General features: G+C 73.5%; 40 protein-coding genes, 2 tRNA genes and 1 pseudogene (1 of these 43 running past the window's edge). 10 read left to right on the top strand and 33 right to left on the bottom strand.

The genetic code is table 11. The features are described 5' to 3' along the window. Together ACWDBE_RS29225 and ACWDBE_RS29220 are read right to left on the bottom strand one after the other, a co-directional pair. Positions 1-1640 (bottom strand): annotated as a pseudogene (locus tag ACWDBE_RS29225) (hypothetical protein); the annotation flags it as partial. Positions 1641-1737: 97 nt separating this feature from the next. Beyond that, entirely contained in the window at positions 1738-2739 is a 1002-nt protein-coding gene (locus ACWDBE_RS29220) for an SMI1/KNR4 family protein (protein WP_449790427.1), read from the bottom strand. Positions 2740-3292: 553 nt separating this feature from the next. Between ACWDBE_RS29220 and ACWDBE_RS29215 the strand changes: the two genes are divergently transcribed. Together ACWDBE_RS29215 and ACWDBE_RS29210 are read left to right on the top strand one after the other, a co-directional pair. Further along, positions 3293-3754 carry a YwqJ-related putative deaminase gene (locus tag ACWDBE_RS29215; RefSeq protein WP_449790426.1) on the top strand — a complete coding sequence of 154 codons (462 nt, stop codon included), beginning with the start codon at positions 3293-3295 and terminating at the stop codon, positions 3752-3754. A 60-nt stretch (positions 3755-3814) separates the two neighbouring features. Then, positions 3815-4342, top strand: coding sequence for an SUKH-3 domain-containing protein (locus ACWDBE_RS29210; RefSeq protein WP_449790442.1), 528 nt, complete (start codon positions 3815-3817; stop codon positions 4340-4342). 52 nt (positions 4343-4394) lie between these two features. Here ACWDBE_RS29210 and ACWDBE_RS29205 read toward each other — a convergent pair whose 3' ends face one another. Continuing rightward, positions 4395-5663 (bottom strand): sensor histidine kinase, encoded by a 1269-nt coding sequence (locus tag ACWDBE_RS29205; protein ID WP_449790425.1) that lies wholly within the window; start codon positions 5661-5663, stop codon positions 4395-4397. A 259-nt stretch (positions 5664-5922) separates the two neighbouring features. Here ACWDBE_RS29205 and ppc point away from each other — a divergent pair, with 259 nt between their 5' ends. Further along, positions 5923-8721, top strand: coding sequence for a phosphoenolpyruvate carboxylase (ppc, locus tag ACWDBE_RS29200; RefSeq protein WP_449790424.1), 2799 nt, complete (start codon positions 5923-5925; stop codon positions 8719-8721). 153 nt (positions 8722-8874) lie between these two features. Here the strand turns inward: ppc and ACWDBE_RS29195 are convergent, their stop codons facing one another. From ACWDBE_RS29195 to ACWDBE_RS29170, 6 genes are all read right to left on the bottom strand, one after another. After that, the gene (locus ACWDBE_RS29195; protein WP_449809517.1) at positions 8875-9198 is read right to left on the bottom strand and encodes a hypothetical protein; all 324 of its coding nucleotides are present in this window, start codon (positions 9196-9198) and stop codon (positions 8875-8877) included. Between the two features lie 144 nt (positions 9199-9342). After that, positions 9343-9921 (bottom strand): aminoacyl-tRNA hydrolase, encoded by a 579-nt coding sequence (gene pth / locus ACWDBE_RS29190; protein ID WP_449790422.1) that lies wholly within the window; start codon positions 9919-9921, stop codon positions 9343-9345. A 109-nt stretch (positions 9922-10030) separates the two neighbouring features. Further along, a complete protein-coding gene (locus ACWDBE_RS29185; RefSeq protein ID WP_449790421.1) occupies positions 10031-10618 on the bottom strand; it encodes a 50S ribosomal protein L25/general stress protein Ctc in 588 nt (195 codons plus the stop codon). A gap of 282 nt (positions 10619-10900) precedes the next feature. Beyond that, the gene (locus tag ACWDBE_RS29180; RefSeq protein ID WP_392914597.1) at positions 10901-11878 is read right to left on the bottom strand and encodes a ribose-phosphate diphosphokinase; all 978 of its coding nucleotides are present in this window, start codon (positions 11876-11878) and stop codon (positions 10901-10903) included. 203 nt (positions 11879-12081) lie between these two features. After that, the gene (gene glmU / locus ACWDBE_RS29175; protein WP_449790420.1) at positions 12082-13536 is read right to left on the bottom strand and encodes a bifunctional UDP-N-acetylglucosamine diphosphorylase/glucosamine-1-phosphate N-acetyltransferase GlmU; all 1455 of its coding nucleotides are present in this window, start codon (positions 13534-13536) and stop codon (positions 12082-12084) included. Between the two features lie 143 nt (positions 13537-13679). After that, positions 13680-13750, bottom strand: a tRNA-Gln gene (locus tag ACWDBE_RS29170). A gap of 248 nt (positions 13751-13998) precedes the next feature. Here ACWDBE_RS29170 and ACWDBE_RS29165 point away from each other — a divergent pair. Together ACWDBE_RS29165 and ACWDBE_RS29160 are read left to right on the top strand one after the other, a co-directional pair. Beyond that, a complete protein-coding gene (locus ACWDBE_RS29165; RefSeq protein ID WP_449790419.1) occupies positions 13999-15039 on the top strand; it encodes an acyl-CoA desaturase in 1041 nt (346 codons plus the stop codon). A gap of 188 nt (positions 15040-15227) precedes the next feature. Beyond that, positions 15228-15830, top strand: coding sequence for a TetR/AcrR family transcriptional regulator (locus tag ACWDBE_RS29160; RefSeq protein ID WP_449790441.1), 603 nt, complete (start codon positions 15228-15230; stop codon positions 15828-15830). Positions 15831-15908: 78 nt separating this feature from the next. Here ACWDBE_RS29160 and ACWDBE_RS29155 read toward each other — a convergent pair whose 3' ends face one another. Then, a complete protein-coding gene (locus ACWDBE_RS29155; protein WP_449790418.1) occupies positions 15909-16706 on the bottom strand; it encodes a methyltransferase domain-containing protein in 798 nt (265 codons plus the stop codon). A 110-nt stretch (positions 16707-16816) separates the two neighbouring features. Between ACWDBE_RS29155 and ACWDBE_RS29150 the strand changes: the two genes are divergently transcribed. Further along, entirely contained in the window at positions 16817-17314 is a 498-nt protein-coding gene (locus tag ACWDBE_RS29150) for a MarR family winged helix-turn-helix transcriptional regulator (protein ID WP_392873969.1), read from the top strand. Between the two features lie 39 nt (positions 17315-17353). On the opposite strand, the gene ACWDBE_RS29145 is transcribed toward ACWDBE_RS29150, so the two are convergent. The 5 genes from ACWDBE_RS29145 to ACWDBE_RS29125 all read right to left on the bottom strand — a co-directional run bounded on the left by ACWDBE_RS29145 (position 17354) and on the right by ACWDBE_RS29125 (position 21380). Beyond that, positions 17354-18382 (bottom strand): LuxR C-terminal-related transcriptional regulator, encoded by a 1029-nt coding sequence (locus ACWDBE_RS29145; RefSeq protein WP_449809516.1) that lies wholly within the window; start codon positions 18380-18382, stop codon positions 17354-17356. Positions 18383-18727: 345 nt separating this feature from the next. Continuing rightward, on the bottom strand, positions 18728-19690 hold the full coding sequence (gene galE, locus ACWDBE_RS29140; RefSeq protein ID WP_392914602.1) for a UDP-glucose 4-epimerase GalE: 963 nt from the start codon (positions 19688-19690) through the stop codon (positions 18728-18730). Between the two features lie 162 nt (positions 19691-19852). Then, positions 19853-20521 (bottom strand): LuxR C-terminal-related transcriptional regulator, encoded by a 669-nt coding sequence (locus tag ACWDBE_RS29135; protein WP_449790415.1) that lies wholly within the window; start codon positions 20519-20521, stop codon positions 19853-19855. A gap of 170 nt (positions 20522-20691) precedes the next feature. Then, positions 20692-20767: transfer RNA gene (locus tag ACWDBE_RS29130), tRNA-Thr, on the bottom strand. A 115-nt stretch (positions 20768-20882) separates the two neighbouring features. Beyond that, positions 20883-21380: a winged helix-turn-helix transcriptional regulator gene (locus ACWDBE_RS29125; RefSeq protein ID WP_449790414.1), complete on the bottom strand. Its 498-nt coding sequence runs from the start codon at positions 21378-21380 to the stop codon at positions 20883-20885. Between the two features lie 158 nt (positions 21381-21538). Between ACWDBE_RS29125 and ACWDBE_RS29120 the strand changes: the two genes are divergently transcribed. Continuing rightward, the gene (locus ACWDBE_RS29120) at positions 21539-22135 is read left to right on the top strand and encodes a flavodoxin family protein (RefSeq protein ID WP_449790413.1); all 597 of its coding nucleotides are present in this window, start codon (positions 21539-21541) and stop codon (positions 22133-22135) included. Positions 22136-22147: 12 nt separating this feature from the next. On the opposite strand, the gene ACWDBE_RS29115 is transcribed toward ACWDBE_RS29120, so the two are convergent. The 5 genes from ACWDBE_RS29115 to ACWDBE_RS29095 form a co-directional block, all read right to left on the bottom strand. Beyond that, the gene (locus ACWDBE_RS29115) at positions 22148-23518 is read right to left on the bottom strand and encodes an MFS transporter (protein ID WP_449809515.1); all 1371 of its coding nucleotides are present in this window, start codon (positions 23516-23518) and stop codon (positions 22148-22150) included. A gap of 151 nt (positions 23519-23669) precedes the next feature. Then, positions 23670-25058 carry a S8 family serine peptidase gene (locus ACWDBE_RS29110; RefSeq protein WP_449809514.1) on the bottom strand — a complete coding sequence of 463 codons (1389 nt, stop codon included), beginning with the start codon at positions 25056-25058 and terminating at the stop codon, positions 23670-23672. Positions 25059-25170: 112 nt separating this feature from the next. Then, positions 25171-26568, bottom strand: coding sequence for a S8 family serine peptidase (locus ACWDBE_RS29105; RefSeq protein ID WP_449809513.1), 1398 nt, complete (start codon positions 26566-26568; stop codon positions 25171-25173). Positions 26569-26667: 99 nt separating this feature from the next. Then, a complete protein-coding gene (locus tag ACWDBE_RS29100) occupies positions 26668-28419 on the bottom strand; it encodes a WXG100 family type VII secretion target (protein ID WP_449809512.1) in 1752 nt (583 codons plus the stop codon). Further along, on the bottom strand, positions 28370-28855 hold the full coding sequence (locus tag ACWDBE_RS29095; protein ID WP_449809511.1) for a hypothetical protein: 486 nt from the start codon (positions 28853-28855) through the stop codon (positions 28370-28372). The genes ACWDBE_RS29100 and ACWDBE_RS29095 overlap by 50 nt, the downstream gene beginning before the upstream one ends. Positions 28856-29243: 388 nt before the next feature. Between ACWDBE_RS29095 and ACWDBE_RS29090 the strand changes: the two genes are divergently transcribed. After that, positions 29244-31250 (top strand): FUSC family protein, encoded by a 2007-nt coding sequence (locus ACWDBE_RS29090; protein ID WP_449809510.1) that lies wholly within the window; start codon positions 29244-29246, stop codon positions 31248-31250. Between the two features lie 105 nt (positions 31251-31355). On the opposite strand, the gene ACWDBE_RS29085 is transcribed toward ACWDBE_RS29090, so the two are convergent. The 7 genes from ACWDBE_RS29085 to rsmI all read right to left on the bottom strand — a co-directional run bounded on the left by ACWDBE_RS29085 (position 31356) and on the right by rsmI (position 39513). Next, positions 31356-33182 carry an ABC-F family ATP-binding cassette domain-containing protein gene (locus tag ACWDBE_RS29085; protein WP_449790406.1) on the bottom strand — a complete coding sequence of 609 codons (1827 nt, stop codon included), beginning with the start codon at positions 33180-33182 and terminating at the stop codon, positions 31356-31358. 228 nt (positions 33183-33410) lie between these two features. Next, a complete protein-coding gene (locus ACWDBE_RS29080; protein WP_449790405.1) occupies positions 33411-34328 on the bottom strand; it encodes a 4-(cytidine 5'-diphospho)-2-C-methyl-D-erythritol kinase in 918 nt (305 codons plus the stop codon). Next, complete coding sequence (gene rsmA, locus ACWDBE_RS29075; protein WP_449790404.1) at positions 34325-35233, bottom strand: 16S rRNA (adenine(1518)-N(6)/adenine(1519)-N(6))-dimethyltransferase RsmA; 909 nt, start codon at positions 35231-35233, stop codon at positions 34325-34327. The genes ACWDBE_RS29080 and rsmA overlap by 4 nt, the downstream gene beginning before the upstream one ends. A 102-nt stretch (positions 35234-35335) precedes the next feature. Continuing rightward, complete coding sequence (locus ACWDBE_RS29070) at positions 35336-36214, bottom strand: TatD family hydrolase (RefSeq protein WP_449790403.1); 879 nt, start codon at positions 36212-36214, stop codon at positions 35336-35338. Position 36215: 1 nt separating this feature from the next. Next, positions 36216-37838, bottom strand: a complete 1623-nt coding sequence (gene metG / locus ACWDBE_RS29065) for a methionine--tRNA ligase (RefSeq protein WP_449790402.1) — start codon at positions 37836-37838, stop codon at positions 36216-36218. 84 nt (positions 37839-37922) lie between these two features. Further along, a complete protein-coding gene (locus tag ACWDBE_RS29060; protein ID WP_449790401.1) occupies positions 37923-38348 on the bottom strand; it encodes a hypothetical protein in 426 nt (141 codons plus the stop codon). 235 nt (positions 38349-38583) lie between these two features. Next, on the bottom strand, positions 38584-39513 hold the full coding sequence (gene rsmI / locus ACWDBE_RS29055; RefSeq protein WP_449809509.1) for a 16S rRNA (cytidine(1402)-2'-O)-methyltransferase: 930 nt from the start codon (positions 39511-39513) through the stop codon (positions 38584-38586). Between the two features lie 97 nt (positions 39514-39610). Between rsmI and ACWDBE_RS29050 the strand changes: the two genes are divergently transcribed. Further along, complete coding sequence (locus ACWDBE_RS29050; protein ID WP_449809508.1) at positions 39611-41401, top strand: dolichyl-phosphate-mannose--protein mannosyltransferase; 1791 nt, start codon at positions 39611-39613, stop codon at positions 41399-41401. A gap of 187 nt (positions 41402-41588) precedes the next feature. Beyond that, positions 41589-43346 carry a penicillin-binding transpeptidase domain-containing protein gene (locus tag ACWDBE_RS29045; protein ID WP_449790399.1) on the top strand — a complete coding sequence of 586 codons (1758 nt, stop codon included), beginning with the start codon at positions 41589-41591 and terminating at the stop codon, positions 43344-43346. A 65-nt stretch (positions 43347-43411) separates the two neighbouring features. Here ACWDBE_RS29045 and ACWDBE_RS29040 read toward each other — a convergent pair whose 3' ends face one another. The 6 genes from ACWDBE_RS29040 to ACWDBE_RS29015 form a co-directional block, all read right to left on the bottom strand. Beyond that, positions 43412-44848: a glycosyltransferase 87 family protein gene (locus ACWDBE_RS29040; RefSeq protein WP_449809507.1), complete on the bottom strand. Its 1437-nt coding sequence runs from the start codon at positions 44846-44848 to the stop codon at positions 43412-43414. A gap of 127 nt (positions 44849-44975) precedes the next feature. After that, positions 44976-46535, bottom strand: coding sequence for an amino acid permease (locus ACWDBE_RS29035; protein ID WP_449809518.1), 1560 nt, complete (start codon positions 46533-46535; stop codon positions 44976-44978). A gap of 180 nt (positions 46536-46715) precedes the next feature. After that, complete coding sequence (locus ACWDBE_RS29030; protein WP_449809506.1) at positions 46716-48224, bottom strand: penicillin-binding transpeptidase domain-containing protein; 1509 nt, start codon at positions 48222-48224, stop codon at positions 46716-46718. Then, positions 48221-49576 carry an FtsW/RodA/SpoVE family cell cycle protein gene (locus tag ACWDBE_RS29025; RefSeq protein ID WP_449790396.1) on the bottom strand — a complete coding sequence of 452 codons (1356 nt, stop codon included), beginning with the start codon at positions 49574-49576 and terminating at the stop codon, positions 48221-48223. Before ACWDBE_RS29025 ends, ACWDBE_RS29030 begins: the two co-directional genes overlap by 4 nt. A 114-nt stretch (positions 49577-49690) precedes the next feature. Beyond that, a complete protein-coding gene (locus tag ACWDBE_RS29020) occupies positions 49691-50194 on the bottom strand; it encodes a DUF1269 domain-containing protein (RefSeq protein WP_449790395.1) in 504 nt (167 codons plus the stop codon). Positions 50195-50346: 152 nt separating this feature from the next. After that, positions 50347-51012 carry the 3' portion of an ABC transporter gene (locus tag ACWDBE_RS29015; protein WP_449809505.1) on the bottom strand. 21 nt of this gene lie beyond the right edge of the window, so only the last 666 of its 687 coding nucleotides appear in the window; its start codon lies beyond the right edge, outside the window; it ends in the stop codon at positions 50347-50349.

Raw genomic sequence — 51012 nt, 5'->3', positions numbered from 1 at the left:
GGGCCGCCGGGCGGCGGCGGGACGGCGGGGCCGCCGGACGGCGGGGTGCCCGGGTCCGCCGGGCCGGCCGCCGGCGCCGGGTCGATCGCGCTCGCCAGCTGGGTCGCCTCGTACGCCGTCCCGGACGCGGCCGGGCCGGCGGTCGGCGCGGCCGCCGGGGCCTCGCCCCCGCGCAGGCCCGCCGGGGGCGGGGGCGGCGGGGCGGAGGCGGCGCCACGGCCGCCGGGGTTGGCGACGGGCGTGCCGGCACCCGGGGTGTGCTTCAGCCCGGCGGGCGGGGGCGGCGGCGGGCCCGAACCCGCGTTGCGCCCCAGCCCGGCGGGAGCGGCGCCCGCGGCGGGAGGACCGGCGGGGCCACCGCGCAGCGCGGCCGGCGGGGGCGGCGGCGGGGCGGAGCCCGCGCCCCGGCCGAGCCCGGCCTGCGGCGAGCCGCCCTCCGGGGCGCCCGGGGCCGGAACGCCGGCGCCCGGGGCCGGAACGCCGGGGGCCGGGGCGCCCGGCAGACCGGCGAGACCGGGCAGACCGCCGGGCGGGGCCAGCATCGTCGGCGCGTGCTCCACCTGCGGACCGCCGGCGGGCGGGGCGGCCGGAGCGCCCGGCAGGCCCATCAGCCCCGGCATGGCGTCCGGCGAGGCGAGCAGCGTGGGCGCCGGCTCGGCGGCCGGGGCGGGCACAGGGGCCGGCGGGGCGACGGGCGGCTGCTCCGCGGCGGCCGGGGCCGGCGCGGACGGCGGGACCGGGGGCATGCCGTAGCCGCCGCCCGTCGGCGGCATCAGCATGGTCGCGGCCTCGGCGCCCGCCGGCGCGGCGGGCTCGGGCAGATCCGAGCCGGTGGTCCGCAGCCCCTCGGGCATCAGCATGGTCGCGGCCTCGGCCCCGGCCGGCGGGCCCGGCACCACGGGTGCGACGGGCGCTGCGGGCGGGACGGGCGTCGCGGGCGCGGCGGGCACATCAGGCGCGACCGGCGCGGCAGCCTGCGGCACCGGCCCCGGTGCCGGCTGCGGTACGACGGCCGGCTCGTCCTGCCCCGGCGGCGGCGCGAGCATGGTCGGCGCGTCCCCGGCGGGCCGGTCGGAGACCGGCGGCTCGGTCAGCACGGCCGGCGCCGGCTGCACGGCCGGCGCGGCCGGCTCCGCCAGTGCGGGCCGCACGGCCGGCGCGGGCTGCGGCGCCGGAGCCGGCGGCTCCTCGACGGGCTCGGCAGCCGCGGCAGCGGCCGGAGCCGTCCCGAGCCGCTCCGCCTCCGCCGCGATCGCCGCGGCCCCCGCCTCCTGGAGCCACTGCGGCGGGCTGAGCAGGAAGGAGGTCGCCTCCACCGGCCCGGGCGCGGGCTTCGCCGCCCCCGCCGGGTTGGCCGCCACCGGCCGCCCGTAGACCTCCTCGTACTGCCGGACCACCTCGTTGACGGGCAGCGCGGGCCACAGCGTGCTGGCGCCCGAGTCCCGGGCGATCACCAGCCGCGCCTCCCCCGAGCCGCCGCCCGCACCGCCCGCACCCTCGGCCGGGCCCGCGGGCGCCACCGCCCAACAGACGAAGCCCAGGTCGAACTCCCGGACCCGTACCTCGCGCTGCCGCGTGCGCGGCACCCCGCCGTTGATCCACTCCTCGGCGAGCTCCTGCGCCTGCGCGTACGTCACCACGCCCGGTTCACCCCTGTCCGCATCCTCTTCGTCCCCCGTTCCACCGCGCGTTCCACCGCGAACACCGCGGCCACCGACACCACCGCGACCACGCGCCTCAGCCCATCGGGACGGCGCGGGCGAACCCGCCGTCCACCATCAGCGCCGCGACCGTCTCCAGCTCCGGCGGGCTGCCCGCCAGCCGCAGCAGGAAGGCGTCGAAGTCCTCGCCGCAGGGCAGCAGCAGCCGGGCGCAGCGGTCCTCCGGGGCCTCCGGGGCGCCGGTGTCGCGGGCGTCGTCGTACAGGTGGAACCAGACCGAGCCGGCCCGCTCGCCGCGCACCTTGAGCGCGACCAGGCCCCCCTGCGCGTAGGCGATGCCCAGGTAGTCCTTGGTGAGGTGGTCGCGCAGGCACTTGTTGGCGTACACGACGTCCTGGGTGCCGTACTCCTCGGTGAGCGTCAGGAACGGCTGGTCGAGCAGCAGTCCGAGCTCGGTGTCCAGCCCCACGCCGACCGGGGCGCGGCCGCCGCCCAGCTTGAGGAAGGTTCGGTAGGCGTCGGGCAGCCGGTAGCCGAGGCGCTCCTCGGCGCGCTGCACCAGGTCCTCGGGGACTCCGATCGGGTCCCCGCCGTCCCTGGCCAGCGAGAAGTGCACCGGCCGGCGCTCCTGCAGCGGGCGGGTGCCGCGGCGGGTGTGGTCGGCGCCGGACGTGGCCAGGCCGCCGTGGTGCCGCAGCAGCGCCTTGACCTCGACCGGGACGAGCTCCATCCGCCGCCAGCCGGGGGCGGCGCGGCCGACCGCGTGGTGCCAGGTCCAGCCGGGCGGGGTGGCGACGGCGGTCGGGAGGTCGGCCCACAGCGGGTGGCCCTGGGTGTAGAGCGCGGCGTTGGCCGAGACGTAGTCGGTCAGCCGCAGTTCGTCCACGCCGAAGCCCTCCGGCGGGTCGGCCACCTCGGCCGCCGCGGCGGCGTACGGGCCGAAGTCCGGGAAGCCGTACTCGTCCACCCTGACCCCGGCGGGGTGCCGCTCCGCGCGGACCGGGTCCGGGAACTGCACCACCTGACCTGCGTACGCCGCGTTCGGTGCGGCGGCGACGCCGGGCCGACCTGTCGTCATCTGGGAGCCCCCACTGGCTGCTGCAAAATACGGTGCCTGCTGGGCACCAGCCTAGGGCCTGCCCTCAACCCCCCGGCTGCCAGGCGGACGACGGACTCGGCGCACCTCCCGGACCCACCGCCGTCACCACCGCCCGCCCGGCGACCGGGAACGTCCCCTCGCGGTGGCCGAGGTGACGGAACGCGGGCTGCCGGTGGACCGGCGCCGGGCGGCGCGCCCCGGCCCCGTTCCCGGCGGCCCCAACGTCCGGCACGGGCACCGGAGTCGGCCCGCCTGCGGCACCTGCCCCCGGGCGGTCGGCCGCGTCCCCTCCGGCTCGCGGCCGGAACGGTACCGGCCGCGAGCCTGGCCCGGGGGCCGTTTCGGCACATCGACGGACAAGTCGTGACGGACCGGTGAGCATTCGACAGCATCGGGTACGGCGGCGGCCGGGCCGTCGCGGCACCGGCCTGCGCCGCACCCCGGATGTGCGGTTGTCGGTGTCGTTTGACAGGCTTGCCCCGGACCGGCCCGGCCACCGCGGCCGACGTCGGGATGACGAGGAGGAGGACGGATGACCACCGGTGAGCCGGCGGGCCCGCCCGTGCTGCGCCACCACCGCGACAGCCTGCTGCCCGCCGTCGCCGCCGCGCTGTCGCTCAAGGGCGGCGAGGTGCACACCCTGGCGGGCGACAAGGACCCGCGCCGCCCGGTGCTGCACCACCTGGTCGCCGAGTTCCTGGACACCCTGCCCGCCGAGGCCCGCGAGCGGTTCACCGGCCGCTGCCCGGAGGCCGTCCTGCTCTCCCAGTACCTGACCGCCGTCGACGGCAGGCGCTCCAAGCGCGCCGCCCGCAAGCCGATGACCCTGCACGAGGCCCGCAAGGCGCTCAAGGGCTCCCGGATGACGACCGTGCGCATCCGTGAGGAGGGCGACCCGGCGCACGGCAGCCACGCGCCGCCGTGCCGCTCCTGCGCCCCGATGCTGGAGCACTTCACCGTGCGCAGCGTCGCCGTCGGCCCGCCCGCGCACTGACCGGCCGAGCGGCCGGCACGTCCCCGTCCCCCAGCCCTGGAGCCCGCCCTGAACCCGCCCATCCCGCCCGCACCGGCCACCCTCTCCCCCGCCGGCACGCGGACCCGGCCCCGCTTCCCCGCCGACGTCGCCGCCGAGCTCAAGGCGGCCGGCTGGCACCCCGGCCGCTGGCAGATCCGGCAGGCCGAGGAGTGGGCCGACACCCTGGTCGGGCACGGCGCGCCCGCCGGCGTACGGCACGCGGTCTTCCCGGCGGCGGTGGAGGCCTGGGCCGAGTTCGGCGGCCTCGCCTTCGACCTGTCCGGCCCGGGCCGCCAGCTGGCCCGCACCCCGTTCCTCATCGACCCGCTGTGCGGTCTGCACCAGCCGCGCACCCTGCTCGACCTCGGCCGGGCGCTGGGGACGCAGCTGGCCCCGCTCGGCGAGGAGGCGTACGGGCAGGCGCTGCTGGCCGTCGACGAGGAGGGCCGGGTCTACAGCCTGGACCACACCGGCGAGTGGTTCCTCGGCCAGGGCATCGACCAGGCGATCTCCACGCTGGTCCTGGGCACCGCCCCGGAGCTGCTGCGCACCGCCGACGCGTACTGAGGGACCCGGACGAGTACCGAGGCCCGCCGGCCCGCCGGCGCAGCACAGCCGCTCAGCGCAGCCGCTCGGCCCGCACCGCCAACCGGGACGGCAGCACCGCCTCGATCCGGAACCCGCCGTCCGCCTCCGGCCCGGAGGAGAAGGTGCCGCCCAGCGCGATCACCCGTTCCCGCATCCCGACCAGCCCGTTGCCCCCGCTCGGCAGCTTCGCCGCGCCCCGCTCCCCGCCCGGGCAGGCGTTCACCACGGCCACCCGCACCCCGTTCGGCGCGTACGAGAGCAGCACCGACACCTGGGCGCCGCCCGCGTGCTTGTGGGCGTTGGTCAGGCCCTCCTGGACGACCCGGTAGGCGGTCTGCTCGGCCTCGCCGGTGAACTCCTGCCGGCTGCCGCTGACCGTCAGCGTCACCGCCATCCCGGCCGCCCTGGACTGGTCGACCAGCCGCGGCAGTCCGGCCAGCGAGTCCGGCTCCGGCTGCCGCTCGTCGTCCATCCGCAGCACCCCGAGGATCTCCCGCAGCTCGTTCAGCGCCTGCCGGCCGACCTCGCCCATCAGCTTGGCGCTCTGCGCGGCCCTCTCCGGGTCCTTGACGACGATCCGCTCCAGCGCCCCGGAGTGCACCACCATCAGCGACACCCGGTGCGCCACCACGTCGTGCATCTCCCGGGCGATCCGGGTGCGCTCCTCCAGGCGGGCCCGGCGGGCGCGTTCCTGCGCCTGTTCGGCGAGCAGGTCCAGCTCGGTCTCCAGGCCGTGCGCGCGGTCCTTGAGCGACTCGATCAGCCGCCGCCGCGCGCCGACGTACAGTCCGGTCACCACCGGGGCGACGGTCAGCCCGACCGACACCAGCAGCGACAGCAGGATCTGGCCCCACAGCGGCGGCGGATCCACCGGCGCGTCGCCGGGCGTCATCAGCGACACCGCCATCACGGCGGCCGCCTCGGCGAAGGCCAGCGCGGACAGCGCCACCACCCGGCGGCGGCGCGAGGGCCACTCCCAGGTCGAGGCGAGCGTGTACAGCGCCACCACCAGCAGCACCACGCCCAGCATCCCGGGCATCACCAGCAGCGTCACCAGCACCGGGACGGCCGGCCAGCGCCGGCGCACCACCAGCGAGCCGCCGGCCAGCGTGCCGAGCACGGCTATCCCGACCGCTCCCGCGGTGCTGACGTGGATCCGGGCGGAGAGGAAGGCGATCGTGCTGACCGCGCACTCCACCGCTGCGAGCATCGCCAGCCCGATGTCCAGGAAAGCGCTGCGCGGCCGCTTCCACCACCAGAACGACCGGACCGGCACGCGCTCCCCAGGCGACTTGCTCATCCCCACAGAGTAAGCGGCAACCTCCTCCCCTCCCCACCGGGATTGCCCGTCACACTCCACCAACCCGTCAAGTGGTCCAGACCACAGGTGGTTTTCGGCAGCGCTGTCCGCCATCCGGCCACCTCGCGGACAGCATCCGCCCCGACACCTATGCTGGGTCGCGTCGGACAGCGCGGTCCGCACGCGTCACGCCGGCCACACGCGTGTGGACTGTGACGATGAGCCGTTGCCGAACCCCCACCACCACAGGGAGCCAGCCGTGACCGCTCCGGTCCCCGCCCCGGCGGACAACCCCACGCCCGTCAGCGCCGACAACGCCGCTCTGCGCGCGGACATCCGCCGCCTCGGCGACCTGCTCGGCGAGACGCTGGTCCGTCAGGAGGGCCCCCAGCTGCTGGGCCTGGTCGAACAGGTCCGCCTGCTGAGCCGCACCGACGGCGAGGCCACCGCCGAGCTCCTCTCCGACATCGACCTGGACACCGCCGCCAAGCTGGTCCGGGCGTTCTCCACCTACTTCCACCTCGCCAACGTCACCGAGCAGGTGCACCGCGGCCGCGAGTTCGCCACCCGCCGCGCCCGGCAGGGCTCGCTGCTCGCCCAGACCGCCGACCAGCTCGCCGAGGCCGACCCCAAGCACCTCCAGGACACCCTGGCCCACCTCGCGGTCCGCCCGGTCTTCACCGCCCACCCCACCGAGGCCGCCCGCCGCAGCGTCCTCAACAAGCTGCGCCGGATCGGCGAACTCCTCGACCGCATCCACCGCGACGAGGTCACCTCCGGCCTGGCCGCCGCCGACCAGGCCCGCACCAGCAGCGCCAAGCGCTCCGCCGACCGCCGCCTGGCCGAGGTCATCGACCTGCTCTGGCAGACCGACGAACTGCGCATCGCCCGCCCCGAGCCCACCGACGAGGCCCGCAACGCCGTCTACTACCTGGACGAGCTCTACCGCGAGGCCGTCCCCGAGGTCCTGGAGGAACTGCACGAGGAGCTCGCCCGGGTCGGCCTGGGCCTGCCCGAGGGCGTACGGCCGCTCACCTTCGGCACCTGGATCGGCGGTGACCGCGACGGCAACCCCAACGTCACCCCGAAGGTCACCTGGGACGTCCTCAACCTCCAGCACGAGTACGGCATCAAGGACGCGCTCGCCGCGATCGACGACCTGCGCAACACCCTCTCCACCTCCGAGCGGCTGGCCGGCGCCTCGGTCGAGCTGCTCGCCTCGCTCAACACCGACCTGCACCTGCTCCCCGAACTCAGCCCGCGCTACAAGCGGATGAACGCCGAGGAGCCGTACCGCCTCAAGGCCACCTGCATCCGGCTCAAGCTGGAGAACACCCGCGAGCGGCTGGCCGGCGGCACCCCGCACGTCCCGGGCCGCGACTACCTCGGCACCCGCGAGCTGATCGCCGACCTGCGGCTGATCCAGGACTCGCTGCGCTCCCACCGCGGCGAACTGATCGCCGACGGCCGCCTCGCCCGCGCCATCCGCACCGTCGAGGCCTTCGGCCTCCAGCTCGCCACCATGGACGTGCGCGAGCACGCCGAGGCCCACCACCACGCCCTCGGCCAGCTCTTCGACCGGCTCGGCGAGGAGGCCTGGCGCTACGCCGACATGCCCCGCGAGTACCGGCAGAAGCTGCTCGCCAAGGAACTCCGCTCGCGCCGCCCGCTCGCCCCCACCCCGGCCCCGCTGGACGAGGCCGGCACCAAGACCCTCGGCGTGTTCAACACCATCCGCGAGGGCTTCGACCGCTTCGGCGACGAGATCGTCGAGAGCTACATCATCTCCATGTGCCAGGGCGCCGACGACGTCTTCGCCGCCACCGTGCTGGCCCGCGAGGCCGGCCTGATCGACCTGCACGCCGGCCTCGCCAAGATCGGCATCGTGCCGCTGCTGGAGACCACCGACGAGCTCCAGCAGGCCGACCGCATCCTCGACGAGATGCTCTCCGACCCGTCCTACCGCCTGCTCGTCTCGCTGCGCGGCGACGTCCAGGAGGTCATGCTCGGCTACTCCGACTCCTCCAAGTTCGGCGGCATCACCACCTCCCAGTGGGAGATCCACCGCGCCCAGCGCCGGCTGCGCGACGTCGCCCACCGCTACGGCATCCGGCTGCGCCTGTTCCACGGCCGCGGCGGCACCGTCGGCCGCGGCGGCGGCCCCTCGCACGAGGCCATCCTGGCCCAGCCCTGGGGGACCCTGGAGGGCGAGATCAAGGTCACCGAGCAGGGCGAGGTCATCTCCGACAAGTACCTGCTCCCCTCGCTGGCCCGGGAGAACCTGGAGCTGACCCTCTCCGCCACCCTCGCGGCCTCCGCGCTGCACACCGCCCCGCGCCAGGCCCCCGAGGAACTGGCCCGCTGGGACGCCGCGATGGACCGGGTCTCGGACGCCGCCCACACCGCCTACCGCGCCCTGGTCGAGCAGGAGGACCTGCCGAAGTACTTCTTCGCCTCCACCCCGGTCGACCAGCTCGCCTCGCTGCACCTGGGCTCCCGCCCGTCCCGCCGCCCCGACTCCGGCGCCGGCCTGGACGGCCTGCGGGCCATCCCGTGGGTGTTCGGCTGGACCCAGTCCCGGCAGATCGTCCCCGGCTGGTACGGCGTCGGCTCCGGCCTCGCCGCCGCCCGCGCGGCCGGCCTCGGCGACGTGCTGACCGAGATGTACGGCGAGTGGCACTTCTTCCGCAACTTCCTGTCCAACGTCGCCATGACGCTGGCCAAGACCGACCTGCGGATCGCCCGCCACTACGTCGAGCAGCTGGTGCCCGGCGAGCTGCACCACGTCTTCGACCAGATCAAGGCCGAGCACGCGCTCACCCTGCGCGAGGTGCTCCGGCTCACCGGCGAGAGCGAACTGCTGGAGCACAACCCGGTGTTGAAGCAGACCTTCGCCGTCCGCGACGCCTACCTCGACCCGATCTCCTACCTCCAGGTCGCGCTGCTGCGCCGCCAGCGCGAGGAGCTCTCGGCCGGGCGCCAGGACGACCCGCTGCGCGCCCGCGCGCTGCTGCTGACCGTCAACGGCATCGCCGCCGGCCTGCGCAACACCGGCTGACGGCCGGACCGCGAACGGCCGAGGGCCGGTGTCCCGTCCGGACACCGGCCCTCGGCCGTGAGGTTCCCGCTCCGCGCGGGCTTCCGGCTCCGCGAGGCGCCGCGTGGGGTCGCGAGGCGCGTGCGGGGGCCGTGTGGGACGCCGGCTGGGGCCCTACTCCGCGCCCTCGCCCGCGCGCCTGCGCTTCAGCCACAGCGCCGCGCCGCCGGCCGCCACCACCAGGCCGCCGCCGACCGCCAGCAGCCCCGCGTCGGGGCCCATCGAATCGCCGAGCACCGGGCCGAACTGCGCCGCCGCCGGCTCCGGGGAGACCGCCGGGTCCGACTCGACGGCCGAATCCGCGTGCGCCAGCGCGCCGCCCGACAGCAGCACCCCGGCCACCCCCAGCGCACCGGCCGCACCGACCCGCCGCCCGAGCCGCTTCGGCTCGACCACCCGGCTCCGCCGCACCCGGCGGACCGGACGCAATCCCCGCATCGAGAACTCCCCAGGACTCGTTCGCGTACCGGACCGACGCTATCCGATCCCGCACAGGGTTCTCACACGGATTCAGGTTTGGACGGGCAAGCGTTGTACGACCGTTGCGTACGCGCAGGCGTTCTGACGTCGCGTCAGTCCGGGTCAGGAGTTGTACGTGCCCTGGGCCCGCTCCAGCCCCTCGGACAGCAGCGCCTCCACCGCGTCCGCCGAGCGGTCCACGAACCACTCCAGCTCCTTGCGCTCGGTCGAGGAGAAGTCCTTCAGCACGAAGTCCGCGACCTCCATCCGGCCCGGCGGGCGGCCGATCCCGCACCGCACCCGGTAGTAGTCCGGGCCCAGCGACTTGGTGATCGACTTCAGGCCGTTGTGGCCGTTGTCCCCGCCGCCCAGCTTCAGCCGCAGCGCCGCGTAGTCGATGTCCAGCTCGTCGTGGACCGCGATCAGCGCCGAGGCCGGCGCCTTGTAGAAGTCGCGCAGCGCCGTCACGGGCCCGCCGGAGAGGTTCATGAAGGACATCGGCTTGGCCAGCACCACCCGCTTGCCCGCCAGCCGCCCCTCGGCCACCTGCGCCCGGCTCTTGTGCGCCTTGAACTTGGCGCCCATCCGCTGCGCCAGCAGGTCCACCACCATGAAGCCGATGTTGTGCCGGTTCCGGGCGTACTGCTCCCCGGGGTTGCCCAGCCCCACCACCAACCAGGGGCCCTCGTACTCGTCCGCCATGCCTTCTTCCTCCTTCGCGCTAGGCCCTGCCATCATCCCGGACACACCGCTGCCCCGGCCGCTCCAGCGGGAGCGACCGGGGCAGCGGTCTCAGCTAGTGACGCGAGGCTCAGGCCTCGGCGCCCTCGGCCTCGGCGGCCTCCTCCTCGACCGGGGCGGCCTGGGCGGCGATGACCTGCAGCACGACGGCGTCGGCCTCGACGGCCAGCGAGACGTTGGCCGGCAGGACGATGTCCTTGGCGTGGATGGAGGCGCCGGCCTCCAGGCCCTCGACGGAGACGGTGACCGACTCGGGCAGGTGGGTGGCCTCGGCCTCGATCGGCAGGGCCTGCAGGACGTGCTCCACCAGGTTGCCGCCCGGGGCCAGCTCGCCCTCGACGTGGACCGGGATCTCGACGGTGACCTTCTCGCCGCGCTTGACCAGCAGCAGGTCGACGTGCTCGATGGTGCGCTTGATGGCCTCGCGCTGGACGGCCTTCGGCAGCACGTACTCGTCCTTGCCGTCGATCGGGACGACCAGCAGGGCGTTCGGGGTCTTCAGGGCCATCATCAGGTCGTGGCCGGGCAGGTTCAGGTGAACCGGGGCGTGGCCGTGGCCGTAGACGACACCGGGGACGAAGCCGGCGCGACGGGCACGACGGGCGGCACCCTTGCCGAACTCGGAACGGGTCTCAGCGGCGATACGGATCTCGGACACGACTGCACTCCTCGTGGAAACTGGCGCGGGGGTGCAGGCAACGCGAAAAACCGCCGGGACCACACCCTCAGTACGTTCGGGGGTCGCTCGGCGGCAACGGCCTGCCGGGCGGACGGGAGTCCGGCACCGGCAGCGCGTCGATCACGGAGCGGGCACCCGGCGAGCGGGCACACGGCATCCCTCGCCGAGCAGTTTCACGAGTCTAACCGCACCGGCGGCCTCCCGTGAAATCGGCGGGCGGCCCCGGCCCGTCAGGACCGGAGCCGCCCGCACGGGACTTCGTCAGTGCACGCCCTCGAAGAGGCTGGTCACCGAGCCCTCCTCGAAGACCTCGCGGATCGCGGCGGCGATCGACGGGGCGATGGACAGCGTGGTGATCTTGTCCAGCTGGAGCGAGGCCGGGGTGGGCAGCGTGTTGGTGAACACGAACTCGCTCACCCGCGAGTTCTTCAGCCGGTCCGCGGCCGGGCCGGAGAGCACACCGTGGGTGGCCGCCACCACGACGTCCGCGGCGCCGTTGTCGAACAGCGCGTCAGCCGCGGCGCAGATGGTGCCGGCGGTGTCGATCATGTCGTCGACGAGCACGCAGACCCGGTCCTTGACGTCACCGACGACGTCGGCCGACAGGATGGTGTTGGCCTGGGTGATGTCGCGGCGCTTGTGGATGATCGCCAGCGGGGCGTCCAGCCGGTCGCACCACTGGTCGGCGACCTTCACGCGGCCGGCGTCCGGCGAGACGACGGTCAGCTTGGAGCGGTCGACCTTCTCGCCGATGTAGTCGGCCAGCAGCGGCAGCGCGAACAGGTGGTCCACCGGGCCGTCGAAGAAGCCCTGGATCTGCGCGGTGTGCAGGTCCACGGCCATCAGGCGGTCGGCACCGGCCTGGCGCAGCAGGTCGGCGATCAGACGGGCCGAGATGGGCTCGCGCCCGAGGTGCTTCTTGTCCTGGCGGGCGTAGCCGTAGAACGGCAGGATCGCGGTGATGCTCTTGGCGGAAGCCCGCTTCAGAGCATCGATCATGATCAACTGCTCCATGATCCACTGGTTGATGGGAGCCGTGTGGCTCTGCATCACGAAGCAGTCCGCGCCACGCGCGGAGTCCAGGAAGCGGACGTAGATCTCGCCGTTGGCGAAGTCCAGGGCCTTGGTGGGGACCAGTTCGGTCCCGAGCGCCGCGGCCACCTCCTTCGCCAGCTCCGGGTGGGCACGGCCGGAGAAGAGCTTCAGCTTCTTCTCACCCGACGTCGTGATCCCGCTCACTGCACCGTCTCCTCGCGTTGCGGACGCTGAACCCTCGACCCGGCGGCGGGCAGGCAGGGCCCGCTCGCGGCACGGGTAGGGGAAATGTCGGTACGCCTGGACACGGGCGGTAAGCCCAGTGGCGCACGTATGTCCCCAAGGTTACGCGCCCGCGCAGAAACCGTCCGCCCCGGGACTACCGGCTGTCCCGGGGCGCCGCCCGCTCAGGCCTGCTCGGCCCCGTCCGCCGCCGCCTGCGCGGCCTGCGCGGATGCCGTCCCGGGGCGCTTGCGCTCGACCCAGCCGTCGATGTTGCGCTGGGTGGCCCGGCTCACACCGAGCGCCCCGGCCGGGACGTCGCCGGTGATCACGGAGCCGGCCGCGGTGTAGGCGCCGTCACCGATGGTGACCGGGGCGATGAACATGTTGTCCGAACCGGTCCGGCAGTGCGCGCCGATGACCGTGCGGTGCTTGTTCACGCCGTCGTAGTTCACGGTGACCGAGGCCGCGCCGACGTTGGTGCCCTCGCCGATCGTGGCATCGCCGATGTAGGAGAGGTGCGGCACCTTGGCGCCCTCGCCCAGCTCGGAGTTCTTCACCTCGACGTAGGTGCCGACCTTCGCCTTGCGGGCCAGCTTGGCGCCCGGACGCAGGTAGGCGTACGGACCGGCGGTGGCCAGCTCGCCCACCTCGGCGCGGTCGGCCGTGGTGTTGCTCACCCGGGCGCCGGCGCCGACCAGGGTGTCCTTGAGGGTGGAGTTCGGGCCCACCTCGCAGCCCTCGCCCAGGTGCGTGGCGCCCTGGAGCTGGGTGTTCGGCAGCACCACGGCGTCCGGCTCGTACGTGACCTGCACGTCGAACCAGGTGGTCGCCGGGTCCACCACGGTGACGCCCTCGCGCATCGCCCGCTCCAGCAGGCGGTCGTTCAGCAGCCGGCGGGCGTGCGCCAGCTGGACCCGGTCGTTGATGCCCAGGATGTCCCGGTGGTCCTCGGCCACCACGGCGCCGACCCGGTGGCCCGCCTTGCGCAGGATCTCCAGGGTGTCGGTCAGGTACTCCTCGCCCTGCGAGTTGTCCGTGGTGAGCTCGCCCAGCGCCGTGGAGAGCAGCTTGGCGTCGAAGGCGAAGACGCCGGAGTTGATCTCGGTGATCGCGCGCTGGATGGCGCTGGCGTCCCGCTCCTCGACGATCGCGGCGACGGCGCCGTCCTCGTCCCGCAGGATGCGGCCGTAGCCGAAGGGCTCCGGGACGACGGCGGTCAGCACGGTGACGCCGTTCTGCTGGGCGGCGTGCGCGTCGGCCAGCCGGCGCAGGGTCTCCCCGGTCAGCAGCGGCGAGTCGCCGGCGGTGATGATCACCGTGCCGTCCAGCGCCACGCCGTCGGCGGACAGCGACTCCAGCGCCGTGCGCACGGCGTGCCCGGTGCCGTTCTGCTCCTCCTGCACCGCGGTGCGGGTGGCCGGGTAGTGCTCCGTCAGGTGCGCCACGACCTGCTCGCGCTGGTGCCCGACCACCACGACCAGCTGGCCCGGGGTCAGTTCGCGGGCCGCCGAGACGGCGTGACCCACCAGCGAGCGCCCGCACACCTCGTGCAGCACCTTGGGCAGCTTGTTCGACTTCATCCGGGTCCCGCCACCGGCGGCGAGCACGACAACGGCGGCAAGCGAATTGGCACCCATGCGGGGAGGCTCCTCGGTAGGTTCACAGAGAGGGCAGAGCAGGCCCGGCCCGGACCCAGGCCGGTCGCCATTCGCACAGTCCGCCGAGCAGCACCGACAATACCGGCGCGGGGGAAAACGCCCGAACCCGAAGCGCGCAGAGGCTCCGCCGCTAGGATTCGAACCCAGACAAAGGCCTCCAAAGGGCCCTGTGCTGCCATTACACCACGGCGGACAGTCGTGTCAGACCCTACCCGAGAGGGCCCTGCCGTGGGTATCGAACTGCACCGATCCACGGCCTCGATTCGGCCTCCGGCGGCCGAACCCGCCGGAGGCGCGGTTCATCCATCCAGTCGGGTGAATTCACTCAAGCGCCGCGCGGCGGAGTGTTCCGCTGGACGCGGAGCGCAACCTACGATGCCGTAGGTTACGCCAACGTAGCTCCGCTTCTCTCCCGTTCCGGAACGCCGCGAAGGGACGCCCATGACCATTCAGGCAGGCGAGGCGCGCGCGGAGAACGCCGCGTCCCGCACTCCGTCGCCGGACACCGACCCGACCGACGTCATCGAGTCCGCCGACAGCGTCGAGACCGCCGGGACCGGCACCGCGGCCACCCGGCTGTCCGCCACCCGCGGCGGGGAGAAGCAGGGCCTGGCCGAGCGGATCGCGCTCTCCCTGTTCATCCTGGTGCCGTTCGCCGCCCTGGTGGCCGCCGTCCCGGTGGCCTGGGGCTGGGGGCTGGGCTGGACGGACCTCGCGATCACCGCCGGCATGTACTACCTCACCTGCCACGGCATCACCATCGGCTACCACCGCTACTTCACCCACGGCGCTTTCAAGGCCCGCCGCCCGATGCGCCTGGCGCTGGCGATCGCCGGCAGCCTCGCCGTCGAGGGCCCGCTGGTGCGCTGGGTGGCCGACCACCGCAAGCACCACCGGTTCAGCGACAAGGACGGCGACCCCCACTCGCCGTGGCGCTACGGGGAGAGCGTCCCGGCGCTGCTGAAGGGCCTGTGGTGGGCCCACATGGGCTGGATGTTCGACGAGGAGCAGACCTCGCAGCTCAAGTACGCCCCCGACCTGGTGCGCGACCCGGCCATGAGGCGGATCTCCCGGCTGTTCTGGCTCTGGACCACCATCTCGCTGCTGCTGCCCGCGCTGGTCGGCGGCCTGGTGAGCCTGTCCTGGGAGGGGGCGCTGTCCGCCTTCTTCTGGGGTTCGCTGGTCCGGGTGGCACTGCTGCACCACGTCACCTGGTCGATCAACTCGATCTGCCACGCCGTCGGCCGGCGCCCGTTCCGCTCCCGGGACCGCTCCGGCAACGTCTGGTGGCTCGCCCTGCTCTCCTGCGGCGAGTCCTGGCACAACCTGCACCACGCCGACCCGACCTCGGCCCGGCACGGGGTGCTGCGCGGGCAGATCGACTCCTCGGCCCGGCTGATCCGCTGGTTCGAGCTGGCCGGCTGGGTGCGGGACGTCCGCTGGCCGGACGCGCAGCGGATCGCCGCCCGCCGCGCCGCATGAGGCGTTGCTTCCAGCATGATGTAGGGGTGAACGGGAGCAGCGCAGACAGCACAGGCGGTCACCACAGCACGCGGACGGACGCGGCGCCCGCCTCGGCGCCGACCCGTCCGCGGCCCGCTGCACCGGCGGCCGGCCCCGGCGAGGGCGACTCCGCCCCGGCCCCGCGCCGCCGGGGCGGCCGGGTCCGGATGACCGGCAAGCAGCGGCGCGAGCAACTGCTGGAGATCGGCCGGACGGTCTTCGCGGAGCGCGGCTACGACGGCACCTCGGTGGAGGAGATCGCCGAGCGCGCCGGGGTGTCGAAGCCCGTGGTGTACGAGCACTTCGGCGGCAAGGAGGGGCTCTACGCGGTGGTCGTCGACCGCGAGATGCAGCTGCTGCTGGACATGGTGACCGGGGCCCTGACCGGCGGGCACTCGCGCGAGCTGCTGGAGCAGGCCGCCTTCGCGCTGATGGACTACATCGACACCTCGACGGACGGCTTCCGGATCCTGGTCCGGGACTCCCCGGTGGCCCAGTCGACCGGCACCTTCGCCTCGCTGATCAGCGACATCGCCACCCAGGTCGAGGACATCCTGGGCCTGGAGTTCAAGTCCCGCGGCTTCGACGCCCGGCTGGCCCCGATGTACTCGCAGATGCTGGTCGGGATGGTCGCGCTGACCGGGCAGTGGTGGCTGGAGGTCCGCAAGCCGGACAAGGCGACGGTGGCGGCGCACCTGGTGAACCTCGCCTGGCACGGGCTGGAGGGCCTGGAGCGGCACCCGAAGCTGGTCGGCGAACGCAAGGCCTGACCGGCCGGGGCCGTCGCGGGCCACCCCGTTCGGCCCAAGCGGCCCGGCGTCCGGCTCGGCCCGTCCGGCCCATCCGGCTCAGTCCGGCCGCCTGGTCCCCACCGCGAAGATCCGCCGGAACGGGAACACCGTCCCGTGCGCCCCGGCCGGATAGGCCTCGCGCAGCAGCCGCCCGTACTCGGCGAGGAAGGCGGCGCGGTCGGCCGGGTCGGTGAGCCGGGTGAGGACCGGGCGCAGCGCGGTGCCCTTGACCCACTCCAGGACCGGGTCCGCCCCCGGCAGCAGGGTCAGGTAGGTGGTCTCCCAGACGTCCGGGAGGCAGCCGGCGGCGACCAGGGCGTCGAGGTAGCGCTCGGGCCGGTGGACGCCGGCCCGGACGGCCTCCTCGCCGAGCGCGTCCCGCCAGCGGGCGCTGCGGCGCAGGTCGGCGAGCAGGGTGTGGCTGGGGGCGTCGAAGTTGCCGGGCACCTGGAAGGCGAGCACCCCGCCGGGTTCGAGGGCGGCCGCCCAGCGCGGCAGCAGCGCCAGGTGCCCGTCCACCCACTGGAGGGTGGCGTTGGAGACGATCAGGTCCGGCCGGGCCGGGGCCGGGTCGTAGTCGCGGGCGTCGGCGAGCAGGTACTCGGCACTGGGCTCGCCGTCGGTGCGGGCGGCGGCCAGCATCGGGGCGGAGTTGTCGACGCCGGTGAGGCGGGCGCGCGGCCAGCGCTCGCGCAGGACGGCGGTGGAGTTGCCCGGGCCGCAGCCGATGTCCAGGATCGCCTCGGCACCGGGGTGCGGGAGGGCGGGGACGCGGGCGAGCAGGTCGCGCAGCGGGCGGGTGCGTTCGTCGGCGAAGCGCAGGTACTGCGCCGGGTCCCAGACGGGATCGGTCATGGTTCACCTCGCAGGTATCTCGATATCAAGATATCTCGGGTAGCCTCGCTGGCACATTTCTCGATGTCAAGAGACTTCACATCGACACATCCACCGATACACTGATCGTCATGGAGGACGAGGTCGACAGGCTGGTCGCAGCGTGGCGCCGGGAGCGCCCCGACCTCGACGTGGAGCCGCTGGAGGTGCTCAGCCGGGTCAGCCGGCTCGCCCGGCACCTGGACCGCGCCCGCCGCGCCGCCTTCGCCGAGCACGGCCTGGAGCCCTGGGAGTTCGACGTCCTGACCGCCCTGCGGCGGGCCGGCTCCCCGTACCAGCTCTCCCCCGGCCAGCTGCTCACCCAGACCCTGGTCACCTCGGGCACCATGACCAACCGGATCGACCGGCTCACCGGCAAGGGCCTGGTCAAGCGCCTGCCCGACCCGGACGACCGGCGCGGCGTGCTGGTCCGGCTCACCGACGACGGCCGTGACCGCGCCGACCAGGCGCTCGCCGGGCTGCTCGCGCACGAACGCGAACTGCTCGCCCAGCTCAGCTCCGGCCAGCAGACCGAACTCGCCGCGCTGCTGCGGGTGCTGGTCGCCCCGTTCGACAACATCCCGGGCTGACGGCGGCTCCCGGGCTCCCCTGCCGCCGCGGCTCCCGACTCAGGGCCGTTCGACGCTGCCGACCACCGAGGGCGGCGGGGGCGCGGCCGGCTCGGCGGGACTGACCCCGGCCCGGCGGGCGACCGCGACGGCCGCCAGCGTCGAGTGCACCCCGAGCTTGCCCAGCACGTTCTGCATGTGCGTCCGGACGGTGTGCGGCGACAGGTAGAGCCGCTCCGCCACGGCCTGCCGGCCGAGGCCCGCGACCATGCAGCGCAGGATCTGCTTCTCCCGCGGGGTCAGGGTGTCCACCAGCCGCTCGCTCTCGGTGCGGTCCCGCCGGGCGGTGGTGAGCTCGCGGATCACCCCGGTGAGCAGCGCGGGCGGCAGGTGCGTCTCGTCCCGCAGCACGCCCCGGACCACTGCGAGCAGCCGGGCCAGCGAACTCTCCTTGGCCACCCAGCCGGTGGCGCCCGCATGCAGGGCGCGGGCGGCGCGGTGCGGGTCGTCGGCGGCGGCCAGCACGACGGCGCGCAGCCCGGGGTGGGCACGGCGGAGCCGGGCCAGCAGGGTGATGCCGTCGGGCGTCGGGGTCGCGGGTCTCAGCTGGTCGCCCCGCAGCGGGTCCGCCACCGGACGGGCGCCGGGCAGCGGCCCGCTCGACAGCGCGACGGGCGCCCCCGGCGGTACGGCCGGCCGGCGCGGCTGCGGTACGGGCGGGGCGGCGCGGCCGCGCCGGGCCTCGTCGCCGTGCTCCGCGCCCGGCCGCCGACGGGCGAGTGCTCCGCCGACTCCGGGTGCCCCCGGTCCGCCGGGCTGCCCGACCGCCCCGGGCCCGCCGGGTAACCCGGCCGTACCGGGCACTCCGGCCGTGCCGCCCGTGCCACCCGCCTCGACTCCGAGGTCGGCGTCGATCAGTGCCACGTCGTAGGCGCGGCCCTCGCCGGCCGCACGCTCCAAGGCCCGCTCGGCGGCGGCGGCACTGCCGGCCGCCCCCACCTCCACGTCCGGCTCGGCGGCCAGCGCCGCGGCCAGTGCCTCGGCGAAGATCCGGTGGTCGTCGACCACCAGGACGCGAATCCGCGCCATCGTCCCTCCCCCTGCTCAGACCGCCCGAGCCCGGGGCGGGACCGGCCCGGCATCCGCGCTCCGGAGCCGCCGTTCCGCCCGCCCACCGGTGGCCGGTGAGACCGAATGGGCGCCGGCCCCCACCGGTACCGCACTCAGCGTACGGGGCGGGAAACGCGCTCGTGGCGATTCGGTGAAGTTTCGTCAGAAGGTGCGCGGGCAGCCGGACTTGGAGCATCCGACCGCCCCCGCGGGGCGCCGCGCCCGGACGTCTTCCGAGTGCGGCGCCGCACCGGCGGTCGGGCCGGGATCTCCCCGACCGGCCCCTCCCCGGCGCTTGTCGCCCAGTGGCCGTTCTTCTGTCGCTCAGTGGCCGTTCTTCGCCAGGGTGAACTTCCAGGCGTCGGCGACGATCTCGTCTAGGTTCGGGCGGCGCGGGGTCCAGCCGAGCGTCTCGTGGGCGCGGGCGGCCGAGGCCACCAGCACCGCCGGGTCGCCGGCCCGCCGGCCCTCGACCCGCACCGGGATCTCCCGGCCGGTGACGCGCTTCACCGACTCGATCACCTCGCGCACCGAGAAGCCGCTGCCGTTGCCCAGGTTGCAGATCAGGTGCTCGCCCGGCTCGGCCGTGTCCAGCGCCAGCAGGTGCGCCTCGGCCAGGTCGGCGACGTGGATGTAGTCGCGGATGCAGGTGCCGTCCGGGGTCGGGTAGTCGTCGCCGTACACCGCGATGTGCGGGCGCTGCCCCAGCGCGGCCTGGAAGACCAGCGGGATCAGGTGCGACTCGGGGTCGTGCCGCTCACCGTACGCACCGTACGCGCCGGCCACGTTGAAGTAGCGCAGCGAGACGGCGGCCAGACCGTGCGCGACGGCCTCACTGGTGATCAGGTGGTCCACGGCGAGCTTGGTGGCGCCGTAGGTGTTGGTCGGCGCGGTGCGGGCGGTCTCGGCGATCGGCACGACCTCCGGCTCGCCGTAGGTGGCGGCGGTGGACGAGAACACCAGCTTGCGCACGCCCGCCGCGCGCATCGAACTGATCAGCTCCAGCGAGCCGGCCACGTTGTTGCGCCAGTACTTCTCCGGGTCCGCGACCGACTCGCCGACCTGCGAGGACGCGGCGAAGTGCAGCACGCCGTCGAAGGAGCCGTCCAGCACCTTGCCGGCCTCCTGGATCCGGCCCTCGACGAATTCGGCACCGTCCGGGACGCCCTCGCGGAAACCGGTGGAGAGGTCGTCCAGGACGGTCACCTGGTGCCCCGCCTCCAGCAGGTGGGCGGCGACCACGCTGCCGACGTAGCCGGCGCCACCCGTGACCAGGTACTTACTCATGTTGCGACCTCCAGCGAACGACGGTCCGCCCGTCGGGCGGAAGCCATCGACGGAATGCGTACGACTGGGGTCATTCTCCCAATCCCCCCGGGGTGCTCCGCACCACACGGACGACTGATTCCAGCCTTCTCACCGAGCCGTCGGCCACCGGTTCACGAGCCGTCAGCCACCGGCCATCCGCTCCAGCAGACCGGTGCGCGCCGCGACCGCGGCCGCCTCCAGCCGGGTCCGCGCGCCGAGCTTCATCAGCACCCGCTGGACATGGGTCCGGGCGGTACTGGCGGCGATCCGCATCCCGGCGGCGATCGCCGCGGTGTCCTCGCCGTCCGCGATCCGGGCCAGCACCTGCACCTCACGGCGGGTCAGCAGCCGCAGCAGCCGCACGGCCTCGTCGTCCGGCTCCGCCGCCGGGCGCAGCAGCTGGTCGAAGGCCCCCCGCAGGATGTCCACCGCGACCGCGGCCTCGCCCGCGCGCGCCCGCCCGATGGCCCGCTCGACCACCTCGATCCGCTCGTCGCTGGGCACGTACCCGGCCGCTCCGGCCGCGAACGCCGCCGCCACCCCGCGCAGTTCGCCCACCGGGCCGAGCACGATCACGGCCACCTCGGGGCGTTCGCGACGAATCCGGCGCAGCCCGTCGAAGGCGCCCGGCTCCCCCGGCCCGGCCACCCCCAGCAGGCACACCTCCGGCCGTCGCCCGACCACCAGATCGGCGGCGACGCCCGCCGGGGAACCGACCGCGAGCACCCGGTGACCGCGCAGTTGAAGTGCGGTGGCCAGCGCCTCCGCCAGCAACCGGTGGTCGTCCACCACCACGAGTCGAACACCCATGACGCCCTCCAGGTCGGGGTCCGGCTCGCGCCCGCACCCCTCGGGCCGGCGGCCGATGACGCACCATCACAGCGCATTCCGCACCCGCCCCGCTAGGCCGTGGCGTGTCGACCGTGCGGAACCGGCCGGGAAACGCGAAAGACCCCCGCCGTGAGGCGAGGGTCTTTCAGTGGAGCCCCCATGCGGAATCGAACCGCAGACCTTCTCCTTACCATGGAGACGCTCTACCGACTGAGCTATAGGGGCTTGCTCGCTTGCCGGTGTTTCTCCCGGCCGCTCGAACAAGGAAGACATTACACGGCTCCGGGCCCGGAAGGGAAATCGGCCTCCGCTCCGCCCGCACCGGGCGGCCGGAGGCGACTCAGCCCTCGCCGTGCGCCGCGTCGAACTCCTCGCGGGCCGCCAGCATCCGCCCGGCGCGACGCTCCGTCCACCGGCCGACCGGCTCCAGCAGCTCGGCCAGCTCGCGGCCGAGCGGCAGCAGGTCGTAGACCACCCGCGGCGGCGTCTCCGGGAAGACCGTACGGAGCACCAGCCCGTTGCGCTCCAGATTGCGCAGGGACTGGGTGAGCATCTTGCGGCTGACCCCGCCGATCCCGCGCTGGAGCTCGGAGAAGCGCTGCGAACCAGAGAGGTGCAGGCTCGTCAGGATCAGCATCGACCACTTGTCGGCCAGCTCGGCGAACACCTCGCGACTGGGGCACAGCCGCGCGAACCGGTCGTACTCCTGCCCGCCCCGGGCGTCGGACCCATCCCGGGCGTCGGGCCCACCCTGGACGTCGGGCCCGTCCTGCGCGCCTTGCCCGCCCGCTTCCGCGGGCCGTCCGCTCCGGGCCCGCGCCGCTCGCTCCGTCGTCATGCATCCAGGGTAGCCCGGCCGGTCTCCATTCCACCCTTGGTAACCAATAGAGACTTGGTCTACATTGGAGACCGAACGAGCCGGGGTCGCTGCCACCGTGTCGCGCCCCTTCCCGTCTCCACGCCCGCCCGCGCCCGTTCCCTTCCCTGGAGTGCCGCATGACCGCCGTCCGTCCGACCGTCGCCCTCGCCTACCACTCCGGCTACGGCCACACCGCCGTGATCGCCGAGGCCGTCGCCCGTGGCGCCGCCGCCGCGGGTGCCGAGGTCGTCACGATCGCCGTCGACACCATCACCGAGGAGCAGTGGGCCCAGCTGGACGGCGCCGACGCGATCGTCTTCGGCTCCCCCACCTACATGGGCACCGCCTCCGGCGCCTTCCACACCTTCGCCGAGGCCACCAGCAAGCGCTGGTTCACCGACGCCTGGAAGGACAAGGTCGCGGCTGGCTTCACCAACTCCGGCTCCAAGAGCGGCGACAAGGCCGGCACCCTCGGCTTCTTCCAGACCCTCGCCGCCCAGCACGGCATGAACTGGGTCAACCTCGGCCTCAAGCCCGGCTGGAACTCCACCGCCGGCTCCGAGAACGACCTCAACCGGCTCGGCTTCTTCAACGGCGCCGCCGCCTCGTCCGCGGTCGACGCCGGCCCGGAGGGCGTCCACAAGGCCGACATCGCCACCGCCGAGCACCTGGGCGAGCGCGTCGCCCGGCACACCGCCGTCGTGCTGGCCGGCCGCGCCGCCCTGGCCGGCTGAGCCCCCGCTCCGCTACGCCGCCGGGTCCGCCCCCCACCGGGGCGCCCGGCGGCGTCCGCCGTCCACCAGACCGTCGACCGGCCCGTCCGCCGAGCCGTCCGCCGAGCCGAGCTCCGCGCCGGTGTTCTCCGGCAGCATCCGCAGACACCCCAGCGCCAGCACCCCCAGCACCGCCAGGTACCAGCCCACCGGCTGCGCCGTTCCGTACACCCCGGTCAACCGGGTGGCCACCAGCGGCGTCGTCGCCCCGCCGACCACCCCGCCCAGGTTGTACGTCAGCGCCGCGCCCGTGTAGCGCACCCGGGTCGGGAACAGCTCCGGCAGGAACGCCGCCAACGGCCCGAACACGCCGCCCAGCACCACCATCGACCCCGCCAACGCGACGAACATCAACGGCCGGCTCACCGTCTCCAGCAGCGGGAACAGCACCAGCGCCCAGACCGCGGCCAGACCCGTCGCCCAGAACAGCGTCCGCCGACGGCCCCACCGGTCACTGCGCGAGGCGCTCAGCCACACCGTCGCCGCCATGCCCGCCGCGCCGACCAGCAGCATCGACAGCACCAGCGTGCTCGCCACCCCGAGCCCGCCGGTCGCGTACGCCAGCGCGTACGTCGTGGTCAGGTAGAACAGCGCGTACCCCACGGTGATCGCCCCGCTGCCCGCCAACACCGGACGCCAGTGCCCCCGCAGCACCTCCAGCACCGGCAGCCGCTCCCGGCGGCCCTCCGTCCGGAACAGCGGCGACTCCTCGACCCGCAGTCGGACGAACAGCCCCACCGCGACCATGACGAACGAGGCCAGGAACGGCACCCGCCAACCCCACGCACGGAACGCCCCTTCGTCCAAGCCGAGTTGCAGCGCCAGGAACACCCCGTTCGCCAGCACGAACCCGATCGTCGGCCCCAGCTGCAGGAACCCCCCGTACCGCCCCCGCCGCCCGGCCGGGGCGCTCTCCGCGATCAGCAGCGCCGCCCCGCCCCACTCTCCACCCAACCCGACGCCCTGACACACCCGCAGCACCACCAGCATCGCCGGCGCCCACCACCCCCACACCCCGAACCCCGGCAGCAGCCCCACCCCGGCCGTCGCCAGCCCCATCAGCAGCAGCGACACCACCAGCGTCGCCCTCCGCCCCACCCGGTCCCCGAAGTGCCCGAACACCACCGCCCCCACCGGCCGGGCCAGGAACGCCACCGCGTACACCGAGAACGCCGCCAACAGCGCCCCCACCGCGCCCAGCCCGGGAAAGAACACCGGCCCGAACACCAACGCGGCCGCCGTCCCGTAAATGAAGAAGTCGTAGAACTCGATCGCCGTCCCGATCAGCGCCGCAGCCGCCGCCCGACGCACCTGCCCGACCCGCCAAGCACCCTCCGCATCCATACCGCCAACCCTCGCCACCCCCACCCCACCCCCACCAGCCTCCACCCGAGTGACCCCGGCGCACACCCCCAACCCTCACGCCCCACGAACGCGCGCAAGGGCGCCAGGATGAACCCGACGCCCTCGCGCACGTGTCCGACCCCGAACGCGGCTACCTCGCGTACGGGTTGTCCTCCGGCGGCACCGGCGGCCGGTACGACGGCGGAGGCGGCGGCACCGCCCCCATCGGCTGCTGCAACGGCACCTGGACGGCCTCGGGCTCCCCGGCCGGCTTCCGCCTGCGCCGCACCACCACGAACACCACCCCGGCCACCACCAACAGGCCGGCAACCACACCGGCCACGATCGGCACCGTGCCGCTCGAACCCGAGGACTCCACCGCCTTCGGCTGCGCCGACGGCGCACCGACAGCAACATCCGTCGGCGTGCCAGCCGGGCTCGGCGCCGACGACGCGGCGACCGAGGCGCTCGCCGAAGGCGACGCGGCAGTCGAAGGTGCGACCGTCGCCGTCGGAATAGGTGAAACATCCGCCGGACCAGGGTCGCCCGGATCAGTCAACGCAACCCTGGGGCGGATCACGCCGTAGCCGATCAGCTCGTTGCGCGTGGACCCGTCATTCGGCTTGCCGGCCGTATTGATGAGCACTCGCAGGACCTGGTTCGCAGTCCAGTCCTTGTGGGCGGACCAGACAAGAGCAGCAGAGGCGGAAACCAGGGCTGAAGAATCCGAAGTGCCGTGGCTCTTGCAGTAACCAGTAGATGAAGTGCAGGCCCCGATGACATCCACACCTGGCGCGGCAAGAGCGACCTGCGGCCCCCGCTCGGACTCGGCCGTGACAGTTGCGTTTCGATCAACCGCCCCTACACCCACCACGCCGGGAAGAGCCCCTGGGTACTCGACGGGATTCCCCTTTTCGGCTTCGTTCCCGACACTCGAAAAGATGAGGACGCCCTTTTCCCTGGCGGTCGCAATGATCCGGTTCAGCTTGGCCACATCCTCCGGCTGGGGCATCACCGAATTCATGCCCTGCGAAATATTGATGACCTTCGCACCTTGGTCGACCGCGTAGGTGATTGCCTCTCCGATCTGCCCGAGGAAGTCAGCGGAGATCAACGTCCCAACAGACCCGTTGTTGATTTTGAGCGGAAGGATCTTGACGCCCGGAGCCAGGCCCTGGGCACCGGTGCCCCCGTTCCCCTTGCCCGTCCCGGCAATCAGACTGGCGATGCCCGTTCCGTGGCCGTCTCCGAACGAGCCCACGCCGCCGGAGCTTCCGCTGAAGTCCTTACCTGGCAGGAACTGCCCGTCCACGTCCGGATGATCCAGCTTGAACCCTCCGTCGATCACGGCGACGGTGATGCCCTGCCCCTTGGTGACCTTCCACATCTCCGGGGCGTGCATGGCCTCCAGATGCCACTGCTGCTGCCGGATCGTGTCCTCGGCAACCGCGGGTGCTGCGACCGGGCCGACCACGGTCCCCGCCGCCAGAAGTGCCGCAGCAGCAGCCCGCCAACGCGCTCGCGCGTTCGTCCGCCCCATCACAACTCCTCGTCAATCTCTCCGTCGACCGGGAAGCGCGCCCCGAACAAACCTGCCCGGCCACCGGGGAAGCCCAGTGGCCGGGCAGTCGTTGCCGTCCGCTGACGATCAATCATCGCGCGTACGGGTTGTCCTCCGGCGGCACCGGCGGCTGGTACGACGGCGGCGGAGGTACCGCCCCCATCGGCTGCTGCTGCGGCGGCACCGGCGGCACCTGGACCACCTCGGGCTCCCCGGCCGGCTTCCGCCGACGCCGCACCACCACGAACACCACCCCGGCCACCACCACCAGGCCGGCAACCACACCGGCCACGATCGGAAGCGTGCTGCTCGAACCCGAAGACTCCTCCGCCTTCGGCTGCGCCGACGGCGCAGCGACAGCAACATCGGTCGGCGTGTCGGCCGGGCTCGGCGCCGCCGATGCGGGAGTGGACGCACTTGCCGTAGGCGCCGGGGCCGCCGACGGCACAGCGGAGCTGACCGGAAGCGGTGACACGTTCGCAGGGCCGGGGTCCCCCGGGTCCGTCAGGGCAACACGCGGGCGCACGGCGCCGTAACCGACGATGTCATTGCGGCCGGACCCGTCATTGGGCTTTCCCGCGGTATTGATGAGCACCCGCAGAACCTGGTTGCCCGTCCAGCTCGGATGCGCTGCCCACACCAATGCCGCGGAGGCCGACACCACGGCGGTCGCATCCGACGTGCCATGACTCTTGCAGTAGCCCGTGGACGCGGTGCAAGCCGCGATCATATCCATGCCAGGCGCGACGAATACCACCTGCGGGCCTCGCTCGGACTCCGCCGTGACAGTGCCGTTTCGATCCGAAGCTCCGACGCCGACCACCCCGGGAAGCGCGCCGGGATATTCGATGGGATTCCCCTTCTCGGCTTCGTTCCCGACGGCAGCGAACACCAGGGCCCCCTTTTCCCTGGCCGCCGCGATGATCCCGTTGAGTTTTGCCACATCCGCCGGGAAGGCCGTCACCGCGTCGATCCCTTGCGAAATATTGATGACCTTCGCACCCTGAGCTACGGCATAGTCGACGGCCTGCCCGATCTGACCAAGGAAATCGGTCGAGACGACCGACCCGACTTTGCCGGTGTTGATCTTCAACGGAAGCACCTTGACGCCTGGCGCCAGCCCCTGTGCGCCGGTACCCCCGTTTCCCTTGCCCGTCCCGGCGATGAAGCTGGAGATCGCCGTGCCGTGGCCGTCCGCGAACGAACCCACACCGCCCGGACTTCCGCTGAAGTCCTGGCCGGGCAGGAACTGCCCCTCCAGGTCCGGATGATCGAACTTGAACCCGCTGTCAATCACCGCGACCGTGACGCCCTGTCCCTTGGTGACCTTCCACATCTCCGGGGCGTGCATGGCCTCCAGATGCCACTGCTGCTGCCGGATCGTGTCCTCGGCAACCGCGGGTGCTGCGACCGGGCCGACCACGATTCCCGCCGCCAGAAGTGCCGCAGCAGCAGCCCGCCAACGCGCTCGCGCGTTCGTCCGCCCCATCACAACTCCTCGTCAATCTCTCCGTCGACCGGGAAGCGCGCCCCGAACAAACCTGCCCGGCCACCGGGGAAGCCCAGTGGCCGGGCAGTCGTTGCCGTCCTACTCAACCACGTCCGGGTTGCTGTGCGGGGTACCGCTCGTCCAGGTTTCCTCGTCCTCGTGCAGGTAGTCGGCCCGCTTGCGGCGGTCGCGCTCGTTCCGGCCTCCGTGGCCCGCCGTTCCGGGCGCCATCATGCCGTTCTGCCTGGACAGGGACCCGCCTTCGGCAGCGCCCGCCGCGCGGTTGCGCAGGCCGGTACCGCCCGGAGTGAACTCCCCTCCGGCCGTCGGCCCCTTGCGGCCGCCGACCGTGCCACCGGTGGTCGAGGACAGGCCCCGGGCGCGTGAGCCGCCGCCAGCGCCGACAGCGCCACCGTGGGCGCCGCCCATGCCGGGATGCATGCCGCCGCCCATACCGGTCGCCCCACCGACCCGGCCGCCGCCGGCCCCCGCCTCACGGGCGCCGAAGACCGTTCCGCTGGGCAGCCCCGGGTTGCCGCCCTTCGCCTGCCCTGCGCCGCCGCCGAACTGGGTCGTACGCGCCGGGATCTGGCCGCCGCCCTTGTTGGGGACGAAGCCGCTGCCGCCACCCTTGGCCGGGACGGAACCGCCGCCCGTTCCGGTGGGGAAGCCCGGGACCGGGCCGCCGCCGGGGATACCGGGCCCGTTGTTCGAACCTCCCGGCCCGTTCGGGTAGCCGGGAAGGGTGGTCGGTCCGTCCGTGGGCAGGTGGCCGCCGCCGGGGCCGTACGGGCCGGTCTGGGTGGGCAGCGTCGGCGATGGGGGCAGGCTGTTGAGGTCGGTGCCCGGACGGTTCACCGGGTCCGACGGGTGGTACGGCGGGATCGAGGTCCCCGGGTCCTGCGGCGCGGGCGGCACCTGGCCGCCGCCACCGTGCGGCGGGGGCGGGGTGTTGCCCGGGTTGGACGGGCCGGGACCTCCGGAGCCGGGGTCCCGGGGCAGGATTTTTCCGCCGCCGTAGGTTTCGCCGCCACCCGGGTTGGACCCGCCGCCGACACTGCCGCCGCCCGTACGCGGGTTGCGGACGTAGCCGCCGGAGCCTGCCGAGCCACCGCTACCGCCCGAAATGGCGGACGAATCGTCCTTGGCGGTGCCGTCGCCAGGCGTCCCGGGCAGCACCACATCCGAAGGAATCCCGTTCAGCGTCGTCGTCGCCGCGCTGTACGCCTGCGCCAACTTCTCCATCTGGAGAACGGCTTCCTGGTGCTCCTTGTCGACCTTCGCCTTGGCCGCCGTGTACTCCGCGGTGGTCACCCAGTTGTAGGGCGGAACCGACTTCATGTACTCGTCGGGCGTCTGACCGATCACGTACAGCGGAACCTTGACCGACTTCGGCTGCTTGTTGTACGTCTCGACCGTCTGGATCTCCGTCTTCGGAGGCTCCGGCACGGCGACCTTGGCGGTGCTGAGCGCCTCACCGGCCTGATGCATCGCGTCGCCCGCGGTCGTGGCGTGTTCGCCGATGATCTGCGCCGACTGCTGCAGGTTGTTCACCCAGGTCTTGAAGCTCTCGGCAGCCGGGCCTTCCCAGGTGACGTTGCCGACGTGAGACTTCAGCGCCGCACTCAGTTCCTTCAGCACCCGGCCGGCCGACTGCAGTTGGGTACCGCGACTGAGGACCGTCGCCGGATCCGTGGTGGCCACCATCTTCCGCAGGTGGGCGTGTTCCATGCCTTCGAAGTTCGTGCTGCCTGACACTACTTGCTCCCCGTCTCCCCGTAGGTCTCTCCCCAGGCCGCCATCAGTAGTTGCTGCCGCTCGAACCCGGCGCCGACCTGCCGACGCCCGCATCCCTCGCGACGGCGTTCTGCGCGGCCGTCGTGTGGTCCTCGTTGGTCCCGTAGACGCTCGCCGTCCGCGAAACCGCCGTCTGCATCGCCTGGATCTGCGACGCGAGGTCCTTGTGCAGCTGGACGAGCTGGGCATGCACCTTCTCGTAGGCGCTGGTCAGGGCCGTCGCCTCGGCGAACTCCGCGCTCGCGAAGCTCTTGCCCGTCAGCTTCTGCTCCTGGAGCTTGTACGGCGCCGCGGGCGAGCCCTCCATCGCGGCGAGCAGTGCCTCGACCTTCCCCGCGAACGTCGTGAGCGTGTCGAGCTCGACCTTGACGTCCTGCTTGCCGAAGGCCGCCACCAGGTCGCCGGCGCTGACGTTGGTCTGCACCGTGCTGACGATGGGCGCGAGGTTGATCCCACCGCCCCAAGGCAACGTGATCTTCTGGTCCAGCATGAACGGCGTCGCGTCCCCCGAAGGGTTCGCCGGTGCAGGCGTCCCCGACCCGTCCCCGTTAGCTCCTGCCACAGCAGTTCACCTCTCCCCCATACGGCCGGCCGCGCCCGGGCGTCCCGGGCGGCCGCGTGCCGCAACACACCGTCAACTTCTGGTTCGCGCCGTCCTGGTCGGCACGCCGACCGCCCTGTGGACGGGCTACTCCTCCGTCATCGTAGTCACCCCCCCTGTCGGACCGGCAGGGCCCTTGGCCCGCCCGTACGCGATCGGTACGAACTTGACACGTACGAGGCGCCGCGGCAGCCCTGGGTAGACTGACCCGGTACGCCCCATCTGCCGCGCAATGTCGCACAGCAGCGACCCAAGGCCGCAGAACGGACGTGACCGCGTGAGCTCCTCCGACGCCTCCCCTTCCCCCTGGTGGGCCCGTGCCGCGCGGCCCGCGCGGCCGCCGCTGCCGGTGGCGCTGATGGTGCGGGCGGCGGTGGGGATGGCGCTGCCGTTGGCGGTGGGGCTGGTGGCGCACCGGCTGGATCTGGGGGTGTTCGCCGGGCTCGGGGCGATGCACGCGACGATGAACGACCGGGTCGAGCCGGGCGGGTTGCGGGCCACCCGGATCGGGACGGCGGTGCTCGCCTCCGCGCTCGGCATGCTGATCGGCACCGCCCTCCAGCACACCGGCGCGGCCGGCGTGGGCCTGGGGGTCGCGCTGACGCTGACCGCCTTCGCCTCCGGCGCGTTGAGCGCGACGGGTCCGCGCGGTTCGGCGGCCGGGATGCTGCTGCTGGTGTCGGCCGCGCTGGGCAGTGGGATGCCGCTGCCGCGGCCGTGGTGGGCGGCGCCGCCGATGATGCTGGTCGGGGCCGCGTTCGTGGTGCTGCTCGGGCTGCTGCCCTCGGCGGCGCCGAACCGGCCTGCCGGGGATCCGTGCAACCGGGCGCTGGCCGCCGCGTACGAGGCGCTCGGCCGTACCCTCGCCGACCTGGGCGGCCCACGGGCGGCGGCCTCGCGCCAGGTGCTGACGGCCCGCCTGAACCAGCTCCAGGACCTGCTCGGCACGAGTCGCACGAACCGCACCAGTCGCACGAGCAACACCGGCCGCCGGAGCGGCCGGGACCACCGGGACCGCCAGGAGCGCCGCCGCCGGATGTACGAGGCCGCCCTCGCCGCCACCGAGGCCGCGACCGGTCTGCTGTGGGCGCGCCGCCCCGTCCCGCCGGAGGTGGCCGAGGTGCCGGCCCGGCTGGCCGCCGCGGTGCGGCAGGGCGGCGGCGAGGTCGCCGTGCCCGACTGGCGGCCCGACACCCCCTCCCGGCAGGCCCTGGACGTGGCCCTGCGTGCCGCCGCCGACACCGTGGCCGGTCGCGACACCCGGATCGGCACCGCCCCCGCGCCTCCGCCGGACCCCTGGCGGCTGCGGGCGCGGCTGCTGTCCCGGGGCTCGGTCCGGTACGGCCTGCGGGTCGCGCTGTGCATCGCGGTCGGCTCGGCGGTCACCGCCAACTTCCCGCTCAGCAAGAGCTACTGGGTGCCGATGACGATCGCCTTCGTGCTCAAGCCGGACCTCGGCTCGGTGTTCCTGCGCGCGGTGAGTCGCTCGGTGGGCACGGTGCTCGGGGTGGCCGTGACCGCGGCGCTGCTGATGGTCACCACCGACGAGTGGGCGTTGACGGCGATGGCGGCCGGCTGCGTGGCCCTGCTCCCGTACGCCACGGCGGCGCACTACGGGCTGAACACCGTGGTGATGACGCCGATGGCGCTGGTCCTGCTCCAGCTCGGCGGGCAGAGCAGCGCCGCCGAGTTCTGGCCCCGGGTCCTGGACACCGTGCTGGCGAGCGCGATCGTCCTGCTCTTCGGCTACCTGCTGTGGCCGGAGCGGCCGCGCCACCGGATCGAGCCCCGGCTGGTCGAGGCCACGACCGCGCTGCGGGCCTACCTCGACGCCGTCGTCCTCGACGCGGCCGTCCTCGACACCACTCTCCGGAACGGCAGCACCCACGCCGGCAACGCCCAGGTGTGGCTGCGCCGCACGGCCTACCGGTCACTGGCGGACGCCCGCCGCGAGGTGCGGCAGGGCCTGGCCGAGCCGCCGCCCACCGGCCGGCTGGCCGAGCGGTGGCTGCCGGCGACGGCGGCGCTGGAGCGGCTGGGCGGCGCGGTGGCGGCCTTCGCCGCGCAGATCCGGTACGGCGGCCGGGTGCCGGACCCGTCCGAGGTCGACCGGGTGCGGACCGCGCTGGACGAACTGACCGCCGCCGCCCGGGCGCACCGCCCACCGACGGCCCCGCCGGCCCCGACGGACCGTCCGGCCGCCCCGCACGACCCGACGCGCAGCGCACTGGGCCGTGCGGCCCAGGAGCTGGAGACGCTCCTGGGCAACCGGCCCGCCGGGTGACTCCGATCGGAGCGGGGTGACCCCGACAGAGCCAGGCGACCCCGATCAGAGCGGGGCGACCTCGATCGGACCCAGGCGACCCCGATCAGAGCCGGGTGACCGCGATCAGACCTGCTCGGCCAGCTCCAGCCAGCTCATCTCCAGCTCCTCCTTCTCCTCCCGCACCGCGCGCAGCTGCGTGTCCAGCTCCGCGACCTTGGAGAAGTCGGCGGCGTGCTCGGCGAGTTGGGCGTGCAGCTTGGACTCCTTCTCGTCCAGCTTGGCGATCTGCCGCTCCAGCTTCTGCATCTCCTTCTTCGCCGCCCGCAGGTCCCCGCCGGAGAGCCCGGCCGCGGCGGCGGTGGTGTCGGCCGGCGCGGCCGCGGCGGCGGAGGGAGCCGCGGCCTGAGCCGCGGCGGCCATCCGGGCCCGGCGCTCCAGGTACTCGTCGACGCCGTTCGGCAGCATCCGCATCTTCTTGTCGCCGAGCAGCGCGTGGACGGTGTCCGTGGTGCGCTCGATGAAGAAGCGGTCGTGGCTGATGACGATCATCGAGCCAGGCCAGCCGTCGAGCAGGTCCTCCAGCTGGTTGAGCGTCTCGATGTCCAGGTCGTTGGTGGGCTCGTCCAGGAAGAGCACGTTGGGCTCGTCCATCAGCAGCCGCAGCAGCTGGAGCCGGCGCCGCTCGCCACCGGACAGGTCGCCGACCGGCGTCCACTGCTTGTCCTTGCCGAAGCCGAACTGCTCGCACAGCTGGCCGGCGCTCATCTCCCGGCCCTTGCCGAGGTCGACCCGCGAGCGGATCTGCTCGACGGCCTGGAGCACCCGGGTCGCCGGGTCCAGCTCGGCGACCTCCTGCGACAGGTACGCCAGTCGGACCGTCTTGCCGACCTTGATGACGCCGGACGCCGGCTGGACGTCGCCCTCGCTCGCGTACGCGTCGCGCAGCGCGCGCAGCAGCGAGGTCTTGCCGGCGCCGTTGACGCCGAGCAGGCCGATCCGGTCGCCGGGGCCGAGCTGCCAGGTGATGTTCTCCAGCAGCAGCTTCGGGCCGGCCTTGACGGTCACGCCCTCCAGGTCGAAGACCGTCTTCCCGAGCCGCGCGTTGGCGAACTTCATCAGCTCGGACTTGTCGCGCGGCTCCGGCACGTCCGCGATCAGGGCGTTGGCGGCCTCGATCCGGTAGCGCGGCTTGGAGGTACGGGCGGGGGCGCCGCGGCGCAGCCAGGCCAGCTCCTTGCGGGCCATGTTCTGGCGCTTCTGCTCCTCGACGGCCTCGATCCGGGAGCGCTCGGCGCGGGCGAAGACGTAGTCGGAGTAGCCGCCTTCGTACTCGTGCACCTCGCCGTGCTGGACGTCCCACATCCGGGTGCAGACCTGGTCGAGGAACCAGCGGTCGTGGGTGACGCAGACCAGCGCGGAGCGGCGCTTCTGGAGGTGCTCGGCGAGCCAGTTGATGCCCTCGACGTCGAGGTGGTTGGTGGGCTCGTCGAGGACGATCAGGTCGGGCGAGCCGAGCAGCAGCTTGGCGAGGGCGATCCGGCGGCGCTCGCCGCCGGAGAGCGGGCCGATGACGGTGTCCAGGCCGTCGGCGAAGCCGGGCAGGTCGAGGCCGCCGAAGAGGCCCTCGATGATGTCGCGGATCCGGGCGTCGCCGAGCCACTCGTGGTCGGCCCGGTCGGCGATCACCTCGTGCCGGATGGTGGCCTGGGGGTCCAGCGAGTCGTGCTGGGTGAGGACGGCCATCTGGAGTCCGCCGGAGTGGGTGATCCGGCCGCCGTCGGGCTCCTCCAGCTTGGCGAGCATCCGGATCAGGGTGGTCTTGCCGTCGCCGTTGCGGCCGACGACGCCGATCCGGTCGCCCTCGCTGACGCCCAGGCTGACCGCGTCCAGCAGGGTGCGGGTGCCGTAGACCTTCGTGACGGACTCGATGGTGGCGAGGTTGACGGCCACGTGTGCTGCGCTCCTGGGTTCGGCGGTCGCGGGGCGGCCCGCCGCTCGGCGGTCGCGCTCCCCTTGTCGGGGACACCCCGATCTCCCCAGCCTAATGGGCCCGCCGGAGCGCCTTCACCGCGTCATCCCGCCACGAGCCGACCCCGCCCCCGCCACGACCCCGTCCACCGACCCGGCCACCAGGCGCCGCCCGCCACGAACCGGCCCCGCCCCCGCCACGAGCCGTCCTCAGCCCACCAGGGACGCGCCCGGCACCGGCCCGTGCGTGGCGTGCGCCGCCCGGCAGGTGCCGGAGGCCCGCAGCGCCGAGGCCACCGCGGCGGCGGCCTCGGCGTCCTTGGCCAGGAACGCGCAGGTCGGCCCGGAGCCGGAGACGATCGCCCCGAGCGCGCCCGCCTCGGTGCCGGCCCGCAGGGTGGCGGCGAGCGCGGGGCGCAGCGAGAGCGCGGCGGGCTGGAGATCGTTGGCGAGCGCGGCGGCCAGGGCGACGGTGTCGCCCTCGGCGAGCGCGGCGAGCAGTGCCGGGTCGGCGTCCGGGGTGGGGACGTCGGTGTCGCTGGAGCCGGTGCCGGCCTCCTCGCGCAGCCGGTCGCACTCGCGGAACACGGCGGGGGTGGACAGGCCGCCCTCGGCGACCGCGAAGACCCAGTGGAAGGTGCCCTCGACGGCCAGCGGCTCCAGGATCTCGCCCCGGCCGCGGCCGAGTGCGACGCCGCCGAGCAGGGCGAAGGGCACGTCGGAGCCGAGTTCGGCGGCCAGCTCCAGCAGCACCGGCAGCGGGGTGTCCAGCTGCCAGAGCGCGTCGCAGGCGACCAGTGCCGCCGCGCCGTCGGCGCTGCCGCCGGCCATGCCGCCGGCGACCGGGATGGCCTTGGCGATGTGCAGGTGCACGCCGGGGTCGGCGATGCCGTGGTGGGCGGCGAGCAGCCGGGCGGCGCGGGCGGCGAGGTTGCTGTCGTCCAGCGGGACGACGGCGGCGTCCGGGCCGGAGCAGCTCAGCGTCACGCCCTCCCCCGGAGCGGCCGTGACCTCGTCCCCGAGGGCGACGGCGAAGAAGACGTTGGCCAGGTCGTGGAAGCCGTCGGCGCGCAGCCCGCCGACCCCCAGCTGGACGTTGACCTTGGCCGGTACCCGTACGGTGATCACGCGGCGTCCTCGGCGGGCTTGTGTTCGGCGATCGCGGCGAACTGCTCCACCGTCAGCATCTCGCCGCGCAGCTTGTGGTCGATCCCGGCGGCCGCGAGCGCCTGCTCGGCCCGGGCGGCGGAGCCGGCCCAGCCGGCCAGTGCGGCGCGCAGGGTCTTGCGTCGCTGGGCGAACGCGGCGTCGACCACCGCGAACACCTCCTCGCGGCTGGCGCTGGTCTTCGGCGGCTCGCGGCGGATCAGTGAGACCAGCCCGGAGTCGACGTTGGGGGCGGGCCAGAAGACGTTCCGCCCGATGGCGCCGGCCCGCTTCACGTCGGCGTACCAGTTGGCCTTGACCGACGGGACGCCGTACACCTTGTTGCCCGGCTTGGCGGCGAGCCGGTCGGCGACCTCGCTCTGCACCATCACCAGGGTCCGCTCGATGCTGGGGAAGGTCGCCAGCATGTGCAGCAGGACGGGCACCGCGACGTTGTACGGGAGGTTGGCGACCAGCGCGGTGGGCGCCGGCCCGGGCAGTTCGGTGACCTCCATGGCGTCGCTGAACACCAGGTCGAAGGCGTCCGCCTTGCCGGGCATCCGGGCCGCGACGGTGTCCGGCAGGTGCTGCGCCAGCACCGGGTCGATCTCGACCGCGGTGACGTGCCGCGCCACCTCGAGCAGCGCCAGCGTGAGCGAGCCGAGCCCGGGCCCGACCTCCACGACCGCGTCCTGCTCCGTCACCTCGGCGGCCCGGACGATCCGCCGCACGGTGTTGCCGTCGATGACGAAGTTCTGCCCGCGCTGCTTGGTCGGCTTCACGCCGAACGCGGCCGCCAGCTCCCGGATGTCGGCGCTGCCCAGCAGGGGGGTCCCCCCGGCCGGAGGCTGGGGGCGGCTGTCAGGGGTGGGGTCGGTGCTGCTCACGCGCCAAGGATACGGGCGCCGGGGCCCTCGGAGGTCGACGGCCTCGGCGAGGTCGATCTCGGCCGGGAACGGCACCGAGGCGCGGCGCCCGTTCCCCCCGGCTCAGTACCCGAAGGCCCGCGCCGTGTTCTCCGCGATGGCCGCGGACAGCTCGTCCTCGGCCAGGCCCAGGGTGGCGGCCATCGAGCGCACCGTGACCGGGATCAGGTACGGGGCGTTCGGGCGGCCGCGGTAGGGGTGCGGGGTGAGGAACGGGGCGTCGGTCTCGACCAGGATCCGGTCCAGCGGGGTGGCGAGCAGGGCGTCGCGCAGCGGCTGGTTGGCCTTGAAGGTGACGGGGCCGGCGAAGGAGAGGTACCAGCCGTGCTCGGCGCAGGTCTTCGCCATCTCGGCGTCGCCGGAGTAGCAGTGGAAGACGGTCCGCTCCGGGGCGCCCTCCTCCAGCAGGACGGCGATGACGTCCTCGTGGGCGTCCCGGTCGTGGATGACCAGGGCCTTGCCGTGCCGCTTGGCCATCTCGATGTGGCGGCGGAACGACTCCTTCTGGATCTCGACGCCCTCCGGCCCGGTGCGGAAGTAGTCCAGGCCGGTCTCGCCGACCGCCAGCACCTGCGGCAGCGCGGCGAGCCGGTCGATCTCGGCGAGCGCCTCGTCGAGCGCCGCCCGACCGCCCGCGAGCCGCTGCTGCCCGGACCATCCGTCCGCGTCGCCGAGGAAGATCCTCGGCGCCTCGTTCGGGTGCAGGGCGACGGCCGCGTGCACCTGCTCGTACTGCGCCGCCAGTTCGGCGGCCCAGCGCGAGCCGGGCACGTCGCAGCCCACCTGGACCACCGTGGTGACCCCGACCGAGGCGGCCTTCGCGAGGCCCTCGGCCGGGGTGCCGGACTGCATGTCGAGGTGGGTGTGCGAGTCGGCCACCGCCACGGCCAGGGGTTCCGGCAGTGGCGGCGGGGTCGACCGGGCGTCGTCCTTGGCGGCCATGTCAGGCGGTCGGCTTCTCTTCGAGGCGCGGGAAGAGGATCTCGCCCTTGGTGACGGTGGCACCGGCGGGCAGTCGGCCCCAGTCGGCCACGGTGGCGACGGTCTGGGCGGAGAGCGCGCCGAGCCCGGCGGCCTCGGCGCCCAGCGAGACCCACAGCTTCTCTGCGGTGGACGGCATCACCGGGTTGAGCAGCACGGCGGTGGCGCGCAGCGACTCGGCGGCGGTGTAGAGGATGGTGGCCAGGCGGGCCCGGCCCTCGGCCGAGTCGTCCTTGGCGACCTTCCAGGGCTCCTGCTCGGTGAGGTAGCCGTTGACCTGCTTGACGAACTCGAAGATCGCCGCGATGCCGCCGGCGAAGTCCAGCTCCTCGCCGATCTTCCGGTCGGCCGTCTCGGCGGCCCTGGTCAGCCCGTCCGCGACGGCCTGCTCGGCGTCGCCGGCCGCGGTGGCCTCCGGCAGCACCCCGTCGAAGTACTTGCCGACCATCGCGGCGACCCGGGAGGCCAGGTTGCCGAAGTCGTTGGCCAGCTCGGAGGTGTACCGGGCGGTGAAGTCCTCCCAGGAGAACGAGCCGTCGGTGCCGAACGGGATCGCCCGGAGGAAGTAGTACCGGTACGCGTCCACGCCGAAGTGCGAGGTCAGGTCGGTGGGCGCGATGCCGGTCAGGTTGGACTTGGACATCTTCTCGCCGCCGACCATCAGCCAGCCGTTGGCCACGACCCGCTTGGGCAGCGGCAGCCCGGCGGCCATCAGCATGGCGGGCCAGATGACGGCGTGGAAGCGGAGGATGTCCTTGCCGACCAGGTGGACCGAGGCGGGCCACAGTTCGGCGAAGCGCTCCGGGTCGCTGCCGTAGCCGGCCGCGGTGATGTAGTTCTGCAGCGCGTCCACCCACACGTAGAGGACGTGCTTCTCGTCCCAGGGCAGCGGCACGCCCCAGTCGAAGGTGGAGCGGGAGATCGAGAGGTCCTTGAGGTCCTGCTCGACGAAGCGCAGCACCTCGTTGCGGGCCGAGGCGGGCTGGATGAAGTCCGGGTTCGCCGCGTAGAACTCCAGCAGCTGCGGGCCGTAGGCGGAGAGGCGGAAGAAGTAGTTCTCCTCCTCCAGCCACTCGACCGGCCGCTTGTGCACGGAGCAGAGCTTCTCGTCCGCGGTCGCGCCGTCGAGCAGCTCGGACGGGAGCTTGAACTCCTCGCAGCCGACGCAGTACGGGCCGGAGTAGCCGCCCTTGTAGATCTCGCCCTTGTCGTACAGGTCCTGGACGAACTCCTGCACCCGGGCGGTGTGCCGCTCCTCGGTGGTGCGGATGAAGTCGTCGTTGGCGATCTCCAGGTGCTCCCAGAGCGGCTTCCAGGCCTCTTCGACCAGCTTGTCGCACCACTCCTGCGGGCTGACGCCGTTCGCCTCGGCGGTCCGCATGATCTTCTGACCGTGCTCGTCGGTCCCGGTCAGGTACCACACCTTCTCGCCGCGCTGGCGGTGCCAGCGGGTGAGGACGTCGCCCGCCACGGTGGTGTACGCGTGGCCCAGGTGGGGGCGATCGTTGACGTAGTAGATGGGGGTGGAAACGTAGTACGCCGGGGCGTTCGCCCCGGTGGTGCTGTGGTCTGCAGTGGCCGCCATGGTCGGAAAGCTTAGTCGGGCGCGCGGACCGCCCTCGACCGAGTTGTTCCCCGGCCGGGGGCGGACCGTCCCGTCACCCCGGTGTCAGCCCAGGAGCCGCGACCAGAACCGGGCCCAGCGTCCGCGCGGCCGGACGGGCTCGGCCACCGGGGGCGTCCCGGCCGGCTCGGCGTGCGCCGGGTAGCCGGGGGCGTGCTGCCAGGGCTGGTCGGCGGAGGCGACCCGGCCCTCGCGCATGATCCGCACGGTGTGGCCGCCGCACCCCGGGCAGGTCGGCTTGAGCAGCGGGGACGGCACCCGGACGCCGTTGGCGTGGTACTCGAACACGACGTGGCCGTCCCTGGCCACGTGGTGCTCGATGTCGTACGCCTGCTCCCAGCCGTACCCGCAGCGCAGGCACGCGAAGGAGTAGGCCTCCCGTACGGTCTCGACGGGAGTGTGCGGCCGGCCGGCCAGACCGGCCGTGCTCAGTGCGCTGCCACTGCGGGGGCTACCGACAACATCGCTCATGGCCGTCTCCCAGCGCCCGCCGGACGCTCGTCCGGCTGGGTCTTTCCTTTCCAGGGAATGCCCGGACCGCCTCGGCCGACGCCCCACTTGTGAAGACTTGGATGCGGGTTGGGGAGCCCTATACGAAGGGCCTCCCCGAGACCGGGAACCGCGACCGAAGCTTCAGCTCAGCGGGTGTTTACCGGGGCCTTCTCTCCACCGTACGACTCCCCGTGAGCAACGCAACCCCCGGTGTTCACTCCTTTCCCGGAGCCCCTCCCGGGGACTTTCCCGGGGACTTTCCCGGGGACTTTCCCGGCGCCTTTCCGGGGGCGTTCTCCAGGCCCTCCTTCTTCGCCGCCACGACCGCGTCGAAGACCTCCCGCTTGGGCAGCGAGAGCTCCACCGCGACGGCCGCGATGGCCTCCTTGCGGCGCTCCCCGGCCTCCTCGCGGACGGCCACCAGCCGGGCCAGCTCGGCCGGGGTCAGCTCCTGGGGCGCGGCCGGCGGGGCGCCGGCGACCACGACGGTGATCTCGCCCTTGACGCCGTCGGCGGCCCAGGCGGCCAGCTCGCCGATCGGCCCGCGCTTGACCTCCTCGTAGGTCTTGGTGAGCTCGCGGCAGACGGCGGCCGGCCGCTGCGGCCCGAACGCCTCGGCCATCGCCGTCAGCGCCTCGGCGATCCGGTGCGGCGCCTCGAAGAAGACCATGGTGCGCGGCTCGGCGGCGATCGAGGCGAGCTGCCGGGCCCGGTCGCCGCTCTTGCGCGGCAGGAAGCCCTCGAAGGTGAAGCGGTCCACCGGCAGGCCGGACAGCGCGAGCGCGGTGAGCACCGCCGAGGGCCCGGGCACCGCGGTGACCTTGACGTCGGCGGCCACCGCGGCGGCGACCAGCCGGTAGCCGGGGTCGGAGACGGAGGGCATGCCGGCGTCGGTGACCAGCAGCACCCGGGCGCCGCCGAGCAGTGCCTCGACCAGTTCGGGGGTGCGGCCGACCTCGTTGCCCTCGAAGTAGGAGACCACCCGCCCGGCCGGGGTCACCCCGAGTGCCTGGGTGAGCCGGCGCAGCCGGCGGGTGTCCTCGGCCGCGATCACGTCCGCCGTGGCCAGTTCGTCGACCAGTCGGGGCGGGGCGTCCGAGACGTCGCCGATGGGGGTGCCTGCGAGAACGAGTACTCCTGTCACGGTCCCCATCCTCGCAGCTGCCGCGCGCCCGGGGCTTTTGGTGACGATTCGGTCAGCTTCCGAGGGAGCGGACACGCGTGCGAAGAGCGCCCCTACGATGTGGCGGATGAACGGCGACACGGCGGCGCAGACGCCCACTGGTACGGACCACTCCGCGTACGGCGGCGTCGGCCTGCCGTCCCCCCGTCCACCGCAGGACGGACCCGCCGGCTGGCGCGAGCGCCTGGCCCGGTACGGCTACACCGCCCGCCCCGCCGCGCCGCTCGCCGAGCGCCTGGTGCCGCCGATGCCGGACGGCCCGCGGGTGACGCCCGGGGACGTGCCCCAGTCGCCGCTGCTGCTGCGGATGGGCGTCTCGCTGCCGCAGGGCCTGTGGGTCTTCCTCTGCCGCTGGGCGGGCTGGCTCGGGCCGATCGCGGTGGCGGTGTTCGCCGGCCTGCTGCGGTTCACGAACCTCGGGCAGCCGCACGCGATCATCTTCGACGAGACGTACTACGCGAAGGACGCCTACGCGCTCTGGCACGGCGGCTACGAGATCAGCTGGCCGGAGGACGCCAACACCACGATCATGACACCCGGCGCTGCCGTCCCGTACCGGGCGACGCCCTCGTACGTGGTGCACCCGCCGGTGGGCAAGTGGATCATCGGCGTGGGTGAGCAGCTGTTCGGCATGAACCCCTTCGGGTGGCGGTTCGCGGTGGCCCTGCTCGGCACCCTCTCGGTGCTGATGGTGGCCCGGATCGCCCGCCGGATGTTCCGCTCCACGCTGCTGGGCTGCGTGGCGGGCCTGCTGCTCTCGGTGGACGGCCTGCACCTGGTGCTCAGCCGGGCCGCCCTGCTCGACCTGGTGGTGATGTTCTGGACCCTCGCCGCCTTCGGCTTCCTGCTGCTGGACCGCGACCGCACCCGGGCGCTGCTGGCCGCGAGGCTGGGCGGGGTCGAGAACGCCGAGCTCGCCCAGCGGCTGAACCTGGGCTGGCGCCCGTACCGGATCGCGGCCGGCGTCTGCGTCGGCCTGACCTGCGCCACCAAGTGGAGCGGCCTGTACGTCGCGGCCGCCTTCGGCCTGCTGACCGTGCTCTGGGACGTCGGCGCCCGCCGCCTGGCCGGCGCCCCGCGCCCCTTCGTGGCGGTGCTCGCCCGGGACGTGGTGCCGGCCTTCGTGTCGGTCGTCGTGGTCTCGGTCGCCGTCTACATCGCCTCCTGGTGGGGCTGGTTCGCCAGCAGCACCGCCCCCGGCCAGGGCGGCTGGGGCCGTGACTGGGCGGTCGGCCGCTCCACCGACTTCCCGTGGATACCCGAGGCCCTGCGCGCACTGTGGCACTACCACTCGACGGTCTACGACTTCCACGTCGGCCTGAGCGACCCGCACACCTACCAGTCCAACCCCTGGTCCTGGCTGGTGCTGGGCCGACCGGTGTCCTTCTTCTACGAGTCCCCCAAGTACGGCCAGGCCGGCTGCACCGCCGCCGACTGCGCCCGCGAGGTGCTGGGCATCGGCACCCCGCTGCTGTGGTGGACGGGCGTCGTGGCGCTGGCCTACTGCCTGTGGCGCTGGGCGGCCCGGCGGGACTGGCGGGCCGGCGCGCTGCTCTGCGGCCTGGCCGCCGGCTACCTGCCCTGGTTCGCCTACCAGCAGCGGACGATCTTCCTCTTCTACGCGGTGGTCTTCGTCCCGTTCCTGGTGCTCGCGGTGACGATGCTGATCGGCGCCCTGATCGGCCCCGCCGGCGCCTCCCGGGACCGCCGGATCATCGGTTCCACCGCGGCCGGCCTGCTGATCCTGCTGATCGTCTGGAACTTCCTCTTCTTCTTCCCGCTGTTCACCGGGCAGACCATCCCGCTGGAGGACTGGCGCCGCCGGATGTGGTTCAACAGCTGGATCTGACCGCTGGCCCGGCGCGCACCGGGTTCCCACGAATCGTCCGTATGCGGTGTACGGCACGTACCAGATCCGTCACAAGTGCCGGGCGATTCGCCGGCGCACCGATCCGCGCTGCCTAGGGTGGGGGGGTACCGCGTTTCCGGCCCCGGCCGGTTGCGCCCGGCCGCGAGACCCCTGGGGGACCTGCACCATGCGCAGTGGCGCGAAGATCGGCATCATCACCGGCGTGTCCATCGCCGTCCTCGCGGGCGGCGGCTACGGCGCGTACAGCCTGATGAGCGGCTCCGACGGCTCCGGCGGCAAGAAGCCGCGCACCGTGCTCGCCGAGCCGCCGTCGGCCGAGCAGGCGGCTGCCGGGATGAAGGACTTCCTGACGGCCTGGGCGGCCGGCGACATCGCCAAGGCGGCCTCGCTCACCGACGACCCGGCCGCGGCCACCACCGCCCTCACCGCCTTCAAGGACCAGGTCAAGCCGAGCGCGCTGACCCTCACCCCGTTCGGCCCGACCACCCAGCAGGTCTTCTCCGCCGCCACCGGCACCCCCGCCCCGGCCGCCAAGCCGTCCGCCTCGGCCTCCGCGACGCCGGGTGCCGGCACGCCGGGCGCCGGCGACTCGCCGTCGGCCACGCCCGGGCCCACCGGCACGCTGATGTCGTACAAGGCGCGCGCCGAGTTCGCGGGCACCAACCGGGCCTGGGACTACCAGGGCTTCCTCAGCGTCGTGAAGATGAGCGACAACACCCCGGCCGTGCACTGGGCGCCGTCGGTGATCCACCCGCACCTGTCCGGCAACGAGACCATCTCCGTCCAGCCGGTCTTCGCCCCGCCGTCCACCGTGGTGGACCGCAACGGCAAGCCGATCCAGGGCGCCTCGCTCACCACGACGCTGATGACCACCCTCCAGGACAACGCCAACAAGCTGCTGCCGCCGGACCCGGCCAAGGACCAGGACGCGGGCACCGCGGTGGTGATCACCGACCCGGCCGGCAAGGGCGCCGTGGACAAGCTGTTCACCATCGTCGAGCCGAAGCCCGGCAAGCCGTTCAAGGTGACCATCGACAACACGCTCCAGGCCGCCGCCGAGAAGGCGATGACGGACCTGGCCGGCAAGCCCGGCTCCGTCGTGGCGATCGAGCCGAGCACCGGCCAGGTGCTGGCCTTCGCCAACTCGCCGGCCACCGGCCAGAACCGGGCCTTCCTCGGGCTGCTCGCGCCGGGCTCCACGATGAAGATCGTCACCTCGGCGGCGCTGCTGGAGGCCGGGGTCAACCCGGACACCGTGGTCGCCTGCCCGGAGAAGAGCAGCAACCCGCACGCGATCCCGAACTCGTTCCCGGGCGCCTTCCCGACCAACACCCTCCAGCAGGACTTCATGATGTCCTGCAACACCGCCTTCATCGACCAGGGCCTGACCAGTCTCAAGCCCGAGACGCTGTCCGGCACGGCCAAGGACGTGTTCGGCATCGGCCTGGAGTGGAAGACCGGCCTGCCGAACACCGACGGCAAGGTGCCGCCGACTCCGGGCAGCAAGGACGAGCAGGCCATGAACTACATCGGCCAGGGCAAGGTCCAGATGAACCCGCTGGCCATCGCCTCGGTCACCGCCACCGTGCAGAGCGGCGAGTTCAAGCAGCCGATCCTGGTCGCCGAGCTGCCGCAGCAGAAGGCCGCCCGCCCGCTCTCCCCGGACGTGGACGCCAAGCTGAAGGCGATGATGGCGGCCACCGCCACCGGCGGCACCGCCAGGGACGTGATGGCCGGCATCACCGACAACGCGGGCGCCAAGACCGGCTCCGCCGAGGTCGCCGGGGTCGACGTCACCAACAGCTGGTTCACCGCCTACCGCGGCAACCTCGCGGTGGCCGCCGAGGTGCAGGGCGGCGGCCACGGCGTGGACGCGGCCGGGCCGGCCGTCGCCTCCATCCTGAAGGCCGCCGGCGGCCGCTGAGGCCCCCGACGAGCGACGAGCCCGCCCGGCCCGGAGGCCCGGCGGGCTCGTCGCCTTCCCGTGCGCTAGCGACGCGGCAGGACCGGCTGCCGCCTCCTGCGTATCCGGGCGGCCGGCGGCACCGGGCGCCGGCCGCTCCAGCGCCCGGCCGCCAGCCGGGGCCAGATCACCAGCACCGCCGGCAGCGCCAGGTACCCGAACCGCCCGGCCGGGGCCAGCATGAAGGCGATGGCGAGCCCGGCGGCCAGCAGGTCGGCCGCCGCGATCGCGGAGACCGGCGGTCGGGCCAGCAGCCAGATCGCCACGCCGACCAGGGCCACGGTCATCAGCGCCAGCGAGATCGCGTGTCCGGTGGGCCCGAAGCCGGCCAGCACCTTGCCGGGCAGCGGGCTGCCCGCCGGGGTGCGGATCGCCGTCATCCCGAGCGGGAAGCGCACCACCTGTTCGCGCAGCGCGTCCGCCTGGGTCAGCGCGGAGGGCAGGATCACCAGCGCGCTCACCCCGACCCCGATCAGCGCGGTCCTGGCCGCGGGCCGCCGGCCGTACAGCCGCCAGAGCAGCAGGACCGCGACGGGCAGCGCGGGCCAGGCCGTCCACTTGAGGGTGCAGGCGAGGGCGAGCACCAGCCCGGCGCCGACCGTGCGGTCCCGCTCGGCGAGCGCCATGGCCAGGCAGCAGACCCCGATCAGCGGCAGGTCCACCCCGCCGACCACCAGGGCGAGCGCGATCAGCGGCGAGGCGGTGAGGACCACCAGCGGCAGCAGCGGCGCGCGGGGGTGGCCGCCGCCGGGCCGGGTGGGCCGCAGCAGCCGCCAGGCGGCCAGCAGACAGGCGAAGAAGGTCAGCGCGAACCAGATCCGGGCGTCCCCGGCGACCCTCGCGAAGGCGGTGGAGTCGCCGAGCAGCTGGCGCGGCATCCCGAACAGGGACATCGCCGGCAGGTACGGGTCGTAGTCGGTGACCACCACCGGGTGCGGCAGGTACGCGGTGCCGGTGGTGAGCAGCAGGTGGGCCGAGCGTTCGACCACCATCACCTCGGACTGGTGGCGGCCGTGCAGGGCGAGCAGCCCGAGCGGGACGAGGACGGCCCCGACGAGGGCCACCGAGGCGGCGGCACGGGCCGCGAAACGGCGCGGCAGGGTCAGGCAGAGCAGTCCGGCCAGGAGGTAGGCGGGGGCCGCGATCAGGCCCCACAGCCGCTGGTTGTCCAGGTCGGAGACGAGCGGGAAGGCGGCGGCCCAGCCGGCCGCGACCAGGCAGCCGAGCAGTTGGGCGGTCCGTGTCGAGACGAGCCCGGCGAGCCCGGCGGTGTTCGGCCCGTCGGGCGTGGGCGGAAAGGTGCTCTCGCCGCGCTGTCGGGGGAAGGGGCGGACGGAGAAGCCGCGCGGCGGTCGTCCGGGTCTGGACGACGTCTCGATCGCGCAGGTCTGGGCCGGCGTTCTGCCGCGGCCGGTGAAGCGGCCGCGCGGGCGGGAGTGGCCGGGCGTGCGGGTGCTCACCATGGTGGAAGGTTATGGGTGCGAGCCGGGCCGTGTCGCCATGGCGTCGGACACCGGACGGGGATGGCGTGAAAAGGGCCGCCGGACGCCTCGGCGGTCGACGGCCCTTCACACGGGGTTCGCCTGCGGATCAGCCGACGCTGCTGTCCGAGGACACGGACACCCGCTCGGCCTGCTCCAGCCGGGAGTGCTTGATGCTGTACCCGAAGTAGACGACCACGGCGACGGTGAGGGCGATCGCGCCGGCCCGGAAGGTGTCGGCGTGCAGGCCGGTGATCAGGTAGATGCAGAAGCCGACGCTGAGCAGCGGGACGACCGGGTAACCGGGGACCTTGAAGCCGCGCGGCAGGTCGGGCTGGGTGCGGCGCAGCACGATCACGCCGATGGACACCACCGAGAAGGCGATGAGCGTCCCGAGGCTGGTGATGTCGGCCAGGATGTTCAGCGGGACGAACGCGGCCAGCGCGCCCACGCCGAGGCCCACCACGACGGTGTTCCACACCGGGGTGCCGCTGCGCGGGGAGAGCTCGGCGAAGCGCTTGGGCAGCATGCCGTCGCGGCCCATCGAGTACAGGATGCGGGTCTGGCCGTAGATCACCACGAGGGTGATGCTGAAGATCGAGACGATCGCGCCGACCGCGAAGAGCATCGCGGGCCAGCTCTGGCCGGTGATGTCCTGGAGGATCTGGGCGAGGCCGGCCTCCTGGCCGTCGAACTTCTGCCAGGGCTGGGCGCCGATGCCGCCCAGGGCGACCAGGATGTAGAGCAGGGTCACCACGACGAGCGAGATGATGATCGCCATCGGCAGGGTGCGGCGCGGGTTCTTGACCTCCTCACCGGCGGTGGACACGGCGTCCAGGCCGATGAAGGAGAAGAAGATGCTGGACGCGGCCACCTGCACGCCGCCGATGCCGAGCGGCATGAACGGGGTGAGGTTGCCGGAGTGGAAGCCGGTGAGCGCCACGCCGATGAACAGCAGCAGGATCAGGATCTTGATCCCGACCATCACCGCGTTGGCCTTCACCGACTCGCTGACGCCGCGGATCAGCAGGACGCAGACCATGGCGACCAGCAGCAGCGCCGGCAGGTTGAACCAGTGGCCCCCGCCCGGCGCGCCGGACAGCTGCTCGGGGATGGTGAACCCGAAGGCGAGGTCGAAGAACTTGTTCAGGTACTCGGCCCAGCTGACCGCGATGGCGGAGGCGGAGACGCCGTACTCCATCAGCAGGCAGATGCCCACGCCGAAGGCGACGCCCTCGCCGAGGGTGGCGTAGGCGTAGGAGTACGAGGAGCCGGAGACCGGGATCGCGGAGGCCATCTCGGCGTAGCAGAGCGCGGTGAGCCCGGCGGTGATCGCGGCGATCACGAAGGACAGGATGACGGCCGGGCCGGCCGAGGGCACGGCGGTGTTCAGCACGAAGAAGATGCCGGTGCCGATGGTGGCGCCGATGCCGATCGAGGACAGCTGCCACAGTCCGATCGAGCGGCGCAGGTGGATGCCGGAGCGCCCGCCCTCCTCGGGCGCGCCGGCCGGGAGGGCGTCCTTGCCTTCGGTCTCAGCGATCAGTGTCGAGACGGGCTTGCGTCGCAGCAGACGCGCACCGAGGGTGTTACTGGCCAAAACTGCGGTCCTTCTGGGCGGGGGAGGGTGACCTGGCGTCTGGTCACCCGACATGCCACGGGGTGTCATCACGAGGACCAACCGAACAAAGATGGGACAGTCCCCGGCGAAAGCACCAGTGTCGCAAACGAACAGTACCAACCGGCGCATTGTCCGAATCGGCACATATCGATGCACAAACCGGACACTTCGTAAACGGCACACCCTCCACCGGACCGTTAAAGCAGCAGCTCAGCACCCCTGCCGGGGTCATCGGCCGAGCACCGCGCGCATCACCGACCGGGCGATCGGCGCGGCAAGCGCACCACCCGTCACGTCGGTGGCGTCACTGTCCGCGACCACCACCGCCACCGCCACCGGTGGCACCGCGTCCGAACCGGCCGGAGCGGCCCAGGCGATGAACCAGGCGTACGGTGTCCCGCTGTTGCCCACCCCGTGCTGGGCCGTCCCGGTCTTGCCGCCGACCACCGCCCCGGCGATCCGGGCGTTGCCGCCGGTGCCCTTCTCCACCACGTCGGTCATCAGCCCGCGCACCTGCGCGGCCACCGCCGGCGTGATCGCCCGCTTGTAGACGGACGGCCGCATCAGCTGCACCGTGGTGCCGTCGCTCCTGGTCAGCCTGTCCACGAGCTGCGGACGCATCACCGTCCCGTCGTTGGCGATCCCGGCGGCGACCATCGCCATCGTCAGCGGGGTGGCCGCCGTGTCGAACTGCCCGATCGAGGAGAGCGCCAGCTGCGCGTCGTCCATCCGGGTGTCGAAGTTCGACCGGGCCGCGCGCACCGGGACGTCCAGCTTCGCGTCGTTGAAGCCGAAGTCCCCGGCGATCGCGGCCATCCGGTCCAGCCCGACCCGCACCCCCAGGTGGCCCAGCACGCTGTTGCAGCTGGCGGTCATCGCCTCGGCCAGCGACAGGCCCGCCCGGTCGCACACCGGGGTGTCGTTGACCAGCGGCGTGGTCGTACCGGGCAGCACGTACGGGTACGGCGCGTCAGTCGGCGCGTCCGGGTCGGTGACCACCCCGTCGGCCAGCGCGGCCGCGGCGGTGACCACCTTGAAGGTCGAGCCCGGCGGGTAGGTCTGGCGCAGCGCCCGGTTGAGCATCGGCTCGTCGGCGTCGGCCTGCAGCCGGTTCCAGGCCGCCTGGTCGTCGGCGCCGTACCCGGCGAAGGAGCCCGGGTCGTAGGAGGGCGTGCTGGCCAGCGCCAGGATCCGCCCGGTGGCCGGCTCGATCGCGGCGACGGCGCCCTTCCGGTCGCCGAGCCCGCGCATCGCGGCCTGCTGGGCGGCCCGGTTCAGCGTGGTGTACACGTCCCCGCCGGGGTTCTGCCGGCGGGAGACGGCGTCCCAGACCGGCCGGCCCGCCAGCCGGCCGTCGGTGCCGGTCAGCAGGTCGTCCTCGGTCGCCTCCAGCTGGGTGGTGCCGTACGCCTGCGAGGCGAAGCCGGTGACCGCCGCGTAGGTCGGGCCGTCGGTGTAGGCGCGCTTGTACGCGTACCGGCCTCCGGTCGGCTCGGAGCCGGTGACCGGCTCCGAGCCGACCATGATGTCGCCGCGCGGCTGGGCGTAGCGCTCGATGGTGCGCCGCTGGTTGGCGCTGTTGTGGTTGAGCTCCTTCGCCTGGAACACCTGCACCCGGGTGGCCTGCGCGCACAGCGCCGCGATCAGCAGCAGGCAGAAGGTGGCCGCCCGGCGCCCGGTGACGGAGATGCCGGGCAGCCCCTGCGGGCCGTTTCCCCCGGGCCGCACGCGCGTCATCGGACCTCCTCCGGAGCGGGCCGCCTCGCCGTGTCGCTCATCCGCACCAGCAGCGCGACGATGATCCAGTTGGTGACCACCGAGGAGCCGCCCTGGGCGATGAACGGCATGGTCATCCCGGTCAGCGGGATCAGCGCGAGCACCCCGCCCGCCACCACGAACACCTGGAGGCCGACGATCGCGGCCAGCCCGATCGCCAGCAGCCGCCCGAACGGGTCGCGCAGCGCGATGCCGGTCCTGAAGCCCCGCGAGACCAGCACCGCGTACAGCAGGAACACCGCGATCAGCCCGGTCAGCCCGAGCTCCTCGCCGATGGTGGCGAGGATGAAGTCCGACTTGGCGGCGAAGCCGATCAGCACCGAGTGCCCGTTGCCGAGCCCGGTGCCCAGTTCGCCGCCCCAGGCGAAGGCGAACAGCGACTGGGCGATCTGGTTGGCGCCCCGGCCCGCCGCGATCGAGCCCAGCGGGTCCAGCCAGTCCGTGACCCGGCTGTGCACGTGCGGCGAGAGCCAGCCCACGGCCACCGCCCCGACGGCGGCCAGGCCCAGGCCGATGGCGATCCAGCCGGTGCGCGCGGTGGCCACGTAGAGCATCACCACGAACAGGCCGAAGAACAGGAGCGAGGTGCCGAGGTCGGTCTCCAGCACCAGGACGCCGACGAACGCCGCCCAGATCAGCAGCACCGGCCCGAGCACCCGCCCGGGCGGCAGCTGCAGGCGCCACACCCGGCGTCCGGTGAGCGCCAGCGCGTCCCGGTGCACCGCCAGGTAGGCGGCGAAGAAGACGGCCAGCAGGATCTTGGCGAACTCGCCCGGCTGGAAGGAGAGCGGCCCGATCACGATCCAGATCCGGGAGCCGTACACCGGCGGGAAGAAGATCGGCAGCACCAGCAGGACCAGCGCCAGCAGCGCCCCGATGTACGCGTACCGCTGCAGCCGGCGGTGGTCGCGCAGCAGCAGCACCACCGCGATGAACAGCGCCACCCCCAGGGCCGACCAGAGCAGCTGGGTGGAGGCGGCACCGGCGCGCCCCGGCGTGGCGCGGTCCAGCCGGTAGATCACCACCAGCCCGATCCCGTTCAGCAGCACCGCGATCGGCAGCAGCAGCGGGTCCGCGTACCGGGCCCGCCACCGGACCACGCCGTGCGCCACCAGGGCGAGCACACCGAGCGCGGCACCGTACTCGGCCGCGTCGGCCGGCACGTGGCCGTCCAGGTTGACGCCGACCTCGACGTAGCCGTAGACGGCGATCAGGACGGCGCCGACCACCAGGACGAGCTCGGTGGTGCGCCTGGTCGGCACCGGCCGGCTCGGCCCGGCGGCGGATCTCGGCACGGCGGAGGGTGTCGCCACGGACCGTCCTGGGATGGGGAAGGACCCGGTGCCGCCGGCCGGGGGACGCCGACCGGGGCGGACCGGCGGCGGGGCGGGTCCGCCCCGGGGGGAGCGGCGGTCAGACGGGGAGGGTCAGAAGGAGGCCTGGGAGCGGGAGGCCTCGACGGTCGCCTTCAGCTCGGCCTCGGCCTCTGCCGACAGCGAGGTCTGGATGATCCGCCCGCCGAAACGGGCCAGCGCCGGGACCACCTTGTCGGCGGTCGCCTTGCGCACCAGCAGGAAGACGGCGGCGGTGCCGGGCTGGAGGTGCTCGCCGACCTGGCGCATGAAGTCGTCGTCCACCCCGATGTCGGTGGAGGCGCCGACCGCGGCCCCGGTCGCACCGCCGACCGCCGCGCCCACCAGGGGCATGAAGAACAGCAGGCCGATGACCCCGCCCCAGAGCGCGCCGCCGGCGGCGCCCGCCCCGGTCGTGCTGACCTGCTGGTGCAGCTTGATCCGGCCGTCCGCGCGACGCTCGACGACGACCGCGTCCTCCAGCTCGATCAGCTTCTGCTTCTGGAGCCCGATCGCCTCGCTGCGCACCGCCTGGGCGGTGGCGAGGTCCGGGTAGGCGATCGCGAAGAGGTTGCTCACTGCGGGGTCCTTCCAGGGTGTCGGACAGGCCGGGGAGGGGCGTCCGCATGGTGGCGCCGTGTCCCGATTCCGCACCCTAACGAGTGTTATCCATATTTTCGGCTCTTCGCTGCGGTGTGTCCGCCATTGCCGGAATCACCCGGCACGCCCGCTCACTCCGCCCGCCGCCCGGCCAGCACCGCCACCCCCCCGCCGACCACGGCCAGCAGGACGACGGCGGCCGCCAGGCTCGGCCACGGCACGGCGACCCGTCCGGTCCGGGCCGCCGACACCAGCCCGCGCACCGCCGCGTTGGCGGGCGAGTACGGCACCACCAGGAGCAGCGTGGCCAGCGCCAGCGCCGTCGGGATGCCGTACTGCGCCCGGCCCAGCACCGGACGGTTCGCCAGCGCCCCGGCCAGCACCCCCAGCAGCGCGCAGACCGCCGAGGCCGCCAGCCCGGCCGGCACCGCCGCCCCGGCCCCCGGATCCCGCTCCGCCCCCGCGTTGGCCACCGACCCGCTGGTCCACCACACCGCCGCCACCTGACCGACCGCCAGCACCAGCGACACCGTCAGCGCCGCCAGCAGCGCCCCCAGGTGGACCCGGACCGGGCCGGCCGCCGCCACCAGGCAGGCCCGCGAGGCCGGCGGCTCGGCGCTCAGCACGCTGCGCACGTACCAGGCGCTCACCGGCAGCAGCACCCCCGCGCCGAAGCCGAGCCCGCCGAGCAGCGGGTCGCCCACCGCCACCCCCACCACCAGCAGCAGCGCGTACGCCAGGAACGGCGGCAGCCAGGCGTGCGAGCGCAGCAGCAGTTCCAGGTGGTACCGGGTCAG

It is taken from the genome of Kitasatospora sp. NPDC001132 (assembly GCF_053598415.1).
This window is presented reverse-complemented; position numbering and strand designations above follow the sequence as displayed.

Excerpts from the sequence above, each read along its gene's own strand:
- ACWDBE_RS29220 (WP_449790427.1), bottom strand. The coding sequence starts at position 2,739 with ATGACGACAGGTCGGCCCGGCGTCGCCGCCGCACCGAACGCGGCGTAC.
- ACWDBE_RS29155 (WP_449790418.1), bottom strand. The coding sequence starts at position 16,706 with ATGACCGATCCCGTCTGGGACCCGGCGCAGTACCTGCGCTTCGCCGAC.
- ACWDBE_RS29125 (WP_449790414.1), bottom strand. The coding sequence starts at position 21,380 with ATGACGACGGAGCGAGCGGCGCGGGCCCGGAGCGGACGGCCCGCGGAA.
- ACWDBE_RS29150 (WP_392873969.1), top strand. The coding sequence starts at position 16,817 with ATGGAGGACGAGGTCGACAGGCTGGTCGCAGCGTGGCGCCGGGAGCGC.
- ACWDBE_RS29165 (WP_449790419.1), top strand. The coding sequence starts at position 13,999 with ATGACCATTCAGGCAGGCGAGGCGCGCGCGGAGAACGCCGCGTCCCGC.
- metG (WP_449790402.1), bottom strand. The coding sequence starts at position 37,838 with ATGGCGGCCACTGCAGACCACAGCACCACCGGGGCGAACGCCCCGGCG.
- ACWDBE_RS29030 (WP_449809506.1), bottom strand. The coding sequence starts at position 48,224 with ATGACGCGCGTGCGGCCCGGGGGAAACGGCCCGCAGGGGCTGCCCGGC.
- ACWDBE_RS29105 (WP_449809513.1), bottom strand. The coding sequence starts at position 26,568 with ATGGGGCGGACGAACGCGCGAGCGCGTTGGCGGGCTGCTGCTGCGGCA.
- ACWDBE_RS29205 (WP_449790425.1), bottom strand. The coding sequence starts at position 5,663 with ATGAGCAAGTCGCCTGGGGAGCGCGTGCCGGTCCGGTCGTTCTGGTGG.
- galE (WP_392914602.1), bottom strand. The coding sequence starts at position 19,690 with ATGAGTAAGTACCTGGTCACGGGTGGCGCCGGCTACGTCGGCAGCGTG.
- ACWDBE_RS29070 (WP_449790403.1), bottom strand. The coding sequence starts at position 36,214 with ATGGCCGCCAAGGACGACGCCCGGTCGACCCCGCCGCCACTGCCGGAA.
- ACWDBE_RS29115 (WP_449809515.1), bottom strand. The coding sequence starts at position 23,518 with ATGGATGCGGAGGGTGCTTGGCGGGTCGGGCAGGTGCGTCGGGCGGCG.
- ACWDBE_RS29215 (WP_449790426.1), top strand. The coding sequence starts at position 3,293 with ATGACCACCGGTGAGCCGGCGGGCCCGCCCGTGCTGCGCCACCACCGC.
- ACWDBE_RS29095 (WP_449809511.1), bottom strand. The coding sequence starts at position 28,855 with ATGCTGGACCAGAAGATCACGTTGCCTTGGGGCGGTGGGATCAACCTC.
- ACWDBE_RS29120 (WP_449790413.1), top strand. The coding sequence starts at position 21,539 with ATGACCGCCGTCCGTCCGACCGTCGCCCTCGCCTACCACTCCGGCTAC.
- ACWDBE_RS29050 (WP_449809508.1), top strand. The coding sequence starts at position 39,611 with ATGTGGCGGATGAACGGCGACACGGCGGCGCAGACGCCCACTGGTACG.
- ACWDBE_RS29195 (WP_449809517.1), bottom strand. The coding sequence starts at position 9,198 with ATGCGGGGATTGCGTCCGGTCCGCCGGGTGCGGCGGAGCCGGGTGGTC.
- pth (WP_449790422.1), bottom strand. The coding sequence starts at position 9,921 with ATGGCGGACGAGTACGAGGGCCCCTGGTTGGTGGTGGGGCTGGGCAAC.
- ACWDBE_RS29135 (WP_449790415.1), bottom strand. The coding sequence starts at position 20,521 with ATGGGTGTTCGACTCGTGGTGGTGGACGACCACCGGTTGCTGGCGGAG.
- ACWDBE_RS29110 (WP_449809514.1), bottom strand. The coding sequence starts at position 25,058 with ATGGGGCGGACGAACGCGCGAGCGCGTTGGCGGGCTGCTGCTGCGGCA.
- ACWDBE_RS29160 (WP_449790441.1), top strand. The coding sequence starts at position 15,228 with ATGACCGGCAAGCAGCGGCGCGAGCAACTGCTGGAGATCGGCCGGACG.
- ACWDBE_RS29040 (WP_449809507.1), bottom strand. The coding sequence starts at position 44,848 with ATGGTGAGCACCCGCACGCCCGGCCACTCCCGCCCGCGCGGCCGCTTC.
- ACWDBE_RS29145 (WP_449809516.1), bottom strand. The coding sequence starts at position 18,382 with ATGGCGCGGATTCGCGTCCTGGTGGTCGACGACCACCGGATCTTCGCC.
- ACWDBE_RS29035 (WP_449809518.1), bottom strand. The coding sequence starts at position 46,535 with ATGACACCCCGTGGCATGTCGGGTGACCAGACGCCAGGTCACCCTCCC.
- glmU (WP_449790420.1), bottom strand. The coding sequence starts at position 13,536 with ATGGGTGCCAATTCGCTTGCCGCCGTTGTCGTGCTCGCCGCCGGTGGC.
- ACWDBE_RS29045 (WP_449790399.1), top strand. The coding sequence starts at position 41,589 with ATGCGCAGTGGCGCGAAGATCGGCATCATCACCGGCGTGTCCATCGCC.
- ACWDBE_RS29100 (WP_449809512.1), bottom strand. The coding sequence starts at position 28,419 with ATGCGGGCGTCGGCAGGTCGGCGCCGGGTTCGAGCGGCAGCAACTACT.
- ACWDBE_RS29060 (WP_449790401.1), bottom strand. The coding sequence starts at position 38,348 with ATGAGCGATGTTGTCGGTAGCCCCCGCAGTGGCAGCGCACTGAGCACG.